A 56418-nucleotide genomic window follows, 5' to 3' on the forward strand; every position below is an offset into this window, starting at 1 on the left:
CTGAGGCGGGGCCTACCCCTCGATATCAGCCTTGAGGTTGGACAGGAGCTGGTGCTGGATCCGCTTGAGCCCGGCCGGGGCGAAGGTCCGCTCGAAGAACCCACCCACTCCCCCGGCCCCGTCCCACGAGGTGGTCATCTCCACCAGCGCACCCCCGGTGGCCTCGCGGACGGTGTAGGTGGTGGCCATGGAGGAATTGGCGTCCTTCTCGACCAGCGACCAGTGCGCCGCGGCGTCGTCCACGGTCACAGTGGCCTTGACGTCCCGACTGCGCTTCTTGGTGGCCTGGAGGTTCCACGCGGCCACCGTGCCGTGGCCGTGGCCGCCCTCGATCAGCCGGTACGCGGAGAACTGCTCAGGCTGGACGCGGGGGCGCACCTCTGCGTAGTCGGCGATCGCGGCCGTCACGGCCGCGACGGACGCCTCGATGACGATGGTGTTGCTGGCGGTGACCCTGCCCATTGTCGTGACTCCTCCTCTGCCTGACCACGTCGCGCGCACCGGTGTCGCCGGTGTCGGCGCCCTCGACCGGGCGCGTCAGACAGTCCCATCGTGCCCGATCCGCCGGGCCTCCGAGCGCACCACCTCACCCGCGAGCCTGCGGGCCCGGCGCGGAGTGCGCCCGGCGGGTGGTGTGCTCGGTGAGCGGTGCACCGGGCGCGCGGTCAGCTGCCCCGGGCGATCCACTCCTCCAGATGCGGGGACTCCTCGCCCACCTTGGTGCCGTCACCGTGACCGGTGTGGACCAGCGTCTCGGCGGGCAGGGTGAGGATGCGGTCCCGGATCGAGGTGATGATGGTCGGGAAATCGGAGTACGACCGTCCCGTGGCGCCGGGCCCTCCGGAGAACAAGGTGTCGCCGGAGAACAGGACGCCCGCCTCGGGGACGTGGAAGACACACGAGCCCGGCGAGTGGCCTGGGGTGTTCATGACCGTGAACGAGGTCCCGGCGATCTGGAAGACCTGCCCGTCCTCGAGGTCCTCGTGGGCGACCGTCGGATGGGTCTCCTCCCACAACATCTGGTCACCGGGATGGACGAAGACCCTCGTGTCGAGCTCCCGGGCCAACTCGGGGGCGACGGTGATGTGGTCGTTGTGCGCGTGCGAACACAGGATGCCCTTGACCGTGCGCCCGGCCACCGCGTCGATGATCGGCCCGGCGGTATGGGCGGCGTCGATGACGTACACCTCGGAGTCGTCCCCGAGGATCCAGATGTTGTTGTCCACCTCCCACTCGCCGCCGTCGAGCGCGAACACGCCGCTCGTCACGACCTTCTCGATACGCAGACCACCGGCATTACCGGCACTGGTGTAGGTCTCGCTCACAGGGTCACCACCGATCGGAGGACGGAACCGGACTTCATGGCGCCGAACGCGGACTCCACCGCGTCCAGGCCGATGCGTTCACTGACGAACTTCTCCAGCGGGAGCCGACCCTGGAGGTGCAGGTCCACCAGCATCGGGAAATCGCGCTCGGGCAGGCAGTCGCCGTACCAGGAGGACTTGAGCGACCCGCCGCGACCGAAGAAGTCCAGCAGCGGCATCTCCAGGCGCATCTCGGGCGTGGGCACCCCCACCAGGACCACGGTCCCGGCGAGATCGCGGGCATAGAACGCCTGCTCGTACGTCTCGGGCCGGCCGACCGCGTCGATCACGACATCGGCGCCGAAGCCACCCGTGAGCTCCTGGATGGCCGCCACCGGATCCGACTCGCGCGAGTTGACCGTGTGGGTGGCACCGAAGTCGCGCGCCCACTCGAGCTTGGTGTCGTCGATGTCCACGGCCACGATGGTCGAGGCGCCCGCCAAGCGGGCGCCCACGACCGCGGCGATGCCGACACCACCGCACCCGATAACCGCCACGGACTGGCCGCGCGTCACGTTGCCCGTGTTGACCGCGGCCCCGAGGCCGGCCATCACGCCGCACCCCAGCAGACCCGCCACCGCCGGATCGGCTTCCGGGTCCACCTTGGTGCACTGACCCTCGTGGACCAAGGTCTTGTCGATGAACGCACCGATACCGAGCGCCGGGCTGAGCTCCGTGCCGTCGGCGAGGGTCATCTTCTGCGACGCGTTGTGCGTGGCGAAACAGTACTGCTGCTGCCCACGCTTGCAGGCCCGGCACTCCCCGCACACCGCCCGCCAGTTCAGCACCACGAAGTCGCCCTCCGACACGTGGGTCACGCGCTCCCCGACGGTCTCCACGATCCCCGCGGCCTCGTGGCCCAGCAGGAACGGGTACTCGTCGTTGATCCCGCCATCGCGATAGGCCAGATCGGTGTGGCAGACACCGCACGCCTGCACGCGGACGACCACATCGTTCGGCCCCGGATCAGGGACCACCACGTCGACGAGCTCGACGTCAGCACCCTTGCTGCGAGCGATGACGCCCTTGACGGTCTGTGACATTCCAGATTCTCCTCGAGATCAGTACAGCTCGGGCCGGCACCGGGCGATGACCGGCCCCGGCATCTCCCACCCTGCCACACATGCAGATCCCGACATCTTTCGTCCCGTGATACGGCCGGAGCCCCGGACACTCATGGTGTCCGGGGCTCCGGCAAGAAGAGCACGTTGCTCGCGGGTCCGATCAGACGACGACGCCCTGGGCACGCAGCCACGGCACGGGGTCGATCCACTGGCCGGCCGGGTTGCGCACACCGAAGTGAAGGTGCGGACCGGTCGAGTATCCGCGGTTGCCCACGGTGCCGATGACCTGACCGGCATGGACGCGCTGGCCCACCGTGACGTAGTTCTGGTCGTTGTGGCCGTACTCGAGGAGGTATCCGTCATCGGTCTGGATGCGGATCCAGAGTCCATAGCCCGAGGCCGGTCCGGCGGCGACGACCGTGCCCGACTTGGCGGCGAACATCGGCGTGCCGATGGGGGCGCCGAAGTCGGTGCCGTTGTGGAAGGTTCCCCAGCGCGGTCCGAAGCCCGAGGTGATGGGGCCGAAGGTCGGAGCATGGGCCCCGCCGACCTCGCCGGCGGGAATACCGAGTGAGCCGAACAGCGCGGGGTCGAGGGCGTATTCGCGCAGCTGCTGCTCGTTGAGGCCGATGCCCTGCGCGAAGTCCTGGGCCATCTGCCCCAGCTGGTTGACGTCGATGTCGGCGGACTGGGCGGAAGCGGCGGGAGCGGCGGCCATGGCGACGCCACCGGTGAGGGCGGCACCGGCCACCGCACCGGCGACGACGCGGCCCATCCCACTCGCGGAGCGGGCGGCACGGTGACGGCCGGCGGTCGCGCCGGAGCCGGCCACACCGAGCCGGTCGGCGAGCTCGGTGAAGGTGATTCGAGTGGCGTCGGACATCAGGGGAAACCTCGGAGTTCGGTGCGTGGGCGAAGCGGCGGGCCGACCGGCTTCCCCGGTGGCCTCCAAAAAGGTAACAGAAGCATCTCGGCCCTGTCACGTCAAAAGCACGAATAAATGCGAAAGCGCCGGTGAGCGGGGGCTCACCGGCGCTACCGAGCTGTTATCCGACAGTGATCAGTGGTCCGCCTCACCCATCCGGTGCACGAGGATGAAGTTGGTCGAGCCCTCGACACCGGGCACGTTGCCCGCGACGATCACGATGAGATCGTCCTCGTTGTACCCCTCGAGGGGGAGCAGCAACTCGTCGGTGACCTTGACCAGTTCGGCGGTCTCGTGGACCCGGTCGGTCAGGAACGTCTCGGTCCCCCACGTGAGCGCCAGCTGGCTCCGAATCCGCGGGTCGCCGGTGATGGCGACGAGCGGCAGGTGGCTGTGCAGCCGGGCGAGCCGGCGGACCGTGTCCCCGGTCGAGGTCACGGCGACGAGCGCCTTGGCGCCCAACCGCTCTCCGATCTCCCGCGCCGAGTAGGAGATGACCCCGCGCTTGGTCCGGGGGATGTGGACGAGGTCCGGCGCGGCGGTGGAATCGGACTCCACCGCGAGGGCGATGGACGACATGGTCCGCACCGCGTCGATGGGGTACTTGCCCACGGAGGTCTCTCCCGAGAGCATCACGGCGTCGGCCCCGTCGAGCACGGCGTTGGCGACGTCCGACGCCTCGGCCCGGGTGGGCCGGGAGTTGGTGATCATGGACTCGAGCATCTGCGTGGCCACGATGACCGGCTTGGCGTTCTCCCGGGCGATCTGGATCGCCCGCTTCTGGACCAGCGGCACGTCCTGCAGCGGCAACTCCACGCCCAGGTCGCCTCGTGCGACCATGATCGCGTCGAAGGCCAGGACGATGGATTCGAGATTCTTGACCGCCTCGGGCTTCTCCAGCTTGGCGATCACCGGCACGTGTACCCCGACCTCGTCCATGATCGCGTGCACCAGGTCGACGTCCGCCGGAGACCGGACGAAGGACAGGGCGATGAAATCGACACCCAGGTCCAGGGCGAACCGGAGGTCCGCGACGTCCTTCTCGCTCAGTGCGGGGACCGAGACGTTCATCCCCGGCAGGGACACGCCCTTGTTGTTGGAGACCGTGCCACCCTCGGTGACGACGCAGTGGACGTCGTCACCCTCGACCCGCTGGACGGTCAGCCCGATGTTGCCGTCATCGACGAGCAGTCGGTCGCCGGGGCGGGCATCGGCCGCAAGCCCCTTGTAGGTGGTGGACACGCGCTCCTTGGTCCCCTCCACATCGGCGACGGTGATGGCGACCATGTCGCCCTCCGCCCACTCGTGGCGGCCCTCGATGAAGCGGCCGAGCCGGATCTTGGGGCCCTGGAGATCCGCGAGCACACCGACGGCGTGCCCCGACTCGTCCGAGGCCTTGCGAACCCAGCGATAATTGGATTCGTGGTCGGCATGGTCTCCGTGGCTGAAGTTGAGCCGGGCGACGTTCATCCCGGCATCGACGAGTTCACGGATGCCGGCCTCCGAGGCGACGGCGGGACCCAGGGTGCAGACGATCTTGGTACGACGGTTCACCCGTACCAATCTAGACCCCTCGCCGGGATGACCGGTGAACGCGACGTCAACGACCGGCCAACGGGGGTGTGTCCCCCGGGGACTCCTCGGTCATGTCCTCGGGAGCACGCAGCTCGGACGGGTCCTCGCGGCCCCGGCGTGCCCGCCACACGTAGATGAGCGCGGCCAGCATGACGACGACGGAGACGATGGTGTTGATGCGCAGCCCGAAGATCTCGGTCGCCGCATCCGCACGGAGCAGCTCGACCCAGAACCTCCCGAAGCAGTACAGGGCCACATAGAGCGCGAAGAGTCGGCCGTGCCCGACCCGGAACCTGCGGTCGATCAGCACCAACGCCACGGCCACCAGGACGTTCCACAGGAGCTCGTACAGGAACGTGGGGTGCACGGTCGCGAGCACCTGCCCGGTGGACCGACCGAGGGTCTGGGAGTATCCGTACGCCTCGTCGTACCGCTGGTAGATCTCCAGGGCCCAGGGCACATCCGTCTCTCGACCGTAGAGCTCCTGGTTGAAGTAGTTCCCCAGTCGTCCGATTCCCTGCGCCAGGACGATGCCCGGAGCGACCGCGTCGCCGAACGCGCCGATCGCCCGGATCCCCTGCTGCCGTAGGCCGATGTAGGCACCGACCGCACCCAGCGCGACCGCCCCCCAGATCCCCAGACCGCCGTCCCAGATCTTCAGCGCGTCGACAGGGTTACTGCCCTCCCCGAAGTAGCGGTACCAGTCCGTGGCCACATGGTAGAGGCGACCGCCCACGAGACCGAAGGGAACGGCCCACAGCGCGGTGTCGAGGACGACACCCGCGCGCCCGCCACGGGCGATCCACCGCTTCTCGCCCCACCAGATGGCCACGACGATGCCGAGGATGATCCACAGTGCGTAGGCCCGCAGCGGGAACGGGCCGAGCTCCCAGACCCCCTGCGGAGGGCTGGGGATCACGAGTCGGCTCCCCGCCGACGCACGCCCGACGCGAGGTCGGCCGTCAACCGCGCGAGCGCGTCGTCCCCCTCGGTGGCGGCGGTGATGAGGGCGGAGCCGACGATCACCCCGTCCGCGTAGGAGGCGATCTCCGCGGCCTGGTCCCCGTTGCGCACACCGAGTCCGACTCCACACGCCAGGTCCGAGAGCTCGCGGACCCGGGCGGTGAGGGCCCTGGGGGCGTCCGAGACCACGTCGCGCGCCCCGGTGACCCCCATGACGGCCTGGACGTAGACGAATCCGCTCGTGTGGGACAGCGTCATGGCCAATCGTTCGGGCGTCGACGACGGCGCCACCAGGAAGACCCGGTCGATGCCGTGGGCGTCCGTCGCGGCGATCCACTCGTCCGCCTCGTCCGGGATGAGGTCCGGCGTGATGACCCCGGTCCCCCCGGCGGCGGCGAGGTCCGCCGCGAACCGGTCGACGCCGTACTGCAGGATCGGGTTCCAGTAACTCATGACGACCGGGACCGCCCCGGCCTCGGCCACCGCGCGGACCACGTCGAAGGTGTCCCGGATGCGGAAGCCCGCCTCCAGCGCCACATCCGCGGCCGCCTGGATGGTGGGGCCGTCCATCATGGGATCCGAGTACGGGATCCCCACCTCGATGACGTCGCAGCCACCCGCGACCATGGTCCGAACGGCCTGGACGGACCCCTCGACCGTGGGGTACCCCGCGGGGTAGTACCCGATGAGAGCGGCCCGGTTCTCCTCACGGCACCGCCCGAAGACCTCGCTCAGCACGCTCATCCCTCGATCCCCCCGTCCGCGTACTCCCCCGCGCCGTCGTCCGCGCCCCGACTCGAGTCCACCCCGGCCTCCGGGGGGGTCCCGCCGCCCAACAGGCCGAACCACCGGGCGGCGGTGTCGACGTCCTTGTCGCCTCGACCCGAGACGTTGACCAGGATCAGGTCGACTCCCTCGGCGGCGAGCTGCGCTGCTCCGGCGACCGCGTGGGCGGACTCGATGGCGGGGATGATCCCCTCGGTGCGGCACAGTTGGGCGAACGCGTCCATCGCCTGAGCGTCGGTCACCGGCCGGTACTCCGCGCGACCGATGTCGGACAGGTACGAGTGCTCGGGCCCCACACCCGGGTAGTCCAGCCCTGCCGAGATCGAGTGCGACTCGGTGGTCTGACCGTCCTCGTCCTGCATGAGATGGGCGTACGAGCCCTGGAAGACACCCGGCCTCCCGGCGTTCACCGTCGCGGCGGTGCGACCGGACCCCACCCCGTCGCCGCCCGCCTCGCAGCCCACGAGGCGGACAGAAGAGTCATCGATGAACGGGTGGAACAACCCGATCGCGTTGGAACCTCCGCCCACGCACGCCACGGCGGCGTCCGGCAGGCGTCCCACCCGCTCCAGCATCTGGGCGCGCGCCTCCGTACCCACCACCCGTTGGAAGTCGCGGACCATCGCGGGGAACGGGTGCGGGCCGGCGGCGGTGCCGAACGCGTAGTACGTGTCGTCCGCCCGGGAGACCCAGTCCCGCATCGCCTCGTTGATGGCGTCCTTGAGGGTCGCGGAACCGACCTCCACGGCCTCGACCTCCGCGCCGAGCAGTCGCATCCGCGCGACGTTGAGCGCCTGGCGACGGACGTCCACCGCACCCATGTAGATCTTGCACTCCAATCCGAGCAGGGCGCACGCGGTGGCGGAGGCGACGCCGTGCTGTCCGGCCCCGGTCTCGGCGATCACACGCTTCTTGCCCATGCGGTGCGCGAGGAGCACCTGGCCGAGGACGTTGTTGATCTTGTGCGACCCGGTGTGGTTGAGGTCCTCCCGTTTGAGGAACACCCTGGCGCCGATCTCCGCCCCGAAACGCCCCGCCTCGTACAGCGGCGACGGCCGACCCGAGTAGTCGCGCTGGAGACGGTCGAGCTCGTCGAGGTAGGCGTCGTCCGCGCGGGCCTTGGCGTAGGCGTCGGCGACCTCGTCGACGACCGCCATGAGCGCCTCGGGGACGTATCGCCCGCCGAATGCACCCCAGTGGCCCCGCTGGTCGGGCTCGTGTCCGGTGGTCGTCCGGAGCACGTCTCCCATCGAGGGCAGCGGTGTCAGCTCGTTAGAATTCACGGCTCCCAGTCTGCCGGAAGCGTGCGCCGGGGACCTAGCGGGGTCCCCGCGGACACGACGGGTGGGAACCCGCCGTGGCCAGGGCGTTGCACGCCGCGCGGGGATCGCCCTTGGTCACCAGGCCCTCACCCACGAGGACCGCGTCGGCACCCACGCTGGCGTACGACAGGAGGTCGGACGCGTCACGGACGCCGGACTCGGCGATCTTGACCACTCCGGACGGCAGGCCCGGCGCGATGCGGGAGAACACATCACGGTCGACCTCGAGGGTCTTGAGATTCCGGGCGTTGACACCGATCACGGTGGCACCGGCCTCGAGAGCGCGATCCGCCTCCTCCTCGGTGTGTACCTCCACCAGCGCCGTCATCCCGAGTGATTCCGTGCGGTCGAGCAGGGACACCAGGGCATCCTGTTCCAGAGCGGCCACGATGAGCAGCACGAGGTCGGCGCCGTGGGCCCGGGCCTCATGGATCTGGTACGGCCCCACCACGAAGTCCTTGCGGAGCACCGGGATGTCGACGGCCCGGCGGACCGCGTCCAGGTCCGCCAGGCTGCCGTTGAAACGGCGCTCCTCGGTCAGGCACGAGATGACGCGGGCCCCGCCCTCCTCGTACATCCGGGCGAGCACCGCGGGGTCAGGAATGTCGGCGAGCGGACCTTTCGAGGGACTCGCGCGCTTGACCTCGGCGATGACACCGACCCCCGACCCCCGGAGCGCCCTGAGCGCGTCCCGCGGCTCGGGCGCCGACCGGGCCGCCTTCTTGACCGCAGTGAGGTCGGTGACGGCCTCGCGGGCAGCGACGTCCTCGCGGACCCCGTCGATAATCGAGTCGAGCACGGTACCCACCGTGACCTCCCTCTGCAGTGTTCGGGCAGGAAGTGTGATCGAGATCAACAATAGAGGCAGCACATGGGGTTCTCAGAATCGGGACCCGCTCTCTCCGGGATCACCCGTGGGATCGCGACCCTCGTCGAGTTCCTGCCAGAGGTCAGTGCCGGTGTCCACGGCGGACTCGCCGGTCCCGCGGTCCTGGCGGCGCGCGGCGGGGGTCACGTAGCGATCGTCGCGCTTGACCCTCCGGGCCGGCCAGATCATGGGAACCGCACCCGCGGCGAGGAGTGCCGCCGCCCCGGCCCCGGTGAGCGCCGGCCCGGCCGGGCGGGTCGAGATCTCGGTGATCTCCGACCACTCCGGGATCGCCTGGGCGTCGGTGGAGCCCGGGCCCGCGTTGGTGCGGCCGAACTCCTCCTCGCCCGTCACCGTCGAGTGCACGCGGCCGGAGTCCACCCCGCCGACGGCAGAGAACAGCACCGCGCCGGTGGCCAGGCCGAGCAGGGCGATGACGGCGCCGACCACCCGCGCCCCCGTTCCCCGCACCAGGGCCACGGCGGCCACCGCGGCCAGGGCACCCAACGCCACCGCGACCAACGCGGGCTGCCACTGGGAGCCCGTCAGGGCCCGTCGGACCTCGCCCGACTGATCGTTGAACGCGACCACGTCCAACCACACCACGCGCGAGGCGATCCATAACAGGGCGGCTCCGAGCACCAGCAGGGCCACCGGGAGGCGAAGACGTGTGCTCTGGCTCACCGACCCACCCCCGTGGGGTTGGTTCCACCTGTGGGCCCCGCGGGCCGCAGGGTGTCCGCGGCCGCGACGGCCCGGAGGACGGCCATGGCCTTGTTGCGGCACTCCTGGTCCTCCGACGCCGCGACCGAATCGGCCACGATCCCGGCCCCCGCCTGGACATAGGCGGTGCCGTCCTTGAGCACGGCGGACCGGATGGCGATGGCCTGGTCGGTGTTCCCGGCGAAGTCGAGGTATCCGACAACTCCCCCGTAGACGCCGCGACGGGTGTCCTCGAGATCCTCGATGATCTGCAGCGCGCGGGGCTTGGGCGAGCCCGACAGGGTGCCCGCCGGGAAGCAGGCGGTGACGGCGTCGATGCCCGTGCGGCCCTCCGCCAGGCGACCCGTCACCGTGGAGACCAGGTGCATGACGTGGCTGTACCGCTCGACCTGACGGAACTCGGTCACCACGACGGAGCCCGGCTCGCAGACCCGGCCGAGGTCGTTGCGGCCCAGATCGACCAGCATCAGATGTTCGGCGTTCTCCTTGGCGTCCTCCACCAGGTCCTTGGCCAGCAGGACGTCGTGCTCGTCGTCGTCACCCCTCGGCCGGGTCCCGGCGATCGGGTGGGTCGTGGCCAGTCCGTCCTTCACCGTGACCAGGGCCTCGGGGCTCGATCCCACGATGGTGAACGCGGTGCCACCGAAGCCGTCGTCCCCGCTGCCGTCCGGAACCGTCATCAGGTACATGTAGGGACTCGGGTTGGTGGTGCGCAGGATGCGGTAGACGTCCCTCGGCGAGGCCGAGGTGTCGACCTCGAAGCGCTGACTGAGCACCACCTGGAAGGCTTCCCCGGAGTAGATCTGCTCGATGATCTCGGCCACCCGCGCGTGATATGTCGACTCGTCGGTGCGGCGGGTCACCTGCGGGTCCGGGGTGTCGAACACGCTGACCCCGCCGCCGCCGGGCGCCGCGAGCCTCGCCGTCATCGCGTCCACCCTGGCCACCGCATCGGCGTAGGCCTCCTCGATCCGGTCGTCGCTCCCGTCCCAGTTGACGGCGTTGGCGATCAGGTGGATCCGGCCCTCGTGGTGGTCGAACGCGGCCAGGTCGGTGGCCAGCATCTGGACCAGTTCCGGAACGTGCAGGTCGTCGGCGGTGTCGGGGGTGATGCGTTCGAGTCGGCGCACGATGTCGTAGCCGAGATAACCCACGAGCCCGGACGTCAGCGGGGGTAGGCCCGCGATCTGGTCGGTTCGCAGCAGGTCCAGGGTCCGGCGCAGGGCGTCGAGCGGGTCCCCGCCCGTCGGTGCCCCCGCGGGCACGTGTCCCCACCACGTGGCCTCACCCGCCTCGTCGACGGTCAGCGCCGCGGCCGAGCCACAGCCGATGAAGGACCACCGTGACCATGACCGGCCGTGCTCGGCCGACTCGAGGAGGAAGGTTCCGGGCCGGTCGGCCGCGAGTTTGTCGTACGCGGACAACGGGGTCTCGGAGTCGGCCAGCACCGTGCGCACCACGGGGACGACCCGGTGGCCGGAGGCGAGCGCCCGGAACTGCTCGAAGGTCGTGGTCCTGGTGCTCATCCGACGACCCGGCCGCCGATCCCGAACGAGTCACGCGGCATGTCGTTGACGTGCACCCACACCTTGGCCGGGTCCTTGCCCGATGCCTCGGCGTACGCGGCGGTGACGGCCTCGATCACGCGCGCCTTGGACTGCGGGTCCATCCCGTCGAGCTGATTGATCTGGATGAAGGGCACAGGATCATTCCTCCCCGAGGAGTGTGTCGGTGTCGAAACAGCTCCGCGTTCCGTTGTGACAGGCGGCCCCGGTCTGATCCACCCGCAACAGCACGGTGTCGCCGTCGCAGTCGATCTCTACGCTGCGCACGTGTTGCACATGGCCGGAGGTCTCCCCCTTGACCCACCGCGTCCCCCGCGAGCGCGAGTAGTACACCCCACGCCGCGTGGCCAGGGTCTCGGCGAGGGCGGCGTCGTCCATCCACGCCATCATGAGGACCCGGCCGTCGGACGCGTCCTGCACCACCGCCGCGATCAGCCCGTCCGCGGTGCGCGTGAGACGGTCGGCGACGGACGGGTCCAGGACCGGATCGCTCATCGGACCGTGACCCCCTCGGCCGCCATGGCCTTCTTGACGTCGCCGATGGTCATCTCACCGAAGTGGAAGACGCTGGCCGCGAGTACCGCGTCGGCTCCGGCCTCGACGGCCGGGGCGAAGTGTTCCACCGCGCCGGCCCCGCCCGAGGCGATCACGGGAATGGTCACCGCCGCGCGCACCGCACGGACCATGTCCAGGTCGAAACCCGCCTTGGTGCCGTCGGCGTCCATCGAGTTGAGCAGGATCTCCCCGACACCGAGGTCCTGTCCGCGACGGGCCCACTCGACGGCGTCGATGCCGGTGCCCCGACGTCCACCGTGGGTGGTGACCTCCCATCCCGACGGCGTGGGGGCCTCGCCCCCGGGGACCGTCCGCGCATCGACCGACAGGACGATGCACTGTGAACCGAAGCGCCTGCTGAGCTCCTCGAGGAGCTCGGGGCGCGCGATCGCGGCGGTGTTGACGCTGACCTTGTCCGCGCCCGCGCGCAGGAGCTGGTCCACGTCCTCGGCGGTACGAACCCCGCCGCCCACCGTGAGTGGGATGAAGACCTGCTCGGCCGTACGGGTGACCACGTCGAGCATGGTTCCGCGGCCCGAGGACGAGGCGGTGACGTCGAGGAAGGTCAACTCGTCCGCACCCTGCGCGTCGTAGGCGGCGGCGAGCTCGACCGGGTCCCCGGCGTCCCGCAGATCGAGGAAGTTCACGCCCTTGACCACGCGGCCCGCGTCGACGTCGAGGCACGGGATCACCCGGGTGGCGAGTGTCATGCCCGGGTCACCGCTCCCCGTCGAGCCACGGGCGGTTGCCGTCGGGTCCGGGGGTGGCCCGGCGACGGCCGGCCTCGAAGAAATTCCCGGGCTCGCCCAGCTCGCGGATGGTGCCGAGCACCTCCGAGTGGGCCCGCGGGCCGGCCGCGAGGATCGACTGGGAGTCGATCGACCACGGCTCGCCGGCCAGGTCGGTGACCACTCCACCCGCCGCGCGGATGTGGGAGGCGCCCGCCGCGTTGTCCCAGGCGTAGTTGCCGAAGCTCACCGCGGCGGACAACCGGCTCGAGCCCACGAACGACAGGTCGACTCCCGTCGACCCGAACTTGCGGGTGCGGGCGGCGTCGAGGGTGAGCTGCTCGAACACCTCCCGGCGGTAGGCCGGCGGGTAGGTGGTGCGGGCGCCGGTGTTGAGCGACCCGAGGCCCAGCGCGACGTCGCGGATGGAGACGTCGGCGATCCGCGGGATCTCCTCGTCGTTCTCCTTGAGCGGGCCCCCGGCGAGGGAGGTGAAGCGCAGTCCGAGGAGCGGGAGCCAGGTCAGCCCCAGGACGGGCTGCCGCTCGTGGACCAGCGAGACGAGGATGCCGGTGGTGGGGATGCCGAGGGAGTAGTTGGCCGTGCCGTCGATCGGGTCGACCACCCAGAGGGTCCCCTCGTTGACCGGCGGGCCGCCGTACTCCTCCCCGTGCACCTCGAGGCCGGTCCCCTCGCGCAGCGCGTCGGAGATCCGGCGTTCGAGCTCGAGGTCGAGCTCGGTCGCGAAGTCGTTGCGCGAGCCCTTGACGCGGGTGCCCTCGGCCCCCAACCCCTCGACGAAGCGGGGGGTGACCTCCTCGAGGACGCGTGCCGCCAGTGCGAGCGCCTCCGCGGGGTCGACGGGCAAGTCCGTCGGCAGGGTATTTCCGGTCTGATCGGTCATCTCGGGCCTCCTGCTCGAGGTCAAACGGTCGGATGGAGCCACCGGCTGGTCACCGGAAGCTCAGCGGGCGCTCACCGCGGCGAGCGCCTCGGGGAGGGTGAAACGGCCCGCGTAGAGGGCCTTGCCCACGATCGCGCCCTCGACGCCCTCGGGCACCAGCGTCGCGATGGCCTCGAGGTCCGCCACGGACGACACTCCTCCGGATGCCACCACGGGCGCACCGGTGACCGAACACACCTGGGAGAGCATCTCGAGGTTCGGACCGTTCAGCATCCCGTCCTTGGAGACGTCGGTGACGACGTACCGCGCGCAGCCGTCCTTGTCGAGACGCTCCAGCACCTCCCAGAGGTTGCCCCCGTCGGACACCCACCCGCGGCCACGGAGTCGGGGTTCACCGTCGATCACGCGCACGTCCAGGCCCACCGCGATGCGGTCCCCGTGGCGGGCGATCGCGGAGGCACACCAATCCGGGTTCTCCAGCGCGGCGGTCCCCAGGTTCACCCGGGCGCAGCCGGTCGCGAGCGCGGCCTCCAACGAGTCGTCGTCGCGGATCCCCCCGGACATCTCGACCTTGACGTCGAGTGCACCGACGACCTCGGCGAGGAGTTCGCGGTTGGTCCCGCGACCGAAGGCGGCGTCGAGGTCCACCAGGTGGACCCATTCGGCGCCGTCCCGCTGCCACTGCATCGCGGCCTCGAGCGGAGATCCGTACGAGGTCTCGGTGCCGGCCTCCCCCTGCACCAGACGGACGGCCTGCCCGTCGGCGACGTCCACGGCGGGCAGCAGTTCGAGGTAAGAAGCGTTGGTCACGGGCATCAGCGTAGTCCGTCGGCTCGTGGCGGCTCCCCATCGCCCTCGGCCGGTCCCGACGCGTGCGACGGCTCCCCGACGTGCGCCCCGCGCCGGACCTCCACCTCGTTCCCGGGCTCGTCTCCGTACTCGGCACGGATCGCCCGATCGGTGAGACGAGTGGACACCACACCCATCGCCACGACGGTCACGATGACACCGACCACGGCGACCACGGCCAGACCGACCGGCGGCAGTGGGAGAAGCGCCACCGCCAGCGCGGTCAGGGCGAGGGACACCACTCCCGCACCGCAGACCCCCAGCGCGAGGGCCGCGAACGACACGGGCGCCGGGCGAGACCGGCGATCAGCCAAGGGATCGGATCCAGTTCTCGAGCAGATGCAGGCCGGCGTCACCCGATTTCTCGGGGTGGAACTGGGTGGCCGACAGGGGGCCGTTCTCCACGGCGGCGACGAACCGTGTGCCGTGCCGGGCCCAGGTGACCTCCGGCGGGGTCAGGTGGTCGGACGGCTCCATCGCCCACCGTTGCACACCGTACGAGTGGACGAAGTAGAAGCGCTCGTCGGCGGGCATTCCGGAGAACAGGACACTGCGCTCGGGCGCCTCGACGGTGTTCCACCCCATGTGTGGCAACACCGGCGCCTCCAACCGCTCCACGACACCGGGCCACTCGCCACATCCCGCCGCCCCGGACTCGGCGTGCTCGCCGTCCGAGAACTCGGTCCCCCGCTCGAACATGACCTGCATTCCGACGCAGATCCCCAGGACGGGGCGCCCACCGGCGAGGCGTTCGCCGATGATCCGTGGCCCCTTGACGGCCCGGAGGCCCTCCATACACGCCGCGAACGCGCCGACCCCCGGGACGACGAGGGCGTCCGCCTCGGTGGCCACCCCGGGGTCGGAGGTGAGCTCGACCCGGGCACCGACACGCTCCAGTGCGCGGTGGGCGGAGCGGAGGTTGCCCGAGCCGTAGTCGAGAAGCGCCACCCGCGGGGCCAGTGAGGTCATGACCCCACTTTATCGTCCCGGTGTGGCACGGTCAGATCACGCGTGGGCCGGATGCGCCGGGCACCCACCGCCGCGGGGCCGCCCACGACGAGGACGACTCCGGCCGCGACCATGAACAGGACCACGTAGCCGAACCCGGCGACCGCTCCCATGACCACCGATCCGAGGCCCGTGCCCGCGTCGAAGGAGATGTTCCACGAGGCTGACGCGGTCCCCAGACGCGAGCGCGGCATCCGCTCGAAGGACCCGACGAGCGCCTCGTTCTGCACGGCGCCGAACCCGAGCCCGAACACCACGGCGGGGGCGATGAACCACCACGGGTTCGCCGACAGCGTGAGCAGTCCGGCGATGCCGGCCATGCCGAGCGCCGAGAACCCGAGTCCGGGCCAGACCAGGGCGCCGGGGCCGCGCCGATCGGAGACGAGGCCGGCGAAGGTGCGCCCGACGATCACGCCCACCCCGAGGAGCCCCAGACCGACCCCCGCGACGACCGCTCCGCTCCCCGAGACGATCGAGTCCAGGGCGGGTGAGAGGAAGGACGCGGCGGCACCGTAGGGCAGGGAGACCGCCACCATGACGAGGAACGGCCCGGCGAGCAGCACGATCATCGCCCGGCGGCCCAGTGCGGACGGGTCGGAAGGTCTCGCGGGTGCCGGATGCACATCAGGGAGTCGTGCCGCGGCGAGCAGTCCGACCACACCGAAGGCGGTCGCGCCCCAGGCGACCGTGGCAAGACCGAACACCTCCAGCAGCCACAGCCCGACGGGCAGGAAGATCGCCTCGGAGATCCCCACCGCGAGGCCGATCAGTGAGGTGGCGCGGCCGAGCATCCCGGGTGGCGCGAGTTCCGCGACCAGCGCGGAGCCGGCGACCGTCATCATGCCGAAGCCCGCCCCGCGGACACCACTGACCGCCAGCACCGCGAACGGCCCGTCGAACAGGGCGAGCAGACCCGACGGCAGACCGAGGAGCGCACTGCCGCTCGCGAGCACCCACCGGTACCCGATCGCCGCGGTGATCCGCGGGGTGAGCAGTTGGACCAGCACGGTGACCGTCATGAACACACCGGTGGTCGCGCCGGCGACCAGCTCGCTCCCCCCTCCCCGTAGCACGGCGAGAGGCACGACGGGCAGGAGCAGCGAGAAGCCACCGAACGCGAGCAGGACCAGGATGAACGCCGCGGGCACACCGCGGGTCCGGGCCAGTTGCGCGAACCCACCCGGCTTCGTGACGCCCTGTGTCACTTCGCCATCACAGGGCGCCCTTGGTCGAGGGGATCCCGCTGATGCGCGGATCCGGTTCGACCGCGGCGCGCAGCGCCCGGGCGACGGCCTTGTACTCCGCCTCGGTGATGTGGTGGGGGTCGCGCCCGTAGTGCACGCGGACGTGCAGCGCGATTCGGGCGTGTGACGCGAGGGTCTCGAAGACGTGCCGGTTGAGCACGGTGCCGTACGGGGCGCTGTCGTGCCCCACGACGACGTACCCGATCATGACGTCGGGCTCTCCGCTGTGGACGCAGTAGGGGCGGCCCGAGACGTCGACGACCGCCTCGGCGAGGGTCTCGTCCATGGGGATCGAACACTGGCCGAACCGGCGGATGCCCCGTTTGTCGCCCAGTGCCTCCCCGAGCGCCTGGCCCAGCACGATGGCGGTGTCCTCGACGGTGTGGTGCGCCTCGATCTCGACGTCGCCCGTCGCGCGGACCGTGAGATCGAACGCGCCGTGCTGACCGAACGCGGTGAGCATGTGGTCGAAGAACGGGACGCCGGTGGCGATCTCCGTCCGACCGGTGCCGTCGAGGTCGATCTCGACGACGATCGATGACTCCTTTGTGGTGCGCTCGACGCGACCCACTCGTCCACCCTGCTCGCTCATCGTCTCTCCCTCGTGGTGGTGATCTCTGTTCCCGCCAGCTCCGCGCTCACCTGAAGCAGCCGGTCGTTCTCGCTCTCCAGCCCGATGGTCGCACGAAGACGGCCGGGGATGCCCACGTCGCGGATGAGCACGCCGGAGTCGAGGTAGCGGCGCCAGGCGCGGCGCGCATCCTCGAAGGGTCCGTAGAGCACGAAGTTGGCCTCGCTGGGCAGCACGTCGTACCCGAGTGCCTCCAGTCCCGCGGTGACACGCTTGCGCTCCTCGGCCAGCAGGGCGACCGAGGCCAGGGTCTCGTCGGCGTGCCGCAGCGCGGCGCCGGCAGCGGCCTGCGCGATCACAGACAGGTGGTACGGCAGCCGGACGAGCAGCACGGCCTCGACGAACGCGGGGTCGGCCGCGAAATACCCGAGCCGCCCTCCGGCGAACGCGAACGCCTTGCTCATGGTGCGCGAGACGACGAGAGTCGCCGGGTACTCGGCCAGGAGCGTGCACGCGCTGGGCGACGGGGAGAACTCGGCATACGCCTCGTCGACCACGACGATCCCGGGTGCCGCGTCGATCAACCGCCGCAGGTCGTCCAGCTCGATCACGTGGCCGGTCGGATTGTTGGGCGTGGTGAGGAAGAGGACGTCGGGGCGGTGCGCGGCGATGGCGGCGAGGGCGGCCTCGACGTCGATCGCCAGATCGGTGCCCCGGTCGACCGGGATCCACCCGGTGTCCGTGCCTGCCGCGAGGATGGGGTGCATGGAGTAACTCGGGACGAAGCCCATCGCGCTGCGCCCGGGCCCACCGAAGGCCTGGAGCAGCTGCTGCAGGATCTCGTTGGACCCGTTTGCCGCCCACACCATGTCCACGTCCACCTCGACCCCGGTCTGTCGCGTGAGGTAGGAGGCGAGGTCGGTACGCAGCTCGACGGCGTCCCGGTCCGGGTACCGGTTGAGGTCGGCCGCGGCCCCGGAGACCGCCTCCGCGATGTCGGCCACCAAAGCCGCACCGGGCGGGTGCGGGTTCTCGTTGGTGTTGAGCTGGACGGGCACCTCGAGCTGCGGGGCTCCGTAGGCGCTCATGCCGCGGAGGTTCTCGCGGAGTGGCAGCGCGTCCAGGCCGACGCCGCGACGGGGGGTGTCGTTCACTTCTCCCCCTCCTCGGCGGTGAGGTCCTCGAAGCGGGCCCGGACGGCCTCGCCGTGGGCTGGCAGCCGCTCGGCGTCGGCGAGCGCGACGACGGTCGGGGCGATCTCCTTGAGCGCGGCGCGGTCGTAGTCGATGACGTGGATACCACGCAGGAAGGTCTGCACGCTCAACCCGGACGAGTGACGCGCGGTCCCCGAGGTGGGCAGGACGTGGTTCGATCCCGCCGCGTAGTCGCCGAGCGGTACCGGGGAGTAGGCGCCCACGAAGATCGCCCCGGCGTTGCGCACCCGGGCGGCGTCACCTGCCGAGTCACGGGTCTGCACCTCCAGATGCTCGGCCGCATACGCGTCGACCACGCGCAACCCGGCGTCGATGTCGTCGACCAGGACGATTCCCGACTGCGGGCCCTCGAGAGCGTCGCGGACGCGGTCCGAGTTGAGGGTGACGGTGTAGCGGGCCTCGACCTCCCGCGCGACGGCGTCGGCGAGCTGCTCGGAGTCGGTGACCAGCACGCTCGCCGCGTCGGGATCGTGCTCGGCCTGGCTGATGAGGTCGTAGGCGATGTGGACCGGGTCGGCCGTGTGGTCGGCGAGGACGGCGATCTCCGTGGGGCCGGCCTCTGAATCGATACCCACGACGCTGCGGCACAGCCGCTTGGCGGCGGTGACGTAGACGTTGCCGGGGCCGGTGACCATGTCGACGGGCTCGAGCTCGCGGCCGTCGGTGTCCTCGCCGCCGTGGGCGAGCAGGGCCACGGCCTGGGCGCCGCCGACGGCCCAGACCTCGTCGACCCCGAGCAGGGCACACGCGCCGAGGATGGTGGGGTGCGGCCACCCGCCGGAGTCGGCCTGGGGCGGGGAGGCCACCACGAGCGCGCCGACGCCCGCGACCTGCGCCGGCACGACGTTCATGATGACGCTCGAGGGGTACACGGCCTTGCCACCGGGGACGTAGAGGCCCACCCGCTCGACGGGCACCCACTTCTCGGTGACGAAGCCGCCGGCGGCGACCTCGGTGACGGTGTCCGAGCGCCGCTGGGCGGAGTGGACGATCCGCGCGCGGCGGATCGCCTCGACCAGTGCCGATCGCACGTCGGGGTCGAGGGTCTCGCCGGCCTCGGTGATGACGTCGGCGGGGACCCGCACCGAGGTGGGCCGGACCAGGTCGAATTCCTCGCCGTAGTCGAGCGCGGCGGAGGCACCGTGCTCCCGGATCGCCTCGACCACCGGGCGGACGGTGTCGACGACGGAGTCGACGTCGGCGGCGCCTCGCGGGAGTGTGCGGCGCAGCTCGGCGGTGCCGAGGGTGCGACCGCGCAGGTCGATGCGGGAGAGCATGGTGTGGCCTTTCCGTGGGATCACGGGTCGTCGACCAACCGGCCGACGACCCCGATCTAGTCTAGGTCCGCCCACGCCGGGTTTCCCCTCACACCACCCTCGCGGGTGTCGGGGACGCGGTCGGCCACACCCTCCAGCCGCTCACGCGCAGCACACGCCACCCTCGGAGTCGGCGCCGGCCTCGTCGTCGTCGCTCCTGTTGATGCCACCCGCTACCGGCGACGTTCCGAACGTCTCCGAGTCGGACAGGACCGTGTAGACCTCCCACCGCTCGCCCCCGGGGCCGGTGACCCACACCTTGTCCTGGGTGGCGAAGCAGCAGGTGGTGCCGATTTCCTCGTCGGTGAAGAGTCCGGCGTCGGTCAGTCGCGCGATCTCGCCGTGGACCTGCTCGCTGGAGTCGACCTCGACGCCCAGGTGGTTGAGCGAGCCCCCCTGCCCCGGGTTCTCGAGCAGGACGAGCTTGAGGGGCGGCTGCTCCACCACGAAGTTGGCGTAACCGGGCTTGCGCTTGGCCGGTTCGACGCCGAAGAGCGTTGAGTAGAACCGGACGGCCTCGTCGACGTCGTCGACGTTGAGGGCGAGTTGTACACGGGACATGGTCGTAACCCCTACCTATGCGATGAATATCAAAATTGTTGCTTTGTTTAGGAAAGCAGCCTTTTCGACATTCGTCAAGAACCCGGGCTACACTCGCGGACATGCCCAAGGCGCTGCCCCTCCTCGACGTCAGCTCGCCGGTCTGCTGTGCGCCCGTATCGGCGGGGCCGATCGGCCACGAGGACGCCGTGGAGATCGCGCTGCGCCTCAAGGCCCTCGCCGACCCGGTCCGGATCCGGCTGCTGTCTCTCCTGCTCACCAGTGACGACGGCGAGGTCCGCACCGGCGACCTGGCCGCCGCGACCGGCGTCGCGGAGTCGACCACCTCCCATCACCTGGGCCGGCTCCGCGAGGCCGGGATGATCGAGTCCGAGCGGCGCGGGATGAGCGTGTTCCACCGTGCCCGCGGATCCGCGATCGACGCCCTGCGCGCGGCGCTCGACCCGAACTGCTGCACCTAGGCCGACCGGACCGCCCCGTCCACCAGATGGATGCGTGCATCACACCGCGCCGCCACCCGTTCGTCGTGGGTGACGAGCATCAACGCCACCTCGAACTCCCGCGCGGTGCGCAGCAGAAGGTCCACCACCGCTGCGCCCGATTCCGAGTCCAGCGCACTGGTCGGCTCGTCCGCGAGGAGAAGCGACGGCCCGTTGACCAGCGCGCGTGCGACCGCCACGCGCTGGCGCTGACCTCCCGACAGTGCTCCCACCGGCCGACCGGCCATCGACCCCAGACCCACCCTGTCCAGCAGCTCGTCGGCTCGCTCCCGCACCGCGGTCCGGCGGGCACGCGACGGGCGCTTCCCGAGCCAGGCCATGGCCTCGAGCTGCTCGCGGGCGGTGAGCGACTCGACGAGGTTGGACTGCTGGAACACGATGCCGATCTCCGCCCGACGCAGCTCGGCCGCCCGTCGGGCGTTCACCGCCGCCAGGTCCACCTCGCCGTGGCGGGTGGCCAGCCACACGTGGCCGGAGTCGGGCGGGGTGAGCGTGGCCGCCACCGCCAGCAGGCTCGACTTGCCCGAGCCGGAGGGTCCGGTCACCGCGAGACTGCGGCCGCGGTCGATCCCGCACGAGACGTGGTCGACGGCGGTGAGCCGGCCGTCGCCGTCCGGGTAGGTCAGGACCACGTGGTCCACCCGCAGCCCGGAGGCGACGGGGACGTCGGTGACGGAGTCGTGGGCGCTGTGGACAAAGGCGTGCGACATGGGCTTCTCCTCTAGAGATGGGTGTCGTGACGACGACGTGGCGCCGTCGCGGCGGGCGATTCGACTCACCGGAGCGATCCGAGTGCGGTGGCGGGGTCAGCGGCGACGACGGGCCGCAGGGAGACGGCGGCCCCGGCGAGGCCGAGAACGGCCAGAAGCACGGCGGGGAGCACGGTGGTGGCGGGCGAGACGACGTAGGGCACCGCCCCTCGCGCGACCACCCCGAACAGCGCGGCGATCCCCACGCCACCGCCGATGCCCACCGCCAGGACGATCGCCGCCTGGCCCACCGCGTCTCGCACCACTGCGGTGGTGGACCCGCCCAGCGCCTTGATCACCGCGACGTCGCGGCGACGCTGCATACCCCAGACCGCGAAGAACGCGCCCACCACGAGTGCGGTGACGGCCAGCAGCATGAACGTCATGGTGTTGAGCGAGGTGTTCTCCGCGCGATGGGAGGGCAGCGAGGACACCAGCCCGTCGGGGTCCACCACTGTCAGACCGGCGTGTGACACCGATTCCGCGGACGAGACGGCGACAGTCGTGGCCGCCCCACCTCGCGGTGCGAGCTCGTGCCACGTGGCCAGGTCGGTGACGACGACGGGGGTGTGAGAGTGCCACAGGTCGCCGACCCCTCCGGTGACGCGCAGAGCGCTGCTGTCGACCCTGAGCTCGGTCGCGCCGGCACCCACCTCGTCGCCGACGCCCGTAGAGGCCAGGACCTCGCCCGGCGGAGGCGGGGTCAGCGATCCCACGGAACCGCCCAGCCCCACGGCGACGGCCGAGACCCCGGTCTCGCTCCCGTCGTCCACGCGGATGCGGGCCACGCCCACGGGAACGGCCGAGGGATCGGCGGCCGTGACGTCGTTCAGCTGACCTTCGGTGAAAGCCGCGCGATCGAGGTCGACGGCGCCGTTCTCGTCGGCGGGCAGGACGAACGACGAGTCTCCGCTGCCGAGGGCCCGCAGCGCCGACACGCTCTGGTGCGCCAGGCCCGCGGTGAGCCCGAGCAGGCCGGCGACCAGCACCGAGAGCAGCAGGACGACACCGGCGATGAGCGCGAAGCGACCTTGCGCGGTGCGCAGGTCGCGGAGTGCGAAGTACATGGGGTTCCCTCTCGTGGTGGTGTGCCTCCAGGTTCGTCGCCGGCGGCATCTCCCGAATCGCCCTGGCGGATGGTCTCGCGCAGCAGGACGGTGGAGTGCCGCGTCCATCCTTCGATGGATGCCCGGGGCGACGGCAACGGCTAGCGTCGACCGGGTGATCGGCCCTTCCCGCCCCCGAGCGAGCGCAGAGCTGCCTCCCGAGTCGGCCGGAGTCCGCGCGGTCTTCACCCAACTGCAGGTGGCCCTGCACACCCTCGTGGCGGCGCTGCTCGCGTTCACCCTGATCAGCGCACACAGGGACACCGCCGGCGAGCTGGACCTCGTAGCCGTGGCGGCGGCGGTCGGTTTCACCGTCGTGTACCTGGCGGGGACCGTGTGGGACCGCCTGCGCGGGACCGGCCGGACCGCGAGGCTGTGGTGGCTCGCCGCGGTGCTGGCGCTGTGGGCGGTCCTGGTGGCGGGAGTCCCGGAGGCCGCCTACCTGGCGTTCCCGCTGTTTTTCCTGGCTCAGTTCCTCCTGGGTGTGTGGGCCGGGATCGCGGCGGTGGCGCTGCTCGCCGCGGTAGCGGTGGTGGCTCTGGGGATGCACGGGGGGTTCACTCCCGCCGGGGTCGTGGGACCCGCGGTGGGGGCGCTCGTCGCGGTGGGACTGGGCACCGGCGTCCGGGCGCTCGACCGGGAGTCCCGGGCACGGCGCGAGGTGATCGCTGAGCTGGTCAGGACCCGCTCCGAGCTGGCTCGTCGGGAGCGGGAGGTGGGCCGGGAAGCCGAGCGGACCCGCCTGGCCGGCGAGATCCACGACACCGTGGCCCAGGGGCTCGCGAGCATCGGGATGTTGCTGCACGCCGTCGAGCGCGCGGACCCCTCGCACCCTGCCGTCGACCAGACCCGCCTCGCGCGAGAGGTGGCCGGCGAGAACCTCACCGAGACCCGCCGCCTCATCGCCGCGCTACGCCCCGCTCCGCTCGACGGCGTGTCGCTCGCGGGCGCACTGGGCCGGGTCGCGGAGCGGACCCGCGCGGAGCATCCGGGGATCGAGGTGGCCGCGGACTGCACCCTCGAGGTCGACCCTCCCCCCGAGGTCGCCGCCGTGCTCGTCCGCGTAGCGCAGGAGGCGTTGGCGAACGCGGTCACACACTCCTCACCCTCGAGGGTGGAGGTGACGCTGACCGGGTCATCCACCGCGGTCGCGCTCGAGGTGCGCGACGACGGTCGGGGTTTCGACGTCGCCGCGCCGCGGCCCACCGCATCGTTCGGTCTGGACGGGATGGCGCGTCGGGTGTCCGGGCTCGGAGGAGAGTTCAGCGTGGTCTCCGAGCCGGGCGAAGGGACCACGATCCGAGCCGTGCTCCCGACGGCCGTGGGAGGGTCGGGGGCATGAACACGACGGTGCGGGTGTTGATCGCCGACGACCACACGGTGGTCCGGACGGGACTTCGCGCGTTGATCGCATCGGACCCTGCCATCGAAGTGGTGGCCGACGTCCCCACCGCTGACGGCGCTGTCGAGCGGGCGCGGATCGGCGACGTGGACGTGGTGCTCATGGACCTGCGCTTCGCGGGTGACGCCTCCGCGGGGGTCAGGGCGACCCGGCGGCTACGTGCACTGGAATCTCCGCCGCAGGTCCTGGTGCTGACGAGCCATGACACCGATGCGGACATCATCGGCGCGATCGAGGCGGGGGCCTGCGGATACCTCCTAAAGGACGCCGGTCCCGACGAGCTGCTGGCCGCCGTCCGCGCCGCGGCGGCCGGGGAGAGTGCGCTCTCCCCCTCCGTCGCCGCCACGCTGATGACCCGGCTCCGGGACCCCCGGCCGGTGTTGACCGACCGTGAGGTGGACGTGTTGAGAGCGGTGGCGACGGGCGAGACCAACCGGCGGGTCGCGGCGTCCCTGAACGTGTCGGAAGCGACGGTCAAGACGCACCTCGTGCACGTCTTCGACAAACTCGGGGTGACGTCCCGGACGGCAGCGGTGGCCAGGGCCCGCGAGCTCGGAGTGGTGTGAGGCGGCAGATCTCGCGGCATTAACCGCCGACCTCATCCGCCGGCCCGCCGGACTTCCTAAGCTCGTCCCATGCGGAGACTCCCCTGGATCATCGGCGCCCTCGTCGTCGTCATCGTCGTCGTCATCGCCGCGCCCTACCTCTACAGGGCGGCCCGCGGTGGCGACGACGCCCCGGCCCCGACCGTCTCCATCGACGGGGCCGAGGCCGCGACCGGGGATCTGGACGGCTCGAGGGTGGTGGTCCCGGGGACCGCACCCAACGAGACGTCCGCCGGATACACGGTCGACGAGATCCTGCGCGGGGAGCCGGTGACCGTCGTCGGGAGCACCAGCGAGGTCAGCGGGGAGGCCACGATCTCCGGCACCGTGCTCGAGTCCGCCTCCTTCGACGTGCAGGTGGCGGGAATCGAGACGGACATCAACCGGCGCGACGAGCAGGCCCGCTCGCCCCAGATCCTCGACGCGGGGGCCCATCCCTTCGCGACACTCACGGTGGCCGAGCCCGTCGATCTGGCCTCGGTTCCGACGGACGGCACGACGGCGTCGATCCCGATGGAGATCGACCTGACGATCAAGGGCACGACCGTGCGTGAGGAGATCGAGGTGACCGTCCTGAGGACGGGAGACACCCTGATCGCCTCCGGCGCCGTCCCCCTCACCTGGGCCGAGGTCGGGGTGGAGCCGCCGAGCCTCGGCTTCGTCGCCGTGGAACCGTCCGGAACGATCGACTTCCTGGTGAGCCTGGCCCGACGCTAGCCGCGCATCGGTCTCGTGACGCGTCCCGGACCGAGCCCACGTGCAGGTCTGCGGCGGCCGGTAGCAACGACTGTTCAGCTCGTCGCCACCCGGCCGACAGGAACCCGGCACCTGGCCCTCCTACGGTCACCTGGTCAGTCACTCAGCCATTGCCCAGGAAAGGCCCTCGATGCGCGTACGAACCCTCAGCTCAGGCGTCCTCACGGTCGCCCTCGCCGCCGGAGCGGCCATCGGCGTCCCTGCCGCCGCGCCCGCCTCGCCCGCCCCCACGGTGGTGATCAACGAGGTCGAGTCCAACGGTGATGCCGTGGGCGACTGGGTGGAGCTGGCCAATCTCGACACCGAGCAGGACGTGGACATCTCTGGCTGGACGCTGATCGACGACGACCCCACGCACGACCCGATCGTCATCCCCGACGGGACCACAATCGAGTCCGGCGGATACTGGTCCGTCTACACCGATGTGGACCCGGACTACTTCGGGCTCGGCGGCAACGATTCGGTGATCCTCCGGGACGCGGGCGGCGAGATCGTCGACTCCACCACCTGGTCGGGCCACTCACCCACCACCTGGGGTCGCATCCCGGATATGACGGGCGAGTTCGCCGTGACCGGTGAGCCCACCCGCAACGCCCGAAACGTCTCGGCCGACGAGGAGGATCCGGTCGTCACGTCGCCGTGGCCCTTCGACCCGCTGACGATCACCCCCGTCGCGCTGGGGGGCGACTTCGCCGAGGACGACGACATGTCCGGCGTCGACATCGCGGCCGACGGCACCGCCTATGTCGTGAACAACGGCTCCGGCACGCTCTACGTCCTGGCCTACAACCCGGGCGCCGGCACGTACTCGCTCGCGCGCACCTTCGTCCTGAAGTACCCCGACGGCTCGGGGCTGCCCGATGCCGAGGGCGTCACCGTGGGACCGGACGGGGCCGTCTACGTGGCCACCGAGCGGGACAACGAGGACAGCCGGATCAGTCGTCCCTCGATCCTGCGATTCGTCCTGCCCACCGATCGCGACTCCGGCACCCTCGATGCCACCGACGAGTACTCCCTGGCCGCGCTCACCGGCCCGCTCGGTGCGAACGCCGGTCTCGAGGCCGTCGAGTACCTGCCCGAGGTGTTCGGCGGAGCTTTCGCCGTGGGCGTGGAGGGGACCGGGAAGGTCCACGTCGTGACGTTGGGTGCCGGGGGTGCGGTGACCGAGAAGCAGAGCTACACCTCGCCGTTCTCCGGCGTGATGGCTCTCGACTATGACGAGGTCGACGGCGTACTCCGCGTGCTGTGTGACGAAGTGTGCGAAGGACGGTCGCTCGAGATGACCTTCGATGGGACCGGGTTCGTCACCGACGGCACCGTCCACGCCCGGCCGGCCGGAATGCCCAACCTCGCCAACGAGGGCTTCGGCTCCCACCGCGAGACCGTCGAGTGCCTCATGGGAGGCGCCACCGGCACCGCCGAACGGGTCCGGTTCCTGTGGGCCGACGACGGGGCCACCGCAGGGGTCGGCCTGCGCACTGCCGTTTCCGAGGCCGGCGAGTGCACCGTGGAGGACGACGACACCGTTGACGGGTCGCTCGACGACCTGGACACCGTCCTCGGTTCGCTCGCGGGCCTCCATCCAGTCTTCGGATCGTTGGGCGACGCGCCGACCCTGTTGCCGACTCTGATCCGGTCCCTCTGAGCCGACACGATCGCCACTGACGCAACCCGGCAGGGCCCGACCACCAACCAGGGTGGCCGGGCCCTGCCCCGTCCGCACCCGAGCCCCGGTCAGAGAGTGCCGTGACTCGGCGGCCGAACCCGGCCCAGAGCCCACCGACCCAGGTGGTGGAGCTTCCACCTCTCCGGATCATGAAGGGTGTGGGTTCGGGCGTCGCGCCAGTACCGGGACAGGGTGGCCGATCCGGCGGCGGTGCGCGTGCCTCCGAAGTCGAACAGCTCCGAACCCGCCCGACGCGCAGCTCGACCCGCGGCCACCTTCGCGGCGGCCGTGGCCAGGGACGCCTCTGCGATGGCCTCGGGACCGGACACCGTCTCGGGGCCGGGAATGGTCTCGGCGTGGTGTATGCGATCCCCCGCGACCACGAGAAGCGCCTCCGCTGACCGCACTGCCAGTTCGAGGTCACCGGCCTGCGCGATGAGCAGGGGGTCGTCGGCCGCCCGGTCGACGCCGGCCTCGAACCACGGCCTGGCCCTGCCGGCGAGGCCTGCGATGGTGTCGACCGCACCCCGCGCGATGCCGGTGTCTATCGCGGCGTGCAGCAGCTGCGCGCGGGCCCCGTACGTGCTCGGCCGGTCCAGTAGCCCCGTGAAGTCCAGCACCAGATCGGGGTCCACCTCCACGTCGTCCAGGATGACCGTCCCGCTGCTGGTCGTGCGTTGGCCGAGCGCGTCCCAGTCCGTGCCGATGGACACGCCCTGAGCATCCGCCGGGATGTAGGCGATGACCGCGCGACCGTCAGGCCCGACCGCGCGGACGGCCAGGATGTCCGCGAAGACCGCACCCGTGCAGTAGTACTTGGTCCCCGAGAGCACCAGTCCGCCTCTGCTCCGACGCAGTGCGGTCGAGTCGTCCCTCGTCGTCCTCCCCCCGATCTCGGTCTGGGCGTTGGCGACACGGGCCCCGCCCAGCACGCGCTCGAAGATCCACTGGCGCAGGACGTCCGAACCCCCGCGCCGGGCGGCGTCGAGGAAGGTGTAATGGCTCTGCGGGATCTGGGAGACGCTCGCGTCGGCGGCGGCGATCGTGGCGGTGACGGTTGCGACGGTGGAGACGGGCAGACCCGGACCTCCGTACTCCGCCGGCACCGTGAGCGCGAACAGACCCGCGGACGACAACGCGTCCACCTGGTCGAAAGGCAACGCCTTCTCCGCGTCCCGCGCGCTCGCTCCCCGGGCGATCTCTGGGGCGAGCGCGCGGGCCGTCGCGATGGCCCGCTCGCTCGTGACAGTCCCGCCGCCGATGACAGCGCCCGTCATCAGCTGTAGAGGGTGAAGGCCGGAGCCGTGCGGTTCAGCGTCCAGTCTCCGATCTCGCGCGCCTTGTAGGCCACAGGGTCGTGCACGGTGTGGGTGCGTAGGTTCCGCCAATGCCGATCGAAGCCGTAGGCGCTGGTGGTGGCCCTCGCCCCCTGGATCTCGAACAGTCGGGAGGCCACCTCGAGCGAGACCTTGGTGGTGGCGTACTTGGCTTCGGCGATCGCGATCGCAGTATCGGCGCGCTGGTCCGCGCTGAGTCCCGGGCCGAAGTCCAGGGCGTCCTGCAGCGCCTGGCCGGCGCGGTCGACCAGGAGCGCCGCGCCGGTGATCTGTGCTCGTAGCTCGCCGACCAGCTCGAGGATGTACGGGTCCTCGGTCGCCGAGTCGAGCCCGGAGGTCTCCCACGGGCTCGCGTGGAGCCGCGTCCAGTCCAGGGCCTCGGTGAACGCGCCTTCAGCGGTACCGATGTAGAAGTTGACGAAGGCCAGCTGCCAGTGGTGCGTCACCAGGGTCTGGTAGGGCGAGAAGCCGGGCGGGGTGTCCGGATCGCCCAGGATCTCGTGACGTTCCACCCGGGTGTCGCGGAACTCCACCCCTCCGGAGTCCGTCAGGCGTTGGCCGATGGCGTCCCAGTCCCCCTCGGGCCTGAACCCGGGGCGGTCGGTCGGGAGGGTCAGGAATACCAGATCCCCCTCGAAGGAGGCGGTGACCGACAGCTGGTCGGCCACGCTCGCGCCGGACGCGAAGGTCCGTCGGCCGTTCAGTCGGAACGCATCGCCGTCCCGAGTCAGCTCCAACCCGTCCGCACCCCGCGGGTTCTGGACCCCGCCCCAGAACAGTTTCTCCTCCGCGTTACGGCGAGAGAGCGCCCCGGCCTGTTCGGGCGTTCCGAACAGGTGCGGGATGCGCTGTTGGGCGAAGTGATAGCCGATGAGGTGGGCGATGGAGGTGTCGCCGCGCGCGATGCGGCGGGTGATCTGCTGCGACTGCGCGAAGGACAGCCCGGAGCCGCCCGATTCGACGGGCTCGCCCACCTGGAGCAGGTCGTGTCGGCGGAGCAGATCGATCTCGGCGGTGGGCGAACCGTTGGCGCGGTCGCGTTCAGCGGCGGTGGCGCCCAGTTCGGCGGCGACGAGATCGGCCCGCCGGAGGGCGTCCTCGAAGTCCGCTCGGTTCTCGGTGGCGTACTGGCTGGTGTTGATGGCGTCAATGGTGGAGGTCATGGGTGGTTCCTCTGGGGTTCGGGAATCGGTGGGGAGAGTCAGGTCGGGACGGGCGGATCAGGACGCGCCGGTTCAGGATGACGAGGTGAGGACGCCGTGTCGGGCGATTTCCGACTCCAGCCGCCCGCTGGACAGCAGATCCGCTTCGAGCTCGCGGACGAGCGGGAGGATGTTCGCGCCGAAGTACTCGACGTCGTCGATGCAGTGGAGGAAGCCGAGGAGGAAGAGGTTCACGCCTCGGGTCTTGTAGGCGACGATCCGTTCGGCGATCCGCTCGGGGGTGCCGACCAGCCCGGTCCGGAAACCGTCGTTGTACTGCACGAGATCGGCGAACTCCGAGTCCTGCCACATGCCCTTGCCGTCGACGGTCGAGCTGCCTGCCTGGCGGACGGCGGAGCGGAACCCCTCGACGGCCTGTCGGTCGGCCTTGTCAACGATCTCACGGAGCACATCGCGGGCCTCGGCCTCGGAGTCACGACCGATGAGGAACCCGTTGAGTCCGAACCTGACGGTGCGACCGTGCAGAGCGGCCTTGGTGGTCACGTCGACCACCTGCTCGGTCAGGCCGTCGAAGTCCTTGCCGTTGCTGAAGTACCAGTCGGAGACCCTGCCCGCCATCGCCCGGGCAGCGGTGGAGTTGCCTCCCTGGAAGATCTCGGGATGGGGTCGGCCGGGAAGGGCGGGCGGCTTGGGCTTGAGATCGAAGTCGTGCAGGCGATAGAAGTCGCCGTGGAACTCCGCGTGGTCGTCGGTCCAGATCGTGCGGAGATAGGTGATGAACTCCTCGGCGCGCCGGTACCGCTCGTCGTGTTCGAGCCAGGGTTCGCCGAGTTTCGTGAACTCGTCCTTGAACCACCCGGACACCACGTTGACCGCGGCGCGACCGTTCGAGATCAGGTCCGCGGTGGCGAGCCACTTGGCCAGGACCCCCGGCTGCCACAGGCCCGGGTGGACGGCGGCGATGACCTTGAGTCGCTCGGTGGCGAGAAGCAGCGCCAGCGAGAAGCTCGTCGACTCCTGTTGGAACGCCGCTCCGTAGGACGCGATGTACCGCACCTGGGTGAGGGCGTAGTCGAACCCGTTGTTCTCCGCGGTGACCGCCAGCCGCCGGTTGTAGTCGTAGCCCCAGTCGGTGCGCTGCTCGATCCTCGACACGACGAGCCCCCCACTCACATTGGGGACCCAGTAGGCGAACTGCAACGGGGCGGAAGCGGTCTCGAACAGGCGCTCTGGACTGATATCGGGCATGACGGATCAGGACTCCTTCGAATGGTGGTGGTGATGACCGGACCTGCTCGTTCGCGGTGCTGTCCGGTGCGGTCAGTGTGCGTACCCGGTCCGTCGATGTCGACGATTCGGATCTCCGTGGTGCTATTGCGCGTCGTCGAGAACTCCGAGACCTGAGCCGGGAATACTCAACTATGACGGTGGGTTGAACCGTGTGCGATCCCGGAGACACCGGGCGCACCCCGACCAGTCCGAAAAGGAGACCGTCATGGCCACCAGTAACCGTTTCGACCCGTTCCGTGAGCTCGATCGCCTCCTGGGCGAGGGGCTGCGCAGCGCGACCGCCTCCACCTCCCTCCCGATGGACCTCTACAAGGAAGGCGATCGCTTCGTCGGCCTGATCGACATGCCGGGGGTCGACCCCTCCAGCATCGACATCGACGTGGAGGACCGCACCCTCACGATCCGCGCCGAACGTCGTGCGCCCGCCGAGGGGGATGCCCAGTGGCTCATGCACGAGCGCCAGACCGGCACGTTCGCCCGGCAGCTCGCGATGGGCAAGGGCCTGGCCACCGACAAGATCGAGGCCGACTACAGCGACGGCGTCCTGCGTCTGATCATCCCGGTGGCCGAGGAGGCCCAGCCGCGCAAGATCTCCGTCTCCCACGGCACCCAGAAGGCCGAGCAGGCCGAGATCGTCGAGGGCTCCGCCGACCTGGGCAGCTGATCACTGACCCTCCGATCCCCCTGACCGCCGCCCCGACCTCGCCCGAGGTCGGGGCGGCGGTCTGCTCGATCCGTCGGACTGACCGCCGGGGCGGGCCCTCATCCCGGCCCGATCGCCCATCCCGTCGCCATCTGCCCGGCGAAGACCGGCAGCCGCGCGAGGATCCGGTTCTGCTCGGCCCGCGGCCGGAAGCCCACGTCCAGGTAGCCCGGCGCCTCCGCCGGCCGGTCGCGCACGAGCGACCGGAACGCCGGCACGAGATCCTGCTCGATGTACTCCCAGCGTGGCTCCCGGTCGGCCCAGTTGAACGCGGGCAGAGGCGTGTGGAGCGCCGTCTGCTGACCGTTGACGTCGGCCCTCACCGTCAGCGGCCGGAACTCGCCCAGGGTGGAGGCCCCGGGGATGTCGGGGGCACCGCCCACGGTGGTGAGATAGGTGAGCACCCGACCGAGGTCCCCCCGGCCGGCCGCCGTAGCGTCCCACTGGTCGGCGATGATCTGGTTCTGTTCCCGCGACGCCATCCGCAGCAGTGCCTCCGACCTGCCGTCAGGCGAGCCCTCGTCGAGCCTCTGCCAGGCCTCGAGCACGTAGTCGTCGTACGCCCCGCCGGCCGCGAGTTCCCTGACCGCAGGCATGCCCCCCGCCAGGTAGGCCTCGTGCATCGGCACCATGTCCATGAAGATGTTGCGCTGCATGATCAGCAGCCGGTGCAGGTACCAGTCCACGTCGGAGCGCGTGAGAGTCGGGCCCGCCGTGGCCAGCAGTCGCACATCGCGCGGCATCTGCGCCGCGAGCTCCCACGGCACGCCGCCCAACGCCTCACCGATCCCGGTTCCAGCCTGGTGCACCCCGGGTACGTCGAGCACCCCACCCACCTCGTCGAGGTCCCAGAACCCGGCCGCGAACGACATCCCGGCCAGCCCAGCCATCCCGGTCCACCAGAACCCGTCGTGCGTGCCGTAGAGCCGCAGATAGTTCACATAGACCTTGTCGACCGTCTCCAGGTTCGCCTCCAGCCCCCTCTCCGGCGCCCAGGCGTCGAGGTCTATCCCGGCATTCTCCGCACCGACCGTCAGCCAGTACTGGCGCGTGAGGGTCGCGTATCGCTCCGGTGCGACGCCCGCCGCGCGCACCACGGCGAGTGCCGCGGCCAGCTCCTCGCGGTCGGTGGTCAGGGCGGTGGAGAACCCACCGGGCAACTCACCGTGGGGATTGTCCGCCACGACGTCCGTGTAGACGGCGTACGCCTGCCCGCTGACCACGGCGGGCTGATGGACGAACGACATAGCGGCCACCATGACGACGGCGATGACCTGGCCGAAGACACGCTGGGATCGACTCATCTCTTGTCCCCTGAACCGCTGAATGTGATGTGTATCACCCTATGGCACCGGGAGTGCCCCCATGGTCGGACAGGCGGTATCGCGGACCCCGATGACGGGAATCGGCGGGTCAGGGACGACAATGAACGGCGTACAGTGTCGATCTACTCTCCAGGCGACAAGGAAGTCCACGTGAGCACCTCCATCGATCGGGCCCCGACCCGGAGCGCAACCCGAGATCTCGCCCAGATCGCGGTGTTCGCCGCCCTCATCGTCGTCCTCGGCCTACCCGGTCAGATCAGCATCGGCTCCGCGGGCGTACCGATCACGCTGCAGACGCTCGGCGTCATGCTCGCCGGTGCGCTTCTCGGCTGGCGCAAGGGCCTGCTCTCGGTGCTCGCGGTCATCGTCATCGGTCTCGCGCTCCCCGTCCTCGCCGGCGGTCGCACCACACTCACCGCACTGGCGAGCCCCACCGCGGGATTCCTCCTCGGCTGGCTCCCGGCCGTCGTCGTGATCGGGCTTCTCACCGCCCTGATGATGCCCCGCTACCGCCTGATCCCCGGGCTGCTCATCAACATCCTCGGTGGCATCGTGGTCATCTACGCCTTCGGCGTAGTGGGCATGCTCATCCGCACCGAGCTGACCCTGACGGCCGCGATCGCGGCGAACGGTGTCTTCGTGCCCGGCGACCTTCTCAAGGCGGTCATCACGGCCGTCGTCGCCGTCCAGGTCCACAAGGCCCGACCCGGACTGATCGCGCCACTCCGCGGACAGCGTCCGTCCCAGACGTGACCGACCCCGTGTGGCAGGTGCCCGCGTGGCGGGCGCCCGCGTGACCCGCGCCAGAGAGGCCGAGCACCGCGGCACCGAGATCCGTTTCGACGGCGTCAGCCATTCCTACGGTGACCGGACGGTCCTCGCCGACATCGATCTGGTGTTGTCCGAGAGGCGCATCGGGATCATCGGCGTCAACGGCGGCGGCAAGTCGACGCTCGCGCGCATGATCAACGGGCTGGTCGTGCCGTCCTCGGGAACGGTGACCGTCGACGGCCTCGACACGCGCCGCAAGGGATCCCAGGTCCGCCGCCGGGTCGGCTTCTGCTTCACCGATCCCGACACCCAGATCGTCATGCCCACCGTGGCGGAGGACGTCGACTTCTCCCTTCGTCGGTCGGGCCTGAGCCGCGAGGATCGACGACGACGGGTCGAGCAGGTCCTCGCCACGTACAACCTCGCCGACCACGCCGATCACCCCTGCCACCTCTTGTCCGGCGGCCAGAAGCAACTCCTCGCCCTGGCGGCGGTGCTGGTGATCGAGCCCTTGGTGATCGTGGCCGACGAACCCACCACCCTGCTCGACCTGCGCAACCGCGCGCTGGTGTCCGAGACCTTCGCCGGACTGGCCCAACAGCTCGTGGTGGTGACCCACGATCTGGATCTGGTCGCCGACTTCGACCGCGTGTTGGTGGTGGACGGTGGCCGGGTGGTGATCGACGATGCCCCCGCGGCCGCGCTGTCCGGGTACCGCCGGATCGCGTTGCATTCGGGCTCGGGGGCCGGTCCGGGCTCGGGGGCCGGTCCGGGCTCGGGGGCCGGTCCGGGCTCGGGGGCCGGTTCGGACCGGGAGACCTAGGTGTTCGCCACCTACCAACCCGGACACTCGCTGCTCCACCGTCTGCCGGCGGGGCTGAAGATCCTCCTGGTCTGCGCCCTGATCCTCGCGGTGTCACTGTCGGTGCGGCAGGCCTGGCACGTCCTGCCCGCACTGGGGTTCGCCGCCGCGCTCTACGCGATCGGGCGGATCCGTCCGCGCGCCGCCTGGGACCAGGTTCGTCCCGTGCTGCCGATGCTGATCGCGATCCTGGTGCTGCAGTGGATCGTCGCCGACCTCGACACCGCGGTCCGGGTGAGCGGCGCGCTGCTCGTGGCGGTCGCCGTCGCGGGTCTGGTCGCGCTGACCACCAAGGTCTCGGACATGCTCGACGCGGTCACCCGGGCCGCCCGGCCGCTGCGGCACCTCGGGGTCTCACCGGATCGCGTGGCGCTCGTGCTGGTGCTGACCATTCGCGCGATCCCCCTGCTCGCCCGCCAGCTACGCCAGGTGACCGAGGCCCGCAAGGCCCGCGGGTTGGGCATGTCGATCCGGGCGCTGGTGGTGCCGACGGTGCTCGGAGCACTCACCACGGCCGACCAACTCGGCGACGCGTTGGCGGCCCGCGGAGTCGACGACTGAGCTCCCCCGGCGCTCCCCTCGGCCCCGCCGACCGGGTCAGCGACGCCGACCCTCGCGCCACAGCAGTCCCAGGAAGAACATGCCTCCGATCACCACGGTCACCACCCCGACCGGGATGGGTAGCGGGAAGGCGTGTTGTGCCACCAGGTCGCTCACCAGGAGCAGCAGGCCGCCCACCAGTGCCGCCGGGAGCACCCGGTCCGTTCGGGTGAGAAGTCGAGCGACGTGGGGGGCCACCAGCGCCACGAACGCGACAGGCCCGGCGGTTGCCACCGCGACGGCCGCCAGCAGCGTGGCAGCGGACAGCAGGATGACCCTCGTGGAGCGCATCCGGACCCCCAGCGCGATGGCCGCCTCATCACCCAATGCCAACGCCCGCAGCCCTCGGGCCTGGCTCCAGATCACCACGGCGGAGAGCAGGAGGAAGAACAGAACGGGACGGAGTTCCGCCCAGCCCCGGCCCTGCAGCGAGCCGGTGAGCCAGATCTGGGCGGTCACGGCGCTCGCCACGAACACCCGCGAGAGCAGATGGGCCACGTACGCCATTGCCAGTGCCCCGAGGGCGACACCGACCAAGACCAGGCGAGCGCCGCTCAACCCCCGCCACCAGGTCAACGCCACGATGAGCCCCACCGTGATCGCGGCGCCGATCAGCGCGCCCAGCCCGACCTGGGCGATCGATCCCCCGGTCACCAGGATCACTGTGGCGCCACCGGCCGAGGCTCCCTGCGTGACGCCGATGATGTCCGGGCTGGCGAGGGGGTTGCGGGTGAGCGCGCAGAAGACGGCTCCCGACGCCGCCAGGCTGGCGCCCACGACGACGGCGATCAGCGCCCGCGGCAGCCGGCGTTCGGTGACGAAGAATCCGGTCGTCCTGTCGGGGGCGTCACCGAACAATGAAGCGACCGCGTCCGGGGCGGTGACCCGGAACTCCCCGATGAGCAGCGACCCCGCGATCAGGACACAGGTCGCCAAGGCCAGGACCACCGTGACCCACGCGGTCCTGCCATCCCACCGCACCGAGTACCCGCCCAGCCGCAGGACCCTCTCGCCCGTCGGCAAGGCGGCGGTGTCCGTCGCACCGCGGGGCGGGGCCGATGCCCTCACGTCACCCCCACCCGTCGGCGGGACGCCAGGTAGACGATCAGTAGCGGCGCGCCGATGAAGGCGGTCACGACGCCCGCGGGAGTCTCGGCGCCGCCTCCGATCACGCGGCCGATCACATCCGCGACGAGGAGCAGCGCGGGTGCGAGCGCCATCGACAGCGGAACCACCCGCCGCAGGCTGGGGCCGACCAACCCCCGCGCCAGGTGCGGGATGATCAAGCCCACGAAACCGATCGGGCCGGCCAGCGCGGTCGCCGTCCCGGCCAGCAGCGCCACGGCGACCAGGCTCCAGACCCGCACCCACCCGGGGCGGACTCCGAGCGAGATGGCGGAGTCGTCCCCCAGCGCGATGGCGTCCAGGCCGCGTAGGAGGAGCAGTGCGATGATCCCGCCCCCCACGATCAGCGGGACCACGCCGAGCACCTCGTCGACGGGTCGAGCGGTGAGCGAGCCGACCTGCCAGTAGCGGTATGCGTCGAGGATCTGTTCGTCGAGGACGACGAACGCCTGACTGATGCCGGACAGGGTGGCAGCCAGGGCGACGCCGGCCAGCGTGAGCCTCACCGGTGACGACGCCGCCATCGACGACGCACTCAGAACCAGGATCACGGCCGAGGCGAGGCCTGCTCCGACCAGGGCGAACCAGACGGTGGACGCCAGGCCCAGGCCTCCGGTGACGGCCGCACCGACCACCACCCCGAGTGCCGCACCGGCGTTGACACCGAGAATTCCGGGGTCGGCGATCGGGTTGCGCGTCACCGCTTGCATCAGCGCCCCGGCGGCCCCCAGCGCGGCCCCGCAGACCAGCCCCAGCACGGTCCGGTTGACGCGGAGCTCGCCCACGATCCCCACCACGCTCAGCGATCCCCGCCCCAGGAGCGCCTCGACCACCTCATCGGGCGGGATCGAGCGGGCCCCGATCGCGAGACTGGCCACCACCGCGAGTGCGAGCACGACGAGCGCCACGAGCACCCCGACCACGACCACGACCTCACCGCGTATGCGGCCCCGGGGTCCCCCGTCGATCTCCGGTGGGACGGCGGGGTCACTCCGCGTCGGTCTCACAGCCACGGTGGAACTGTATCCGACCGCTTAGGTAAGCCTTTCCTCGCTATGGTTTGATTCTCTTTCATGAGCACTTTTCTCCGACGGCGCCGTGCAGTGCCGTCCCTCCTCGCCCTCGCCGTCGCCTCCGTCATCACCCTCGCCGGCTGCTCGGGAACGGAGGACTCCCCCGAATCCTCGGCGCAGGACGCGTACACGGTCACCCACGCGATGGGCGAGACCACGGTCGGGGCCGCCCCGGAGCGGGTCGTGGTGCTCGACTCCCCGCACCTCGACGCCCTGATCGCTCTGGGGCACACTCCGGTCGGCATCACCGAGTCCAGCGCCGGCACCGGCGCCCCGCCCTACCTCGGCGAGGTCGACGCCGAGCTGGTCGGTCTCACCTCGGAACCCGACATCGACAGGATCGCGGCCCTCGCCCCGGATCTGATCATCGGCGCGAAGGTGCGGCACGAGGCGATCTACGACGAGCTCTCCGGTATCGCTCCGACGGTGTTCTCCGAGAACTCCGGAACCGACTGGCAGGAGCAGGCCCGCATCACCGCCGCCGCAATGAACGAATCGGACGAGATGGAGAAGCTGATCGGCGACCTCGACACCCGGATTGCCGAGGTCGGGACCGCGGTGGGGGCCGAGGGGACGACGCTCTCGATCGTCCGTTTCCGGCCGGACAACTTCCGTCTCTACGGACCGGAGACGTTCTCGGGCTCGATCTTGTCCGACATGGGCTTCGAACTGGGCGACCGTGAGTGGAACGAATACTCGATGGCAGAGCTCTCCCCGGAGTTGTACGAAGAGATCGACGGCGAGGTCGTGTTCTTCACCAACCCCGGTGGCGATCCCTCGGCCACCACGATGGCGACGGTGACCGGCCTGTGGAACGACATCCCCGCGGTGAAGGACGGTCAGACCTACGAGGTGGACGACGAGACGTGGATGATCGGCATCGGCGTCCTCGGCGCAGCCGAGATCCTCGACGACGTCGAGCAGACCCTGGGGTGATGTCACGCGCTGTCTCGACCCCACTCGACCACCCGGCTCCCCTGACGGCCGAGGGGGCGCGGCTGGCCTACGAGCGCCGGGTCGTGACGACGGATCTCGATCTGAGTATCCCCGACAGCGCCTTCACGGTGATCGTGGGGCCGAACGCGTGCGGCAAGTCGACGCTGCTCAAGGCACTGGCCCGGGTCATCACACCTGACCGGGGCCAGGTTCTTCTGCACGGCCGGGACATCAGTCGTCTGCGCACCCGCGAGGTCGCCCGCAGGGTGGGCCTGTTACCGCAGGGGGCGGTCACGCCGGAGGGGATCCGCGTGGGTGACCTGGTGTCCCGTGGTCGGCATCCACACCACAGCCCGCTGCGCCAGTGGAGTCTGGGAGACGATGCCGCCGTGGCGGAGGCGATGGCCGCCACCTCCGTCACCGAGCTCGCAGACCGTTTCGTCGACGAACTGTCGGGCGGCCAGCGGCAACGGGTGTGGATCTCCATGCTCCTGGCCCAGCAGACGCCGGTACTGCTGCTCGATGAGCCGACGACCTACCTCGACATCTCACACCAGTACGACGTGCTGGACCTCCTGCGCGACCAACACGAGTCCGGTCGCACGGTCGTCGCGGTCCTCCACGACCTCAACCAGGCCGCCCGCTACGCCTCGCACCTGGTCGTCATGAAGGACGGGAGTGTGGTCGCCGCCGGCCCGCCGGGCGACGTGCTCACCGCGACACTGGTCGAGGAGGTGTTCGATCTGCCCAGCCTCGTCGTCCCCGACGCGGTCACCGGGACCCCCACCGTCGTCCCCCTCGACCGACGTCGCCGTGGTTGACCCCCCACCTCGCCGCGCGGGTCCTCGGCCCGGTGAGTGGGCGAGACCGACGGTCCAGAGGCGGGCCGGACCCGACCGCCGCTGAGTATCGTGGTGATCATGCCCCGCACCCATCGGAGAGCCACCCGCAACAGCTCCATTCGCGTTCCCGGCAGTCCTCGCCCGGAGCCTTCCTTCGAGCAGTCCACGAGGCCCTCCACGGAGCTGGCCGTGCGCTCGACGCCCGTCGCCGGGATGGTCGGCTCGGCATTCGGGGTCGCGGCGGCGGTGACGCGCCTGGCCCGCCCCAAGGCTCTCCACCCCCGGGGCGTCGTCGCACACGCGACCCTGAGCGTCACCGGGGTGGGTCGGACGGGTTCGCCGCTCCTGGACATCACGGGCAGGTGGCCCGCGACGGTCCGGTTCTCGCGCGCCGTGGGCCTACCGGACATCGTCCCCGACATCGGCGGCATGGCCATCCGTGTCCACGCGGAGCGCCCGGTGGACATTCTGCTCGCGAGCACGGGCATGGGCCCGCTGACCCGCTATGTGCTCACCGCGGGATGGCGGACGACCGGCCGCACCATGACGTCGATGTTCCCCGTGCGGATCGCAGGCCGCCAGTTGCTGTTGGCCGCGATCCCCACGGGCGACGGCGGAACCTGGACTCTCCAGCACGCCACCCCCCTGGGCAGGTGGGAGACCCTGGGTCGACTGTCGGTCGACACCTGGGAGGACGACGACGAGAACCTGCACTTCGACCCCGTGGGTAACCGCCTGCCCGGATCGCGGTATCCGCGCCTGCTCGGCGCTCTGCGGCACCCGTCGTATCCCGCACCCGACGAGGGTGCCGAGGCGACCTGATCGGTCGACCGGTTCAGGATTCGGCCGCGCCCCGGCGCCAGTACCCCATGAACGACACGGCCCGCTTGGGCATCCCCGCCCCGTCGACGGCGAGTCGTCGCATCGCCCGGACCAGTGCTGCCTCCCCGGCCAGGAACACGTAGGGATCCCCCGCGGTGACGGTGGTGGCGGTCTGCCACTCCCGCTCGGCGGGGCGGCGTCCGTCGAGGACCGACTCGACGCACTCGTGACCCACGCCCAACACTCCAGCGAGGTGGTGCACGAGGGCGTGTCCCCGCTCGCCGGACCTCGCCAGGATCGTGACCGACTCGGGTGCCTCGGCCGACAGCGCGGCCACGTCGGCAGGGGTCGGCACCTCGATCACGACGCGGACGTCCCTCGCCCCCCGAGGTTCCGCGGCGAGTTCCTCGGCGATCGACAACAGGGCCGGCGCCGCGGTCTCGTCTCCTCCACACACGACCCGACCGGCGGCCCCCGGGTTCCACGCCGCCCACGGGGCGTGTCCGAGCCCCGGACCGGCGATGTGCACGGTGTTTCCGGCCTGCACCGACCGCGCCCACCCCGACCCCGGCCCCTCATCCGCTCCGGGATGGATCACCACGTCCACGGTCAGTGCGGGGACCTGCGCACCGTCGATTGTCATCGTGTCGGCCCGGCGCACGGTGTAGGTCCGCATCCACCCACGGTCCTCCTCGGGCAGGGCCAGCCACTCGCGGATGCCGTCCGGGTCGGGGACGATCCCCTGCCCGCCGGGCGGGGGGACGAACACCTTGAAGTACGCATCGCGCACCGTTCCCGGGTCCACCACATCCCGCGACCACCTGGTCAGGTCCGGGCCGGCCAACACCAGTCGGAGGAACGACTCCCCGAGCGCACATACCCGGACCACCCGGGTCTGCGCGACGAGGATCGGAGCCTCCACGGCCATCGCTGTCATGCTGTCCCCTTTCGTCGTCCCCGCGGCAGCACCACCGGCTGGCCGGTGAGCGGGTCGCTGATGATGTCGGCTTCCAGGTCGAACACCCGTCGCAGGGTCTCGGGGTTGATCACCTGCTCGGGCGGGCCCGCGGCCACGACCCCGCCCTCGGCCACGGCCACGAGGTGGTCGGCCACGCGGGCGGCCAGGGTGAGTTCGTGCAGGACCGCGACCACCGTGCGGCGGCCCGGCCCCGGGGTGCCCGGTTCCGGTTCGTACCCGGCTGGCAACGGGAGATCCCGGACCAGGTCCAACACGTCCATCTGGTGGGCCAGGTCGAGGAACGAACACGGCTCGTCCAGGAGCAGGGTCGGGGTCGCCTGGGCCAGAACCAGCGCCACCCACACCCGCTGGCGTTGGCCGCCGGAGAGCTCGTCGACGCGACGATGGGCGAAACCCGCAGTTCCGGTCAGTGCCAGTGCCTCGGCGACAGCGGGCTCGTCCTGGTCCCCGGGCCCCCACCAGCGTCGGTGCGGGTGGCGACCGCGCGCCACCAACTCGGCCACGGTGAGGCCCTCCGGAACCAGCGGTGACTGCGGAAGGAACGCCACGGCCCTGGCGTGCTCGCGAGCTCTGACGCCGGCCAGGTCCCGCCCGGAAACTTCGATCGATCCGGCCAGTGGGGTGAGCTGCCGGCCCAGCGCCCGGAGGATCGTGGACTTGCCGCAGCCGTTGGCCCCGATGAACACCGTGGTGCGGCCGCTGGGGATGTCCAGGTCCAGGTCGCGGATCACGGGGTCAGTGCCGTATCCCAGAGTCAGCCCGCGCAGGCGGAACGCGGGATCAGGGTCGGGCGGGACACCGTGGGGCATCGTCGTCGCGTCGGGGGTGACGTGGGTGGTGACACTCATCAGGCGACCTTTCGGGAGCGCAGGAGGATCCAGAGCATGGCGGGGGCGCCGAGCGCGCCGGTCACCACACCGGTGGGCAGGTCCACCGTGGCCAGGGCCTCGGAGGCGACGATGTCGGCGACCACCACGATCACCGCGCCGGTGAGTGCGGCGGCCACGATGTGGGGGCGTCCGCGGCCGAGGGCGGTGGCGATCGGCGTGGACAACAGGGCCACGAAGGCGAGCGGACCCGCCACGGCGGTCGCGGCTGCCGCGAGCAGGGTGCCCACGCCGAGGGCGCCCGCACGCGTGGGTACGGGGCGGGAGCCCAGGCCCAACGCGAGCTCGGGGCCCAGTTCCGCGGGCCGCAGGGCGGAGTGGAGCCGGAGGGCCAGGGGCAGGAGGCACACCAGGGCGACCGTGAGCCAGACGATCCGCTGGCCGGACGCACCGGAGAGAGAACCGACGGTCCAGACCGCGGCCTCCTGGGCACCCGCCAGAGGCAACCGGGCGATGAGCTGGGTCACCACAGCAGTGCCCAGCGCGGCCACGGCCACCCCACCGAGGAGGAACCGCTGGCCCACGATTCCGGTGTGGCGCCCCGCGGAAGCGCTCAGGACGATCGCCAGGGCCACCGCGGACCCGAGGAGCGCCGCGGGGATGATCGCCACCCCGCGTAGTCCCCAGAACGCCATCCCCGCGACCGCCCCGGCCGACGCCCCGTGGGAGATGCCCAGGATGTCGGGGCTGGCGAGCGGGTTGCCCAGAACTCGTCGGAACAGTGCCCCTGAGGCGCCGAACGCCAGACCGGCCAGGGCGCCGAGTACCGCCCGGGGGAGTTTGTCCTCCATCACCACGAAGGTCGCGCCCGGGATGCTGGCGCCACCGACGATCGCCAGGAAGTCCGGGATGGTCACCGTGTACCTGCCCAGGAGAACGCGGACGGCCATGGCCGCCAGCAGGGCGCAGACGAGCCCGAGTACCACGAGCAGGGTGCGGTTGCGGCGGGTGGCGGCGAGTCGACGGATGACCTCTTCCGTCTCGGCCACCTCGCTCGCGGGCCGGTCGAGAACAGCGCTACTCATGAGGCGCTCACCCCCCGGTTCAGGCGCAGCATCGCGATGAGGAACGGCACGCCCATCGCCACGGTCATCACTCCGACGGCGATCTCACCCGGTGGTGCGATGACGCGCCCCACGGTGTCGGCGAGGAGCAACACGACGGGGCCGATGACCACGGACAGCCCAAGGACCACCCTGTTACCCACGCCGACGAGCCGGCGCAGCAGATGCGGGACGAGCAGCCCGAGGAAGGCGATCGGGCCCGCCAACGCGGTGGCGACCCCGGACAGGATCACCACTCCCCCCAGGACGACCGCCCGTCCGGCCACCGGCCCGACCCCGAGACCGCGCGCCAGGTCGTCGCCCAGCGCGAGCGCGTCGAGCGACGCCGCCCCGGCGAGGACGAGTGCGAGGCCCAGGAGGATGAACGGTAGTGCGGCGCTGATCTCCGGGGCACCCGATCGGGCCACCGACCCCAGTCCCCAGAAGCGGAACCGGTCGAGCACCCCGGGGAGCGCGATGACCAACGACGCGGTCATCGCCGTGCATCCGGCGGTCACGGCCGCTCCGGCCAGGACCAGACCGGTGCCGGAATCGGCCCCGAGCCGCCCGGCCCCCACGACCACCAACCCGGCGGCGAGAGCCCCGACGACGGCGAAGACCGCGACCGCGGTCGGGCCGGCGGTGGGCACCAGGGCCAACCCGAGCACCAGCCCGAGGGCGGCGCCCGCGGTCAACCCGAGAAGTCCCGGGTCGCCGAGCGGGTTGCGGGTGGCGCCCTGCAGCCCGGCGCCGGCGACCGCCAGTGCGGCGCCCACGACGATCGCGGTGATCGTGCGGGGGACGCGGGCGCTCACCACCGCCTCGTCCATGCCCGCTCCGGCCCCGGGCGCCACGGCCGCGGCGAGATCGCCGGACATCACCTGGGACGGCAATCCGGCCAGTACCGACAGGACGACAGCGGGATCGACCGACCGGGAACCGAGGAAGAGCGACGCGGCCACCGATGCGACGAAGAGCACCGCCGCGGTCACGCAGCCCACCACCACTCGGCGGCGCCCCGGATCAGGGCTCGCGAGGGCCTCGGACGGCCCCGCGGTGGCGGGGTCGACCCGGCTCGTCGCGGTCACCTGCATCGGTCAGTTCTGCTCCGCGGCGGAGATGATGTCCGGGACCACGTTGTCGAGTGCCCAGGGCAGGCTGAGCGGGGACGCGGCCGAGATGGACAACACCTGCTGCTCATCCGTCTGGACCACCATCCGGCCCGCCTCGATCGCGGGGATGCGGCCCAGCAACGGGTCCGCCTCGATCGCGGCGCGGACGTCGGGTGAGGCGGCGTAGGTGACCAGGATGTCCGAGACCAGCTCGTCGGCCCGTTCAGGCGACCAGGTCACGGCGAACTGGTCGGCGGCGCCGGTCGAGGCCTCGGAGATCACGGGGGCCTGGACCATGCCCAGCTGCTCGAGGAACCGCGGTCGGTTGTCCACGTCGGTGAAGGCATAGATCTTCTCGGCTGCGCCGGGGTCGACCGTGCCGTAGATGAAGGTCGTCCCCCGGATACCCGGATGGTCGTCGGCGACCCGGGCGATCTGGCCCTCGACCTCGTCGATCAACTCCTCGGCGCGTTCCGAGCGGCCGAGCGCCTCTCCGATGAGCCGCGTGGACTCCTGCCACGGGGTGCCGAAGGCGACGTCACCCTCCGGCATCGCGATGGTGGGGGCGATCTTGGACAGGGTCTCGTACTCCTCGGCGGTCATCCCGGAGTAGACACCCAGGATGATGTCGGGCTGGAGGGCTGCGATGGCCTCGGTGTTGATGCCGTCCGTCTCCGAGTACAACTCGGGCATCTGGCCCCCGACCGCCTCGAGCTCGGCGTCGAACCAGTCAGTGGATCCGGCGGCGTTCCCGCCGAACGAGTTACGCGGCATACCCACGGGCACCACGCCCAGCGCCAGAGAGACGTCGGCATTGACCCAGGAGATCGTGGCCACCCGCTGGGGCGGCTCGGTGATCTCCGTCTGCCCGTAGGCGTGGGTGATGGTGCGGGGGAACTCCCCGTCCCGCTCGATCTCGGCCGCCGCTCCCGATTCCTGCGAGTCACCCACTGAACCCGTGGTGCACCCGGCCAGAACCGCCAATACGGCGACGAGCGCGGTCAGGATCAGCACCACCCGTGCGCGGCCAGCAGCGTCGACCGTTCGCAGACGGAACGGGATGGCGGTTGAACTCATGGGGTCTCCGAAGTGGACTCGTGGCCGTTAGGCATGGCTTACCTTATCGGGGAAACAGTAGGGCGGGGAGGGCCACGGCGCAAGGGCGACCCTCGGTATTCCCACCGAGCCTGGGGCACAGCGTGATTCACGTCACCCTACCGTTGCTTAGGTAAGCCTAGCCTCCTACGGTTCGCCGGTACCCATATCCCCGATCGGTCGGAGCGCCCGTGAACGAACATCTGTTGAGTCAGCGGACCCGGAAGGACCATGCCGCCGCTGTGGCCGCGGCGACCGCCGAGGTGGGAAGGTTCCTCGGCGGTCGAACCACTCCGCGCTCGCCGGCCTCTCCCGCCCACCTCGCATCCCTCACCGAGGCGGTGGACCTGTCGACGCCCCTGGGGACGCTCGACAAGGCCCTGCTGGAGGTGCGCGGGCTCTACCTCGATCACGCCGTCGGCTACCACCATCCTCGGTACCTCTCTCATCTCAACTGCCCGATCACCATCCCGTCACTGGCCGCTGAGACCCTGGCCACGTCGGTCAACACCGCGGTGGAGACCTGGGACCAGGGCACCTCTGCGTGTCTCATCGAACAGAAACTCATCGACTGGGTCGCCGACCTGATCGACTTCGACCGGCCGGATCACCTCACGCCCGACGGCGTGTTCACGACCGGTGGCTCGCAGTCCAACCTCCAGGCACTGTTCACCGCGCGGGAGGATCGCCTCTCACGCCCCGGCCCCGCGGGGACCGCACCCGGCGACCGTGGCGTGCGGTTGTCCCGGTTGAGGATCGTCACGGGCGAACACGCCCACCTCAGTGTGGTCAAGTCCGCGCGGCTGCTGGGTCTGGACCCGGACGCGGTGATCACCCTTCCCGGCGAGGGAGACCGCATGGATCCCGCCACCCTGGACCGGGCTCTGTCGTCCGTCGCCGATGCCGGCGAGGAGGTCGCCGCGGTCGTCGTCCTGGCCGGCACCACCGATCACGGCGCGATCGATCCGCTGCGCGCCGTGGGAGAGGTCTGTCGCCGTCATGACGTCTGGCTGCACGTGGACGCCGCGTACGGCGGGGGGCTCCTGGTCTCACCCACCCGTCGCGATCTACTCGACGGGATCGGGTCGGCGGACTCGGTGACCGTCGACTTCCACAAGACCTTCTTCCTGCCGGTCGCCGCGTCCGCGCTGCTCCTCCGCGACGGCTCCGGCTTCCGCCACTCCACGGTGAGCGCCGACTACCTCAACCCCGCCGACGGCGACGACCACGCGGTGGACAAGTCATTGCAGACCACCCGCCGCTTCGACGCCCTCAAACTCTGGATGACGCTGCGTGTCCTCGGCGCCGACGGGATCGGCCGCATGCTCGACGAGGCGATCGACGTGGCCCGGCGCATCGGTCGGACCATCGACTCCGATGACGATTTCGAGCTCGTCCGCCGCCCGGCCCTGTCGACCGTGTTGTTCCGCCCGCGACCCGAGGGGTGCGACCCCGACGAGGCCGACGCCCTGGTCCGTCCCGTCAGGGACGCGCTGTTCGCCGAGGGACGCTCGGTGGTCGCGGCGACGGTGGTGGACGGCAGGCCCTGCCTCAAGTTCACCGTCCTGGACCCCGAGTTGTCGGACCGCGACGTGACCGCCGTCCTCGCCGACGTCCGGGCGGCCGCTCGGTACCTGGCCGACGGGATGCGGCAGGCCACGTCCGCGGGGGTGTTGTCATGAGCGAGAAGATCCACGACGTACTGGGGGTGGGTATCGGTCCGTTCAACCTCGGACTGGCGTGCCTTGCCGAGCCGCTGGGGGTCGACGCCGTCTTCCTCGACGCCCGCGAGGGCTTCGCATGGCACCACGGACTCATGTTCGACGACGCGACGATCCAGGTCCCCTTTCTCGCCGATCTGGTGACGCTGGCCGATCCCACCTCGCCGTACTCGTTCCTGTCGTATCTCAAACAGATCGGGCGGTTGTACCCGTTCTACATCCGCGAGAACTTCCAACCGCTGCGCGCTGAATACGACGCCTACTGTCGCTGGGCCTCCGAACAGGTCAGTGGGCTCCGGTGGGGCAGGGAGGTGGTCGACGTCCGGCGCGAGACGGCGGACGACGGCGGCGTCGAGGCCGGGAGCTCCCGCGAGTACCAGGTCGAGGGTCAGGCCGCGGACGAGGACGGACCCGTCTACAGGATCACCGCGATCACCTCCGACGGCACCGAGACCTACCGCACGCGGCACCTGGTGCTCGGTATCGGCACCACACCGTGGTCACCGGTCGACACGACCTCCCTCGTCGGCGGTTCGAGGTGCACCGGCCGACGGGTGGCACTGCACGCCGCCGACTATCTGCACCGGCGCGGGGAACTGCTCGAGCTGGACTCCGTGACGGTCGTGGGCAGCGGCCAGTCCGCTGCCGAGATCTACCACGACCTGCTGGCCACGTCGGGGGACTCCGGACCCCGCGTGGACTGGATCACCCGCTCCCCGAGGTTCTTCCCCATGGAATACACCAAGCTCACGTTGGAGATGACCTCCCCGGAGTACATCGACCACTTCCACGGGCTCGACGCCGGGACTCGTGACCGTATGCTCCGTGACCAACGTTCCCTCTACAAGGGAATCGACGCCGAGTTGATCAACCAGATCCACGACCTGCTCTACCGCCGGTCCGCCCACGGACTGGACACCGGGTTGTTGGTGGCCGCGACCGCCCTGGACGGCGCCACCACCGCCGAGTCGCACATCAGTCTTGACCTGCGGTGCACCGACACCGGGCGGACCTGGGGGCACCAGACGGAGGGGCTGGTCATGTCTACCGGGTACTCACCCACCACTCCGCGGTTCCTCGACGGGATCGCCGCGGAGATCGACTGGGAGGACCCCGGCCCCGATCAGACCCGCGCGGGTCGGCCCCGCCGATACCGGGTGGCGCGGGACCACACCATCGACCTCGCCCACCGGCGGATCCACGTGCAGAACGCCGAGGAGCACACCCACGGCCTGAGCGCGCCTGACCTCGGGATGGGGGCGATGCGCAACAGCATCATCCTGCGGTCCGTCACCGGTCGCGAGGTCTACCCGGTCGAATCACGTATCGCGTTCCAGCGGTTCGGACCCCCGGCCGACGCGCCCGCCGAACGACACACCCCCACCGACCAGCAGGCCCAGGAGACCCGATGACCCACACCGTCAGTACGCCCGCCGGACTCGTCTCGCTCTCGAGCCTGCCCACGGACCCCGACACCATCGGGACCCTCCACGCGTGGCTTTCCCACCCCGGATCGGCCTACTGGGGCATGCGACACATGACGCTCGGGCAGATCTCGGAGTTCTTCCACGACTGGCAGGCGAGCCCGCACCGGCAGGTCCACATGGCGCATATCGACGGACTGCGGGCGGGTCTGGCGGTGTTCTACGACCCGGCCGCGGTCGAGCTCGATGGTAGGTACCCCCATGAACCCGGGGACCTGGGCATGCACCTGCTGGTCGCCCCGTCGCGGACCCCCGTCCCGGGCACCACCGCCGCCGTGATCGGCGCCATCTGCGAAGCCGCCTTCGGGCCGCTCGGTGCCCGGCGTGTGGTGGTGGAACCGGACATGGACAACACCGCCGTCCACCGGCTCAACGCCCGCGCGGGATTCCGGGAGGACGGTCCGCTCCGCCTGCCGGACAAGACCGCTCTGCTCTCCTTCTGTGACGCCGACGATTTCCGGGGCTCCGAGATCGGCCGGACCACCCGGTCCGTGTCGTCGTCCTCTCCCTCACACGCCGCGGCACCTCACGCGCACCTCTCCGGCCACGCGATGCGGCGGGCGCACCGTCACCTGTGCGCCAAGGCGCTGGCCGAGTTCTCCCACGAGCGGCTGCTCTCACCGCGGGCCACGGCGGAGCCTGATGTGTACGAGGTGCGCGCGGGGTCAGAGACCTGGACTTTCCGCGCGCGGGTCCTGCCACTCGAGCACTGGGTGGTGGACGAGGGGTCGCTACGGCGGGAGGCCGGGGGGGGAGCCGGCCGAGCCCGACGCCCAGGCCCTCGTCACCGCGTTCGCCCCTGTGCTCGGGATCCCCGGGTCGTTGGTGGGTATCTATCTGGAGGAGATCGCGGCCACCCTCGGCTCCGCCGCGTTCTGCCTGCACCACCGCGACCGGCCGGCTCAGGAACTCGCCACGGCGGACCTGCAGGAGGTCGAGGCCGCGATGACCGAGGGGCACCCCGGTTTCGTGGCCAACAACGGACGCATCGGCCTGGGGTTGACCGACCGGCACCGCTACACACCGGAGGCCCTCACGACGGTGAAGCTGGTCTGGCTGGCCGCCCGCCGCGATCGTAGCCACCTCGCCACCGTGTCCGGCCTGGAGGAGCGCGAGCACTATCTCCGCGAATTCGGCCGTGAGGATCTCGACCGGTGCGACGCACGGCTCCGCGAGCTGGGCCTCGCCCCAGAGGAGTACCGCCTCCTCCCCGTCCACCCGTGGCAGTGGGAACACAAGATCTCGGTCGCGTTCGGCCCCGACCTGGCACGACGTGACCTCGTCCACCTGGGTGAGTCCCGCAGCGATTACCGCGCGCAGCAGTCCGTGCGCACCTTCTTCGACGTGAGCCGGCCCGAGCGCGGGTACGTCAAGACGGCACTGGCGGTGCAGAACATGGGGTTCACGCGCGGACTGTCTCCGCGTTACATGCGTGACACCCCGGCGGTCAACGACTGGGTGGCCGGCCTGGTGGCCGACGACCCCGTGCTACGGTCTCTCGACTTCGGGATCCTGCGCGAGATCGCCGCGGTGGGGTACACCGGCGACGCCTACCACCGCGCAGCCGCATCCGGCGTCTCGGAGGAGGGTCCGCACACCAAGATGATCGCCGCCTTGTGGCGCGAGAGCCCGGTACCGCGACTCTCGGACGGCGAGCGGGCTTTCACGCTGGCATCACTCCTGCACGTCGACCTGCACGGCCGACCCCTCGTCGTCGAACATCTCGAACGCTCCGGGGCGCAGGCCCGCGCCTGGCTCCGCGCGCTACTCGACGCCTACGTCCTGCCGGTCGCCCGCTGCCTGCTCGCCCACGGGCTGGTGTTCATGCCCCACGGGGAGAACGTGATCGTGGTGATCGGACCGGACCACCTCCCTCGGCGTGTGCTGTTCAAGGACATCGGCGAGGAGGTGGCCGTGGTGACCGACCGTCCGCTCCCCGCGGGGATCGAGAGGATCCGGCACGTCGTGGATGCCGAGACGGCTGCGCTGAGCATCCACACCGACGTCATGGACGGGGTGCTGCGCCACCTGGCCGCGATCTGCGACGAGGCCGGTGTCCTGCCGGCATCGGAGTTCTGGGAGGAGACGCGCCGGTGTCTGCTGGCACTGGTCGACGGTGGCGGGGACGTCGCCGCCCCTGACGGCGATGGCGATGGAGTCGAGTCCGCCATATGGCAGGCGGTCTTCTCCCCACGGTTCCGACACTCGTGCCTCAACCGCCTGCAACTGCGCGACACCCGGCAGATGGTGGACCTGACCGACCAGGCGGGCTCGTTGCAGTTCGCGGGCACCCTCGACAATCCCCTCGCGGTCGATCCACTCGCACCGGCCCCGTCAGATGCCGCGGAACGGCCCGAGGATCGCACGAGTCGCGAAGGGCGTTCCGAACACGTCGGCCGAGAAAAAGGGGTGCGGAACGCTCTTACCGATGACGGAGTCCGCAGCGTGTCGTAGCGTCACTGGGATGAACGGGCGGGAACTCCAGAAGTGTGCGGCGCTGCGAGCGCGCGAACTGCCTGCGACCACTCTGGAGTTCCCGTTCGGGCCCGACGTGGACGTCTACAAGGTCCGGGGCACGATGTTCATGTTCCTCACCGTGGTCGACGACGAACCGCTGGTGGTGCTCAAGGCGTTTCCACCGGACGGCCTCGCCCTCCGTGAGGCGCATCCCGACATCACGCCCGGCTACCACATGGACAAGAAGCACTGGATCTCATTGCACCCGGGCGGAGGACTCGGCCCCGACATGATCGAGGAACTGGTCACGGAGTCGTACCGGCTCGTGGTGGCCGGACTCCCCCGCGAGCAACGACCGGTCGAGCCGCACGCATTCGGACGCGGTCAACGCTGATCCGGTCCGGCCACCCCGGGTGGTCGTCAGTTCTCCGCAGAGACCTCGGGCGTCGGTTCAGGCGACACCGAGGATCCGGAGATCGACCCGAGTCGCTCCTCACCCAGTGAACCCTCCACGGCATCGACGGCCGAGTCCGTGCTGACGGAGCCGGCCAGCGAGCCACCCACCACCGGGACCCCCTCGATGACGGCCCCGACCGACCCCGGGACATCCCCACGGCTCAGGAAGTCCACGGACTCCGCGACGGGCTTGACGACCATGCACACGACCCCGATGGGCGGCAACGGTATGCCCGCGAGGTTGGCAGCCGCACCGGCCACGGTGCCGACCGCACAGGCGGCGCTCGCGACCGAACCGACCGGGCCGGAGGTGTACCCGGGCAGAGACCCGGTGACGGAGGCCGGAAGCAGCTCGCCGGCCGAGCCGAGACCGCCGGTGTCCCCGTCGGTGTCCGTTCCGGCGGATCCGGACAGTGACGCCGAGTCGAGGGCGCCCGAAGACAGGCCGTCCGCGCTCTGGGCTGTGGCGGCGCCGGTCGAGAAGACGAGAAGTGCGGCGGCCAGCGCTCCGGCGCAGGCGATGGATCTGGTCACGATGATCTCCGAGCATGACGGGGCGCGCGGCCCTCGGCGGATGGATGAATAACGAGTCCATCACATATCCGCCGGGAGCGGGGCGGTGTTACGCCACGGCCCACACGCGCCGATGACGCGAACCCGCTCGGCGCCGGTCCCCACCGCACTCCGGCCGGATGAGGGAGAGTGGAGCCATGACCGGGATCCCGACACGCGCCGCCGCCCACTCACTGGCCGACGTGATGCCGTCGATCGCCTCCTCGCTGGGGGTGGACGTCCGCAACCCCCTACAGCTGCCGCCCACGCGGGATGCTGTGTTGGTCCTGGTCGACGGTCTGGGCGCCGAACTCATACGGGAGCACGCCGACGTCGCCCCCACCCTCGCGGCGATGACCACACGCATGATCTCCGCCGGATTCCCCGCCACCACGGCCACGAGCCTGACCAGCCTCGCGGTGGGCGCACCGTGTTCACGCCACGGCATCATCGGCTACAGTTTCACGCTCCCGGACGAGGGCGCCGACACTCCCACCGTGTTCAACTCCCTGCGGTGGACCACGGGTTCAGCAGAGGGGCCGTCCGCGCTGGACCGATTCCCTCCGCGCGAGGTGCAGGTACTGCCGAGCCTGCTGGAGCTGCTCGCGCAGGACGGTGTCGACGTCACCTACGTCATGCGGGAGGACTTCCGGCACTCCGGACTCACCCGCGCCGCATTCCGCGCCGACGGCGACTATCGGCCGGCGATCTCACTGGAGGAGATCCGCGAGGCGGTGCTGGGCGCCGTCTCCGGATCGTCGCACTCCCGGCGGTTCGTCTACTCCTACTTCGGCGACCTGGACCTCATCGGGCACATCCACGGTCCGGGCTCGGCCGAGTGGCGTCGGTCCCTTCACGACGTGGACGCCTTCGTCGCCGACCTGGCGACTGATCTGCCCCCCGACTGCAGGATGGTCGTGACGGCCGACCACGGGATGGTCGCGGCCGACACCGTCATCGATATCGATTCCACCCCGGCGCTCCTCGCGGACGTCGACGCCGTCGCCGGCGAGGCCAGGGTGCGGCACCTCTACGCCCGGGCCGGGTCGGGACCCGCGGTCCAGTCTGCTTGGAGTGCCGAACTGGGGGGCCACGCCCGCGTGGTGAGCCGGGAGCAGGCACTCGACGAGGAGCTGTTCGGTCCGGGCCGGGATCACGCCGAGCGACTCGGCGACGTCATCGCGATCGCGACCGGCGGTGTGATCCTCGCTCGCTCCCACCACGAGAAGATGGAGTCGAGTCTCCTCGGCCACCACGGCGCGAACACCGCGGCCGAGCAACACATCCCGCTCGTACTGCGGTGAGCCGTTGGCCAGGTCGGCAGGTGACCAGCCCCCGCAGGTCGGAGGTCATGGTCTGCCGGAGTCCACGCGAATCATCTGGAAGTCCCGACCATCGGGCCGGTTGAGCATCTCCTCCATCCGCTTCCGGTCGAAGGGCCACAGATCGATCTCACCGCCGGCGGTCTGGTACCAGGATGTGCACCCGGTGTTCCACACCGTCGGCCCCATCGCGTCCCGCACCGCACGGGCGAACTCCTCGGTCGCCTGGTCGGTCACCTCGACGGCGTCGAACTGACCGAGTCTCCACCACTCGATCCACTGCGCGACGTATCGCGAGGTGAGTTCCGCCGAGTACTGCAGTGAGATCGACCCGGTCGGCGAGTTGGGACCGAGAACGGTGAAGAGATTGGGGAAACCCGGGATCGCGGTCATCCGGTACGCACGCGGGCCGGTCGCCCAGGCCTCATCGAGACTCAGTCCGTCGCGGCCGGTGATCCGCATGGGGCGCATGTACTCGTGGGTGCGAAAACCGGTGGCCAGGATGATCACGTCGACTTCGTGGTGGGCGCCGTCATCGGTACGTATGCCGGCGGGCGTGATCTCGGTGATCGGACTAGTGACCAGCTGGGCGTTGGGGGCGGTGATGGCACCGTAGTAGGTGCCCGAGACGACCTGCCGCTTGCACAGCGGCTCGTCATCGGGGGTCAGCTCCGCGCGGAGCCGAGGCTCGCGCACCTGCCGGCGGAGACTCGACCGCGCGTAGGCCTGCACCGCCCGGCGACGCCAGGTCGGCTTGAGCACCACGTCCGCCAGAATCCCCGACGCCCACAGTGCGGCCGCGTACAGACCCCGCTGCAGTCCCGGCATCCGGCGGAGCAGGGCGGTGAACAGCTCGGGTTGGCGGACGCCCATCGGCGCCCAGAGGATCCACTGCGGGGAGCGGGTGAAGTGCAGTACACGCGAAGCCTCCGGCTGAAGCGCGGAGACGATCTGCACCCCCGTGGATCCGGAACCGATCACCGCGACCCGCGATCCACCGGTCTCGAGCTCCGGGTCCCAGCGGGCGGTGTGCACGACCGGGCCGGCGAAGGAGTCGAGTCCGTCGATATCGGGCACATGGGGGTGGTGGAGCACCCCGGTCGCACACACCACGAAGTCCGCGAGGAGAGACTCCCCTGCCGCGGTGGTGAGGGTCCAGGTGGCGGACTCGTCGTCGTACACCGCATCCGTCACCTCGGTCCCGAGCCGCAACCACCCGTCCAGTCCGCACCGCTCCACCACGTCCCGGTGGTAGAGCCGGATCTCCTCACCGGATGCCCAGACGTGCGACCAGTCAGCTTTCGGCGCGAAGCCGAACTGATAGAGCTGCGAGGGGACGTCGCAGGTCAGGCCCGGGTAGCGGTTCCAGTGCCACACCCCGCCGACGTCGGTGCCCTTTTCGCAGATCACCACATCGATCAGCCCGGCCTGTCGGAACGTGTGCGCGGCGGCGATTCCAGCGATTCCCGCGCCGATGATCACCACGCGGGGTTGTCGCAGACCGGTCACCACTCAGGTCTACAGGCTCCGGCGACCGGATGCGAGGGTTCGCCAGGCCTCGTAGCGTCGGCGATATGCGTGAGCGCGCATGACACGACCAGCGAGAGGAGCCTGACATGAAGGCGGTCACCTGGCACGGCAAGCGCGATGTTCGCGTGGATGAGGTACCCGATCCCAGGATCGAGGAACCCACCGACGCGATCGTCAGGATCACCAGTACGAACATATGCGGGTCCGATCTGCACCTGTACGAGGTGCTCGGGCCGTTCATGAACGAGGGCGACATCCTCGGCCACGAGCCGATGGGCATCGTCGAGGAGGTGGGGTCGGGACTCACCGATCTCTCCCCCGGTGACCGGGTGGTGATGCCGTTCCAGATCTCGTGCGGCCACTGCTACATGTGCGACAAGGGCCTCAACACCCAGTGCGAGACCACCCAGGTCCGTGACCAGGGGATGGGAGCGGCATTGTTCGGCTACTCGGAGCTGTACGGCAGCGTCTCGGGCGGCCAGGCCGAGTACCTGCGGGTGCCACAGGCCCAGAACACGACCATCAAGGTGCCGCACGAGCACTCCGACGACCGGTACCTGTACCTCTCCGACGTCCTGCCGACGGCGTGGCAGGCGGTCGAGTACGCGAAGATCCCCGACGGCGGGACCGTCGTCGTGCTCGGGCTCGGACCGATCGGCGACATGGCCGCCCGGATCGCCTCCCACCGCGGACACCGCGTCATCGGAGTGGACCCGGTCGCCGAACGGCGGGCCCGCCAGGCGCACCGGGGAGTCGAGGTCCTCGACCCCACCGGCGTCCCCGGAGAGCTGGGCGACGTGATCCGCGATATGACCGACGGGCGCGGGCCGGATTCGGTGATCGACGCGGTGGGCATGGAGGCGCACGGATCCCCCGTCGCCACCGCGGCCCACGCGACCGTGGGGATGCTGCCCAAGTTCCTCGGCAAGAAGATGATGGAGAACTCGGGTGTGGACCGACTCGCCGCCTTCTACTCCGCCATCGACATCGCGCGCCGGGGCGGGACCATCTCCCTGTCCGGCGTGTACGGCGGCACCGCCGACCCGTTGCCGATGCTGACGATGTTCGACAAGCAGCTCACGCTCACGATGGGGCAGGCCAACGTCAAGCGTTGGGTGCCGGACATCATGCCGCTGCTCAGCGACGACGACCCGCTGGGAGTGGAGGACTTCGCCACCCACCGGCTCCCCCTCGCGGACGCCCCCCACGCCTACGAGATCTTCCAGAAGAAGCAGGACGGGGCCGTCAAGATCGTCCTCACCCCGTGAGCCCGGGGCCCGTCGGGGGGCGGACGGGTAGGTTCCGGGCATGACGGAACTCGCCCGCCTCCTACTCGTCCGCCACGGCCAGAGCGTGGGGAACATCGCCGACGACGAGGCCCGCGCCGCCGGGGCGCACCGCCTCGATCTGGACTACCGGGACGCCGACACCCCGCTGTCGGAGACCGGGCTCACCCAGGCGTCGGCGGTCGGCACGTGGTTGTCCGCACTACCGGACGAGCACCGGCCGACGGTGTGGCTGACCTCCCCGTACCGGCGGGCGGCGGACACGGCCGCCGCCGCGTTGGAAGCCGCCCGCCTGGACGCAACCCTCCTCACCGACGAGCGGCTGCGTGAAAGGGACCTGGGGATCCTCGACGGGTTCACCGGGCACGGTATCCGTGACCGCTTTCCGGAGGAGGCGGAGCGGCGCGACCGGATCGGCAAGTTCTACTACCGGCCACCGGGTGGGGAGAGCTGGACGGACGTGGTCCTACGCGTGCGCTACCTCCTCACCGACCTGCGGCAGCAGTACGCCGGGCAGCGGCTGTGCATCTTCAGCCACCAGGCGGTGATCATGGGGTTCCGGGTCGCGTTGGAACACATGGCCGAACAGGACATCCTCCACGTCGACCGCGAGGCCCCCCTGCCCAACTGCTCGGTGACGACCTACCGGCACGGCGACGGTTCACTGCGCCTCGAGCGGTATGCCGACACCACGGCCGTAGAGCGGGCCGAGGCCCCCACCACCCGCGAGGGTTCCGCGGCCGACGAGGACGGCCG

At 70.6% G+C, this 56418-nt stretch carries 57 protein-coding genes and 1 pseudogene (1 of these 58 only partly in view); 20 read left to right on the top strand and 38 right to left on the bottom strand.

The features are described 5' to 3' along the window. Positions 1–12: 12 nt before the first annotated feature. The 23 genes from H483_RS25195 to H483_RS25305 form a co-directional block, all read right to left on the bottom strand. On the bottom strand, positions 13–462 hold the full coding sequence (locus tag H483_RS25195; RefSeq protein ID WP_017836055.1) for an SRPBCC family protein: 450 nt from the start codon (positions 460–462) through the stop codon (positions 13–15). Between the two features lie 203 nt (positions 463–665). Then, entirely contained in the window at positions 666–1325 is a 660-nt protein-coding gene (locus H483_RS25200; RefSeq protein ID WP_017836056.1) for an MBL fold metallo-hydrolase, read from the bottom strand. Next, positions 1322–2407, bottom strand: coding sequence for an S-(hydroxymethyl)mycothiol dehydrogenase (locus H483_RS25205; protein ID WP_017836057.1), 1086 nt, complete (start codon positions 2405–2407; stop codon positions 1322–1324). The genes H483_RS25200 and H483_RS25205 overlap by 4 nt, the downstream gene beginning before the upstream one ends. A 181-nt stretch (positions 2408–2588) precedes the next feature. After that, positions 2589–3311, bottom strand: a complete 723-nt coding sequence (locus H483_RS25210; protein WP_017836058.1) for a M23 family metallopeptidase — start codon at positions 3309–3311, stop codon at positions 2589–2591. Positions 3312–3488: 177 nt separating this feature from the next. Beyond that, a complete protein-coding gene (gene pyk, locus H483_RS25215; protein ID WP_017836059.1) occupies positions 3489–4907 on the bottom strand; it encodes a pyruvate kinase in 1419 nt (472 codons plus the stop codon). 46 nt (positions 4908–4953) lie between these two features. Continuing rightward, positions 4954–5847: a prolipoprotein diacylglyceryl transferase gene (gene lgt / locus H483_RS25220; RefSeq protein ID WP_017836060.1), complete on the bottom strand. Its 894-nt coding sequence runs from the start codon at positions 5845–5847 to the stop codon at positions 4954–4956. After that, entirely contained in the window at positions 5844–6635 is a 792-nt protein-coding gene (gene trpA, locus H483_RS25225; protein ID WP_017836061.1) for a tryptophan synthase subunit alpha, read from the bottom strand. Before trpA ends, lgt begins: the two co-directional genes overlap by 4 nt. Beyond that, the gene (gene trpB / locus H483_RS25230) at positions 6632–7927 is read right to left on the bottom strand and encodes a tryptophan synthase subunit beta (protein ID WP_017836062.1); all 1296 of its coding nucleotides are present in this window, start codon (positions 7925–7927) and stop codon (positions 6632–6634) included. Before trpB ends, trpA begins: the two co-directional genes overlap by 4 nt. Positions 7928–7994: 67 nt before the next feature. Beyond that, complete coding sequence (trpC, locus tag H483_RS25235) at positions 7995–8807, bottom strand: indole-3-glycerol phosphate synthase TrpC (protein ID WP_017836063.1); 813 nt, start codon at positions 8805–8807, stop codon at positions 7995–7997. A 72-nt stretch (positions 8808–8879) separates the two neighbouring features. Next, on the bottom strand, positions 8880–9551 hold the full coding sequence (locus H483_RS25240; RefSeq protein WP_152427886.1) for a TIGR02234 family membrane protein: 672 nt from the start codon (positions 9549–9551) through the stop codon (positions 8880–8882). Beyond that, positions 9548–11116 (bottom strand): anthranilate synthase component I, encoded by a 1569-nt coding sequence (locus H483_RS25245; protein ID WP_017836065.1) that lies wholly within the window; start codon positions 11114–11116, stop codon positions 9548–9550. The genes H483_RS25240 and H483_RS25245 overlap by 4 nt, the downstream gene beginning before the upstream one ends. Further along, the gene (locus tag H483_RS25250) at positions 11113–11292 is read right to left on the bottom strand and encodes a 4-oxalocrotonate tautomerase family protein (protein WP_017836066.1); all 180 of its coding nucleotides are present in this window, start codon (positions 11290–11292) and stop codon (positions 11113–11115) included. Before H483_RS25250 ends, H483_RS25245 begins: the two co-directional genes overlap by 4 nt. A 4-nt stretch (positions 11293–11296) precedes the next feature. Next, a complete protein-coding gene (gene hisI / locus H483_RS25255; protein ID WP_017836067.1) occupies positions 11297–11650 on the bottom strand; it encodes a phosphoribosyl-AMP cyclohydrolase in 354 nt (117 codons plus the stop codon). Beyond that, on the bottom strand, positions 11647–12420 hold the full coding sequence (hisF, locus tag H483_RS25260) for an imidazole glycerol phosphate synthase subunit HisF (RefSeq protein WP_017836068.1): 774 nt from the start codon (positions 12418–12420) through the stop codon (positions 11647–11649). Before hisF ends, hisI begins: the two co-directional genes overlap by 4 nt. Before the next feature lie 7 nt (positions 12421–12427). Beyond that, positions 12428–13342: an inositol monophosphatase gene (locus H483_RS25265; protein WP_017836069.1), complete on the bottom strand. Its 915-nt coding sequence runs from the start codon at positions 13340–13342 to the stop codon at positions 12428–12430. Positions 13343–13402: 60 nt separating this feature from the next. After that, positions 13403–14158, bottom strand: coding sequence for a bifunctional 1-(5-phosphoribosyl)-5-((5-phosphoribosylamino)methylideneamino)imidazole-4-carboxamide isomerase/phosphoribosylanthranilate isomerase PriA (priA, locus tag H483_RS25270; protein WP_017836070.1), 756 nt, complete (start codon positions 14156–14158; stop codon positions 13403–13405). Then, positions 14158–14475, bottom strand: coding sequence for a hypothetical protein (locus H483_RS25275; protein ID WP_017836071.1), 318 nt, complete (start codon positions 14473–14475; stop codon positions 14158–14160). The genes priA and H483_RS25275 overlap by 1 nt, the downstream gene beginning before the upstream one ends. Positions 14476–14497: 22 nt before the next feature. Further along, entirely contained in the window at positions 14498–15160 is a 663-nt protein-coding gene (gene hisH, locus H483_RS25280) for an imidazole glycerol phosphate synthase subunit HisH (protein WP_017836072.1), read from the bottom strand. Further along, a complete protein-coding gene (locus H483_RS25285) occupies positions 15157–16404 on the bottom strand; it encodes an MFS transporter (RefSeq protein ID WP_017836073.1) in 1248 nt (415 codons plus the stop codon). The genes hisH and H483_RS25285 overlap by 4 nt, the downstream gene beginning before the upstream one ends. Positions 16405–16411: 7 nt before the next feature. Beyond that, positions 16412–17035 carry an imidazoleglycerol-phosphate dehydratase HisB gene (gene hisB / locus H483_RS25290; protein WP_017836074.1) on the bottom strand — a complete coding sequence of 208 codons (624 nt, stop codon included), beginning with the start codon at positions 17033–17035 and terminating at the stop codon, positions 16412–16414. Beyond that, positions 17032–18168 carry a histidinol-phosphate transaminase gene (locus H483_RS25295; RefSeq protein ID WP_017836075.1) on the bottom strand — a complete coding sequence of 379 codons (1137 nt, stop codon included), beginning with the start codon at positions 18166–18168 and terminating at the stop codon, positions 17032–17034. The genes hisB and H483_RS25295 overlap by 4 nt, the downstream gene beginning before the upstream one ends. Then, positions 18165–19505, bottom strand: coding sequence for a histidinol dehydrogenase (gene hisD / locus H483_RS25300; RefSeq protein ID WP_017836076.1), 1341 nt, complete (start codon positions 19503–19505; stop codon positions 18165–18167). Before hisD ends, H483_RS25295 begins: the two co-directional genes overlap by 4 nt. Positions 19506–19646: 141 nt before the next feature. Beyond that, on the bottom strand, positions 19647–20105 hold the full coding sequence (locus H483_RS25305) for an ArsI/CadI family heavy metal resistance metalloenzyme (protein WP_017836077.1): 459 nt from the start codon (positions 20103–20105) through the stop codon (positions 19647–19649). A 101-nt stretch (positions 20106–20206) separates the two neighbouring features. Here H483_RS25305 and H483_RS25310 point away from each other — a divergent pair, with 101 nt between their 5' ends. Further along, on the top strand, positions 20207–20566 hold the full coding sequence (locus tag H483_RS25310; RefSeq protein ID WP_017836078.1) for an Rv2640c family ArsR-like transcriptional regulator: 360 nt from the start codon (positions 20207–20209) through the stop codon (positions 20564–20566). Here the strand turns inward: H483_RS25310 and H483_RS25315 are convergent. Together H483_RS25315 and H483_RS25320 are read right to left on the bottom strand one after the other, a co-directional pair. Beyond that, positions 20563–21315 (bottom strand): ABC transporter ATP-binding protein, encoded by a 753-nt coding sequence (locus H483_RS25315; RefSeq protein ID WP_017836079.1) that lies wholly within the window; start codon positions 21313–21315, stop codon positions 20563–20565. The genes H483_RS25310 and H483_RS25315 overlap by 4 nt on opposite strands. Positions 21316–21380: 65 nt before the next feature. Continuing rightward, entirely contained in the window at positions 21381–22421 is a 1041-nt protein-coding gene (locus tag H483_RS25320) for an FtsX-like permease family protein (RefSeq protein ID WP_017836080.1), read from the bottom strand. Between the two features lie 154 nt (positions 22422–22575). On the opposite strand from H483_RS25320, the gene H483_RS25325 reads away from it, so the two are divergent. The 4 genes from H483_RS25325 (at position 22576) to H483_RS25340 (ending at position 26868) form a co-directional block, all read left to right on the top strand. Continuing rightward, positions 22576–23802 (top strand): sensor histidine kinase, encoded by a 1227-nt coding sequence (locus H483_RS25325; RefSeq protein ID WP_017836081.1) that lies wholly within the window; start codon positions 22576–22578, stop codon positions 23800–23802. After that, positions 23799–24428 carry a response regulator transcription factor gene (locus H483_RS25330; RefSeq protein WP_017836082.1) on the top strand — a complete coding sequence of 210 codons (630 nt, stop codon included), beginning with the start codon at positions 23799–23801 and terminating at the stop codon, positions 24426–24428. The genes H483_RS25325 and H483_RS25330 overlap by 4 nt, the downstream gene beginning before the upstream one ends. A 69-nt stretch (positions 24429–24497) precedes the next feature. Next, positions 24498–25184 (top strand): YceI family protein, encoded by a 687-nt coding sequence (locus H483_RS25335; RefSeq protein WP_017836083.1) that lies wholly within the window; start codon positions 24498–24500, stop codon positions 25182–25184. A 169-nt stretch (positions 25185–25353) separates the two neighbouring features. Continuing rightward, entirely contained in the window at positions 25354–26868 is a 1515-nt protein-coding gene (locus H483_RS25340) for a lamin tail domain-containing protein (RefSeq protein WP_017836084.1), read from the top strand. 89 nt (positions 26869–26957) lie between these two features. On the opposite strand, the gene H483_RS25345 is transcribed toward H483_RS25340, so the two are convergent. The 3 genes from H483_RS25345 to sfnG all read right to left on the bottom strand — a co-directional run bounded on the left by H483_RS25345 (position 26958) and on the right by sfnG (position 30637). After that, positions 26958–28166, bottom strand: coding sequence for an SfnB family sulfur acquisition oxidoreductase (locus H483_RS25345; protein ID WP_017836085.1), 1209 nt, complete (start codon positions 28164–28166; stop codon positions 26958–26960). Then, entirely contained in the window at positions 28166–29389 is a 1224-nt protein-coding gene (locus H483_RS25350; RefSeq protein ID WP_017836086.1) for an acyl-CoA dehydrogenase family protein, read from the bottom strand. The genes H483_RS25345 and H483_RS25350 overlap by 1 nt, the downstream gene beginning before the upstream one ends. A gap of 72 nt (positions 29390–29461) precedes the next feature. Beyond that, positions 29462–30637 (bottom strand): dimethylsulfone monooxygenase SfnG, encoded by a 1176-nt coding sequence (sfnG, locus tag H483_RS25355; RefSeq protein WP_017836087.1) that lies wholly within the window; start codon positions 30635–30637, stop codon positions 29462–29464. 247 nt (positions 30638–30884) lie between these two features. Here sfnG and H483_RS25360 point away from each other — a divergent pair, with 247 nt between their 5' ends. Continuing rightward, positions 30885–31343 carry an Hsp20/alpha crystallin family protein gene (locus H483_RS25360; RefSeq protein ID WP_017836088.1) on the top strand — a complete coding sequence of 153 codons (459 nt, stop codon included), beginning with the start codon at positions 30885–30887 and terminating at the stop codon, positions 31341–31343. A gap of 98 nt (positions 31344–31441) precedes the next feature. Here the strand turns inward: H483_RS25360 and H483_RS25365 are convergent, their stop codons facing one another. After that, positions 31442–32686, bottom strand: a complete 1245-nt coding sequence (locus H483_RS25365; RefSeq protein ID WP_017836089.1) for a hypothetical protein — start codon at positions 32684–32686, stop codon at positions 31442–31444. Positions 32687–32857: 171 nt separating this feature from the next. Between H483_RS25365 and H483_RS25370 the strand changes: the two genes are divergently transcribed. Genes H483_RS25370 through H483_RS25380 form a run of 3 tightly spaced genes read left to right on the top strand, consistent with a single transcriptional unit; the run spans position 32858 to position 34901 of the window. Beyond that, positions 32858–33460 carry a biotin transporter BioY gene (locus tag H483_RS25370; RefSeq protein WP_017836090.1) on the top strand — a complete coding sequence of 201 codons (603 nt, stop codon included), beginning with the start codon at positions 32858–32860 and terminating at the stop codon, positions 33458–33460. Between the two features lie 25 nt (positions 33461–33485). Beyond that, positions 33486–34301: an energy-coupling factor ABC transporter ATP-binding protein gene (locus H483_RS25375; RefSeq protein WP_017836091.1), complete on the top strand. Its 816-nt coding sequence runs from the start codon at positions 33486–33488 to the stop codon at positions 34299–34301. Further along, the gene (locus H483_RS25380) at positions 34302–34901 is read left to right on the top strand and encodes an energy-coupling factor transporter transmembrane protein EcfT (RefSeq protein ID WP_017836092.1); all 600 of its coding nucleotides are present in this window, start codon (positions 34302–34304) and stop codon (positions 34899–34901) included. 36 nt (positions 34902–34937) lie between these two features. Here H483_RS25380 and H483_RS25385 read toward each other — a convergent pair whose 3' ends face one another. Both H483_RS25385 and H483_RS25390 read right to left on the bottom strand, forming a co-directional pair. Then, on the bottom strand, positions 34938–36008 hold the full coding sequence (locus H483_RS25385; RefSeq protein ID WP_017836093.1) for an iron chelate uptake ABC transporter family permease subunit: 1071 nt from the start codon (positions 36006–36008) through the stop codon (positions 34938–34940). Next, on the bottom strand, positions 36005–37078 hold the full coding sequence (locus H483_RS25390; RefSeq protein WP_017836094.1) for an iron ABC transporter permease: 1074 nt from the start codon (positions 37076–37078) through the stop codon (positions 36005–36007). Before H483_RS25390 ends, H483_RS25385 begins: the two co-directional genes overlap by 4 nt. Before the next feature lie 60 nt (positions 37079–37138). Between H483_RS25390 and H483_RS25395 the strand changes: the two genes are divergently transcribed. The 3 genes from H483_RS25395 to H483_RS25405 all read left to right on the top strand — a co-directional run bounded on the left by H483_RS25395 (position 37139) and on the right by H483_RS25405 (position 39738). Next, on the top strand, positions 37139–38074 hold the full coding sequence (locus H483_RS25395; protein ID WP_042329133.1) for an ABC transporter substrate-binding protein: 936 nt from the start codon (positions 37139–37141) through the stop codon (positions 38072–38074). Next, complete coding sequence (locus tag H483_RS25400; RefSeq protein WP_017836096.1) at positions 38074–38895, top strand: ABC transporter ATP-binding protein; 822 nt, start codon at positions 38074–38076, stop codon at positions 38893–38895. The genes H483_RS25395 and H483_RS25400 overlap by 1 nt, the downstream gene beginning before the upstream one ends. A gap of 99 nt (positions 38896–38994) precedes the next feature. Next, positions 38995–39738: a phosphodiesterase gene (locus H483_RS25405; protein ID WP_193746849.1), complete on the top strand. Its 744-nt coding sequence runs from the start codon at positions 38995–38997 to the stop codon at positions 39736–39738. A 13-nt stretch (positions 39739–39751) separates the two neighbouring features. Here the strand turns inward: H483_RS25405 and H483_RS25410 are convergent, their stop codons facing one another. The 5 genes from H483_RS25410 to H483_RS25430 are packed head-to-tail and all read right to left on the bottom strand — an operon-like array spanning position 39752 to position 44836. Next, positions 39752–40675 (bottom strand): siderophore-interacting protein, encoded by a 924-nt coding sequence (locus H483_RS25410; RefSeq protein ID WP_052308370.1) that lies wholly within the window; start codon positions 40673–40675, stop codon positions 39752–39754. Continuing rightward, entirely contained in the window at positions 40672–41565 is an 894-nt protein-coding gene (locus tag H483_RS25415) for an ABC transporter ATP-binding protein (RefSeq protein ID WP_017836099.1), read from the bottom strand. The genes H483_RS25410 and H483_RS25415 overlap by 4 nt, the downstream gene beginning before the upstream one ends. Continuing rightward, entirely contained in the window at positions 41565–42629 is a 1065-nt protein-coding gene (locus H483_RS25420) for an iron chelate uptake ABC transporter family permease subunit (RefSeq protein ID WP_042329135.1), read from the bottom strand. The genes H483_RS25415 and H483_RS25420 overlap by 1 nt, the downstream gene beginning before the upstream one ends. Next, positions 42626–43741, bottom strand: coding sequence for an iron ABC transporter permease (locus H483_RS25425; RefSeq protein WP_017836101.1), 1116 nt, complete (start codon positions 43739–43741; stop codon positions 42626–42628). The genes H483_RS25420 and H483_RS25425 overlap by 4 nt, the downstream gene beginning before the upstream one ends. 3 nt (positions 43742–43744) lie before the next feature. After that, the gene (locus tag H483_RS25430) at positions 43745–44836 is read right to left on the bottom strand and encodes an iron-siderophore ABC transporter substrate-binding protein (protein WP_017836102.1); all 1092 of its coding nucleotides are present in this window, start codon (positions 44834–44836) and stop codon (positions 43745–43747) included. Between the two features lie 209 nt (positions 44837–45045). On the opposite strand from H483_RS25430, the gene H483_RS25435 reads away from it, so the two are divergent. The 5 genes and pseudogenes from H483_RS25435 to H483_RS25450 all read left to right on the top strand — a co-directional run bounded on the left by H483_RS25435 (position 45046) and on the right by H483_RS25450 (position 50910). Then, positions 45046–46536, top strand: coding sequence for a pyridoxal-dependent decarboxylase (locus H483_RS25435; RefSeq protein WP_017836103.1), 1491 nt, complete (start codon positions 45046–45048; stop codon positions 46534–46536). Continuing rightward, positions 46533–47987, top strand: coding sequence for a lysine N(6)-hydroxylase/L-ornithine N(5)-oxygenase family protein (locus H483_RS25440; RefSeq protein ID WP_017836104.1), 1455 nt, complete (start codon positions 46533–46535; stop codon positions 47985–47987). Before H483_RS25435 ends, H483_RS25440 begins: the two co-directional genes overlap by 4 nt. 125 nt (positions 47988–48112) lie before the next feature. After that, positions 48113–48403 (top strand): annotated as a pseudogene (locus tag H483_RS40010) (GNAT family N-acetyltransferase); the annotation flags it as partial. Between the two features lie 481 nt (positions 48404–48884). Beyond that, positions 48885–50513, top strand: coding sequence for an IucA/IucC family siderophore biosynthesis protein (locus H483_RS39860; protein WP_202959098.1), 1629 nt, complete (start codon positions 48885–48887; stop codon positions 50511–50513). A 10-nt stretch (positions 50514–50523) separates the two neighbouring features. Continuing rightward, positions 50524–50910 (top strand): MmcQ/YjbR family DNA-binding protein, encoded by a 387-nt coding sequence (locus H483_RS25450; RefSeq protein ID WP_017836106.1) that lies wholly within the window; start codon positions 50524–50526, stop codon positions 50908–50910. Between the two features lie 26 nt (positions 50911–50936). Here H483_RS25450 and H483_RS25455 read toward each other — a convergent pair whose 3' ends face one another. Continuing rightward, a complete protein-coding gene (locus tag H483_RS25455) occupies positions 50937–51506 on the bottom strand; it encodes a hypothetical protein (protein ID WP_017836107.1) in 570 nt (189 codons plus the stop codon). A 176-nt stretch (positions 51507–51682) separates the two neighbouring features. Between H483_RS25455 and H483_RS25460 the strand changes: the two genes are divergently transcribed. Then, positions 51683–52828, top strand: coding sequence for an alkaline phosphatase family protein (locus H483_RS25460; protein ID WP_017836108.1), 1146 nt, complete (start codon positions 51683–51685; stop codon positions 52826–52828). A 45-nt stretch (positions 52829–52873) separates the two neighbouring features. Here H483_RS25460 and H483_RS25465 read toward each other — a convergent pair whose 3' ends face one another. Further along, positions 52874–54358 (bottom strand): NAD(P)/FAD-dependent oxidoreductase, encoded by a 1485-nt coding sequence (locus H483_RS25465; RefSeq protein ID WP_017836109.1) that lies wholly within the window; start codon positions 54356–54358, stop codon positions 52874–52876. 104 nt (positions 54359–54462) lie between these two features. On the opposite strand from H483_RS25465, the gene H483_RS25470 reads away from it, so the two are divergent. After that, positions 54463–55644 carry a zinc-dependent alcohol dehydrogenase gene (locus tag H483_RS25470; protein WP_017836110.1) on the top strand — a complete coding sequence of 394 codons (1182 nt, stop codon included), beginning with the start codon at positions 54463–54465 and terminating at the stop codon, positions 55642–55644. A 40-nt stretch (positions 55645–55684) separates the two neighbouring features. Further along, positions 55685–56418, top strand: partial view of a histidine phosphatase family protein gene (locus tag H483_RS25475; protein WP_017836111.1) — the 5' portion only. Its footprint extends 4 nt past the window's final position; the window shows 734 of its 738 coding nt (coding positions 1–734); the start codon lies at positions 55685–55687; its stop codon lies off the right edge, out of view.

The organism is Dietzia sp. UCD-THP, from assembly GCF_000349585.1.
GTDB lineage: Bacteria > Actinomycetota > Actinomycetes > Mycobacteriales > Mycobacteriaceae > Dietzia > Dietzia natronolimnaea_A.

Excerpts from the sequence above, each read along its gene's own strand:
- H483_RS25245 (WP_017836065.1), bottom strand. The coding sequence starts at position 11,116 with ATGAGCACCAGGACCACGACCTTCGAGCAGTTCCGGGCGCTCGCCTCC.
- H483_RS25450 (WP_017836106.1), top strand. The coding sequence starts at position 50,524 with ATGAACGGGCGGGAACTCCAGAAGTGTGCGGCGCTGCGAGCGCGCGAA.
- H483_RS25205 (WP_017836057.1), bottom strand. The coding sequence starts at position 2,407 with ATGTCACAGACCGTCAAGGGCGTCATCGCTCGCAGCAAGGGTGCTGAC.
- H483_RS25360 (WP_017836088.1), top strand. The coding sequence starts at position 30,885 with ATGGCCACCAGTAACCGTTTCGACCCGTTCCGTGAGCTCGATCGCCTC.
- H483_RS25320 (WP_017836080.1), bottom strand. The coding sequence starts at position 22,421 with ATGTACTTCGCACTCCGCGACCTGCGCACCGCGCAAGGTCGCTTCGCG.
- H483_RS25345 (WP_017836085.1), bottom strand. The coding sequence starts at position 28,166 with ATGACGGGCGCTGTCATCGGCGGCGGGACTGTCACGAGCGAGCGGGCC.
- H483_RS25395 (WP_042329133.1), top strand. The coding sequence starts at position 37,139 with ATGAGCACTTTTCTCCGACGGCGCCGTGCAGTGCCGTCCCTCCTCGCC.
- trpA (WP_017836061.1), bottom strand. The coding sequence starts at position 6,635 with ATGAGCGTGCTGAGCGAGGTCTTCGGGCGGTGCCGTGAGGAGAACCGG.
- H483_RS25340 (WP_017836084.1), top strand. The coding sequence starts at position 25,354 with ATGCGCGTACGAACCCTCAGCTCAGGCGTCCTCACGGTCGCCCTCGCC.
- H483_RS25460 (WP_017836108.1), top strand. The coding sequence starts at position 51,683 with ATGACCGGGATCCCGACACGCGCCGCCGCCCACTCACTGGCCGACGTG.
- H483_RS25350 (WP_017836086.1), bottom strand. The coding sequence starts at position 29,389 with ATGACCTCCACCATTGACGCCATCAACACCAGCCAGTACGCCACCGAG.
- H483_RS25425 (WP_017836101.1), bottom strand. The coding sequence starts at position 43,741 with ATGCAGGTGACCGCGACGAGCCGGGTCGACCCCGCCACCGCGGGGCCG.
- H483_RS25310 (WP_017836078.1), top strand. The coding sequence starts at position 20,207 with ATGCCCAAGGCGCTGCCCCTCCTCGACGTCAGCTCGCCGGTCTGCTGT.
- H483_RS25265 (WP_017836069.1), bottom strand. The coding sequence starts at position 13,342 with ATGACCGATCAGACCGGAAATACCCTGCCGACGGACTTGCCCGTCGAC.
- H483_RS25415 (WP_017836099.1), bottom strand. The coding sequence starts at position 41,565 with ATGAGTGTCACCACCCACGTCACCCCCGACGCGACGACGATGCCCCAC.
- H483_RS25335 (WP_017836083.1), top strand. The coding sequence starts at position 24,498 with ATGCGGAGACTCCCCTGGATCATCGGCGCCCTCGTCGTCGTCATCGTC.
- H483_RS25410 (WP_052308370.1), bottom strand. The coding sequence starts at position 40,675 with ATGACAGCGATGGCCGTGGAGGCTCCGATCCTCGTCGCGCAGACCCGG.
- H483_RS25330 (WP_017836082.1), top strand. The coding sequence starts at position 23,799 with ATGAACACGACGGTGCGGGTGTTGATCGCCGACGACCACACGGTGGTC.
- hisB (WP_017836074.1), bottom strand. The coding sequence starts at position 17,035 with ATGAGCGAGCAGGGTGGACGAGTGGGTCGCGTCGAGCGCACCACAAAG.
- hisD (WP_017836076.1), bottom strand. The coding sequence starts at position 19,505 with ATGCTCTCCCGCATCGACCTGCGCGGTCGCACCCTCGGCACCGCCGAG.
- hisF (WP_017836068.1), bottom strand. The coding sequence starts at position 12,420 with ATGACACTCGCCACCCGGGTGATCCCGTGCCTCGACGTCGACGCGGGC.
- H483_RS25405 (WP_193746849.1), top strand. The coding sequence starts at position 38,995 with ATGCCCCGCACCCATCGGAGAGCCACCCGCAACAGCTCCATTCGCGTT.
- H483_RS25305 (WP_017836077.1), bottom strand. The coding sequence starts at position 20,105 with ATGTCCCGTGTACAACTCGCCCTCAACGTCGACGACGTCGACGAGGCC.
- trpB (WP_017836062.1), bottom strand. The coding sequence starts at position 7,927 with ATGGGAGACGTGCTCCGGACGACCACCGGACACGAGCCCGACCAGCGG.
- priA (WP_017836070.1), bottom strand. The coding sequence starts at position 14,158 with ATGCCCGTGACCAACGCTTCTTACCTCGAACTGCTGCCCGCCGTGGAC.
- H483_RS25365 (WP_017836089.1), bottom strand. The coding sequence starts at position 32,686 with ATGAGTCGATCCCAGCGTGTCTTCGGCCAGGTCATCGCCGTCGTCATG.
- hisH (WP_017836072.1), bottom strand. The coding sequence starts at position 15,160 with ATGACCTCACTGGCCCCGCGGGTGGCGCTTCTCGACTACGGCTCGGGC.
- H483_RS25210 (WP_017836058.1), bottom strand. The coding sequence starts at position 3,311 with ATGTCCGACGCCACTCGAATCACCTTCACCGAGCTCGCCGACCGGCTC.
- H483_RS25400 (WP_017836096.1), top strand. The coding sequence starts at position 38,074 with ATGTCACGCGCTGTCTCGACCCCACTCGACCACCCGGCTCCCCTGACG.
- H483_RS25470 (WP_017836110.1), top strand. The coding sequence starts at position 54,463 with ATGAAGGCGGTCACCTGGCACGGCAAGCGCGATGTTCGCGTGGATGAG.
- hisI (WP_017836067.1), bottom strand. The coding sequence starts at position 11,650 with ATGAGCGATCCGGTCCTGGACCCGTCCGTCGCCGACCGTCTCACGCGC.
- H483_RS25430 (WP_017836102.1), bottom strand. The coding sequence starts at position 44,836 with ATGAGTTCAACCGCCATCCCGTTCCGTCTGCGAACGGTCGACGCTGCT.
- sfnG (WP_017836087.1), bottom strand. The coding sequence starts at position 30,637 with ATGCCCGATATCAGTCCAGAGCGCCTGTTCGAGACCGCTTCCGCCCCG.
- H483_RS25195 (WP_017836055.1), bottom strand. The coding sequence starts at position 462 with ATGGGCAGGGTCACCGCCAGCAACACCATCGTCATCGAGGCGTCCGTC.
- H483_RS25315 (WP_017836079.1), bottom strand. The coding sequence starts at position 21,315 with ATGTCGCACGCCTTTGTCCACAGCGCCCACGACTCCGTCACCGACGTC.
- H483_RS25440 (WP_017836104.1), top strand. The coding sequence starts at position 46,533 with ATGAGCGAGAAGATCCACGACGTACTGGGGGTGGGTATCGGTCCGTTC.
- H483_RS25420 (WP_042329135.1), bottom strand. The coding sequence starts at position 42,629 with ATGAGTAGCGCTGTTCTCGACCGGCCCGCGAGCGAGGTGGCCGAGACG.